The organism is Arsenophonus sp. PmNCSU2021_1, assembly GCF_036919435.1.
Lineage (GTDB): Bacteria > Pseudomonadota > Gammaproteobacteria > Enterobacterales > Enterobacteriaceae > Arsenophonus > Arsenophonus nilaparvatae.
In genome coordinates, this window is record NZ_JAZHPL010000011.1 from 57,672 (window position 1) to 115,342 (window position 57,671).

Sequence of the window (57,671 nt, forward strand, 5' to 3'; positions counted from 1 at the left end):
GCATTTTTTATATTAGAAACTTTTGATTAATTAATCTCATTATGTGAGTTAAAAATAATTTAATCATTTTAAAAATGAGATATGGTTATATTATCTTATTATCTTGACCTTGTGTGATAACTTAATAAATATAAAATAGAATGAAAGAATTTTTCAGCATAATTTTTTACTTTAAATAAAAAAAACAGTTAACCAACAAAATATTTTAAATTGATCAACTTATTAGATGGTAAAAACAAACTTTTTTTTGATATATAGCTAAGCTATACTTTGTCAATAAAAAGACCCGTTTGACTCTATTTCATATTTATTTATGAATTTTTTATTAATAACTTATCTGTGATAGGTAGCGTCATAGGGTAAGTTGTGGGATGATAAATGAGTCTTGCAGGGGGCTTCGATGCGTAAATTAGCGCTGATATTGTTGGCGGTGTTTTGCTGGTTACAATATTCACTATGGTTTGGTAAAAATGGTGTCCATGACTATTTGCGTATAAAAAGTGAAGTTGCAGCGCTAGAAACGTTGAATACGACATTTAAAGTACGCAATGAACGTTTATTTGCTGAAATAGACGATTTGAATGAAGGACGCGAAGCTATTGAGGAGCGATCCCGCTCTGAGCTCGGTATGATTAGACCTGGAGAGTCTTTTTATCGAATAGTGAATGAGAATGCTTTTCCAAACCATAAATAAAATTTTTAATTAATAATATTTTTTCCGGCCACAAAATTATTTAAAAATATTATGACGAAAAAGTAGTAATTCATAAGAAAACAGTCTAGAACAATGAATAAATTTATATCTAATCATAAAGTGCAAATTGCTGCTTTAATACCTGCCGCTGGTATTGGCAATCGTATGAAAGCGGATTGTCCCAAGCAATATTTGAAAGTAGCGGGAAAAACGATTATTGAGCATACCATATCTGCCTTACTTAAGCAGCCAAGAATTTCCCAAATTATTGTTTCGTTAAATAAGGATGATATCTTTTTTCATCAATTAGCGATTGCTAAAAATGCAAAAATTAAAACAGTCGTTGGTGGTTGTCAAAGGGCTGATTCAGTTTTGGCTGGACTGAATTATTTATCAGACAATTTACAGCTAGATCCCTGTTGGGTTTTAGTTCATGATGCAGCTCGACCTTGCTTACATCAAACTGATTTAAATAGTATTATTCGTTTTATTGATAGTAAACAGTCTTCTTATGGTGGTATTTTGGCAGCGCCAGTAAGAGATACAATGAAGCGTTCAGTTCAAGGAAAAATAGATATTAGTCATACTGTTGAACGAAGTGAACTTTGGCATGCACTGACGCCACAATTTTTTCCTTTAGCATTAATCAAAAACTGTTTGACTCAAGCATTAGCGCAAAAAGCGGTAATTACCGATGAGGCTTCGGCGCTTGAATATTGCGGTTACCATCCTCAATTGCTGGAAGGTAGAGTGGATAATTTAAAGGTTACTCAACCAGAAGATTTGATGTTAGCAGAATTCTACCTTTCTCGCGCTTTATAAGACTATTGTTAGGAGTATCGTTCATGCGGATTGGACATGGATTTGATGTACATAAATTTGGTGGAGATGGCCCAATTACAATGTGTGGAGTGAAAATTCCCTATGAACAAGGATTAATAGCGCATTCTGATGGTGATGTCGCCTTACATGCAGTGACAGATGCTATTCTTGGAGCAGCAGCATTAGGCGATATCGGTAAACTTTTTCCTGATACCGATCCGGCTTTTAAAGATGCCGATAGTCGCGGTTTGTTACGCGAGGCGTATTCGCAGGTGCTGAAAAAAGGATATTGTATTAGTAATCTTGATATCACAATTATTGCTCAAGTACCCAAAATGCTGCCATATATTGCTGATATGCGCAAAAATATAGCGGATGATCTAGGTTGCCATATTGATGATGTCAATGTTAAGGCTACCACAACGGAGAAACTTGGATTTATTGGTAGAAAAGAAGGCATTGCTTGCGCAGCAATGGTTTTATTAGTAAAGGATAATAGTCATGATGGTGACAGCACTTCAGTGGCTGCATGGTAAACCAGTAGCAAGCGGAGCAATAAAATTAACGGCTGAAGATTTTATTGTACGTGAAGATCTGGGATTTTCACCTGAAGGTGAGGGTGAACACTTGATGGTGTATGTTAGAAAAAAGGGCTGTAATACTCTATTTGTAGCCGACCAGTTGGCCCGATTTGTTGGTATTTCTCCACGTAGTGTCAGCTATGCTGGATTAAAAGATAGGCAAGCAGTGACAGAACAGTGGTTTTGTCTTCATTTGCCGGGAAAGGAAGATCCCGATTTTAGCCAGTTTTCACTTGCAGGATGTGAAATTTTGCTAGTGAAACGACAGAAACGTAAATTGCGTATTGGTTCATTAAAAGGCAATGATTTTGAGTTAACTATTCGACATATTAGTGATCAGCAAGCAGTGGAAACACGTTTGCAGCAAATCAGAACATTCGGGGTAGCTAACTATTTTGGTGAGCAGCGCTTTGGTCGAGCGGGTAATAATCTCGTGCAAGCTGAGCGTTGGGCAAAAGGTGAAATTGAAGTTAAGCAGCGTAATAAACGTAGTTTTTATCTTTCTGCCGTTCGCAGTGTTATATTTAATTTTATCGTCAGCGAACGTATGCTTAATAATAAAGTACGTCAGGTAATGGACGGTGATGTTATGCAATTAACCGGCAGTGGTAGTTGGTTCGTTGCTAAGAGTGAAGAGTTATCTCAATTACAACTAAGATTGCAGGCTGGCGAAATTCAAATTACCGCTCCGCTATATGGTGAAAAAGAATTAGGAACTCAATCAGAAGCTAAACTGTTTGAACAGCAGTGCTTAACTCATTTTTCTGTTTTATTGCAGCTGCTGGAAGCTGAACGAACAAATTTGGTTTGACGAGCGATCATTGTTGTTCCTAGTAATATGCATTGGAAATGGTTAGAGCAGCAAACCTTGAGATTGTCTTTTTCATTACCTAAGGGTAGTTTTGCCACTAGTGTGATACGAGAATTAATTAATCAATCTACTGAAAATATTATTGATATTGCTGAATAGTATTCGGTTAAAAATAATGTTGTTGATGATAAATCTTATTATATAAATATAATAAGATTTAAAATTTAACAATTATATTGTCAGTTTGTTTTTAAAGGTATTAAGCCTTCTTTTGTAATAAGCGCCATTAAGGTAAAATTTTTATTTTGCTATTATCAGTCAGATGTAACCGATTGCTTGCAACTCTTAATTGATAAATTCTGTTATTAACTAAAGTCAAAATAAAAGAGGCTGAAAATAGCTAATCAAATTTGCCCAATAGATTTTAAGATTAAGTGAAAATATTAGAATTCAACCGACAAAATTTTAATAAAAAATTAGCGGTTAATACATTGGGCAGTGTTATTTCTGTTGTTGTAAAAAGTTAACTTGCTTATTTTGTTCGTTATTGACTGGTAGTATTGATAGTATTTAGTCAACAACTCTTTATACATTTTTAATATTTATTAGAAATTTTTTTTTATTGATTGATGTATTGCTAGTTAGATATTTGGTTAAGATAGTATTTTCACTGGATATTATTTTGGCGTATCTTATTTATGTTATTTAAAAATGATAATTGTAATTAGATATTTTATTATTTTTCAGGTAGTTGTTAAAACAAAAAAATTATATTGTTATTTTATTACATTCACATCCACTAATATTAGACCTTCATTTTTCTATCGTAATTTGATGTGTTTTATTGTTACTTAATGATATTCTTGCTGTAATCTATTATTGACGCTATTTTCAACCCATAATCTTTTTTTATCATAGATGATAATAGTTGGATAAAATAGCCTGGTTCTTAATATAACGTTCAATATAAATCAACGGGATACAATAATGCTAAGGATATTGCTAAGTAATGATGATGGTGTAACAGCAACTGGCATCCAAACGCTTGCTACTGCATTACGTAAACATTATTTCGTTCAGGTTGTTGCACCTGATAGAAACCGAAGTGGGGCATCAAACGCATTAACACTTCATAAACCATTACGAATAGCTAAGTTAGCCAATGGCGACATCTCAGTACAGGGAACGCCAACGGATTGTGTTTATTTAGGCGTTAATCAGCTTATTCTACCCTCTCCTGAAATCGTCGTTTCGGGTATTAATCATGGACCCAACCTGGGTGACGATGTTATTTATTCAGGTACCGTTGCAGCGGCGACAGAAGGACGTCATCTTGGTTTACCTGCACTTGCGGTTTCATTGAATGGTGAAACACACTTCCAAACAGCAGCAGAAGTAACTTGTCATTTATTAAAATTATTACAGAAAACGCCATTAAAAGCGGGTAATATTCTTAATATTAATGTTCCTGATATTCCTTTATCGGAAATTAAAGGTTACAAAGTGACACGCTGTGGTAGTCGTCATGCAGCTCAAAAAGTTGATCCATCTAAAGATCCAAGGGGCGATACGGTCTATTGGTTAGGGCCAGTTGGCGGAATATCTGATGCGGGTCCAGATACTGATTTTGCTGCAGTAGCAGCGGGTTATGTTTCTATTACGCCATTACAAGTGGATTTAACCGCTTATAAAGATCAGCAAGTTGTTAAAGATTGGTTATTAAAAGCAGAGGCAAGTGAGGAATGCTAAAACGGTCAATGAGAGATTTATTGACACAACTACGCCATCAAGGGATTAAAGATGAAGGTCTATTGGCAGCTATTGCAAAAGTTCCTCGTGAGCGTTTTGTCGATGAAGCACTTTCACATAAAGCTTATGAAAATATTCCTTTACCTATAGGTTTTTCTCAGACTATTTCGCAACCTTATATTGTTGCTCGGATGACAGAATTACTTACGCTTTCTCCTTCGGATCATGTTTTAGAGATAGGCACAGGGTCGGGTTATCAAACAGCCATTTTAGCTCATCTTGTCGCGCGGGTTTTTTCGGTAGAACGGATCAAGGGGCTACAATGGAATGCTAAACGTAGATTAAAGCAACTTGATCTCCATAATATTTCAACCCGTCATGGAGATGGTTGGATGGGATGGGCTTCAAAGGGGCCTTTTGATGGAATCATTGTTACCGCGGCGCCGGCAGAACTCCCACTCGTGTTGCTTGAACAATTGAAAGATGGTGGCCGCATGGTATTACCTGTCGGTGAGAAAAAACAGATGTTAAAAGTCATTAAACGTCAGGGTAATGATTTTCATGCTACAACGGTAGAGTCAGTGCGATTTGTTCCTTTAATTCCTGGAAGTTTGGCATGAAATAGGTAGTATTTTAGCGATAGATAATTTAAGGTTTTATTAATCTCTGCTTTAATAAGCATAATAATTTATTATTTAGCTATTGCGATAAATTGTCGATCATGACTTACATTATCGATTTTTATTCAAGATTTATCTTCATGGGAGAAGAAGTATGCATTTTAACAGCCCAAAATTTGCGATTCGATGGGCAACTATCTGTATAATAACAGGCACAATGTTAATAGGGTGCTCGACACCATATCATCCAGCAGCGCCAATTAGTAGTGTCCAAGATAGTAGCCGCCCAATTGATACTTATCCTGCTGTCAATACATCATCAAAAAATACGCCAATACCCTCTTCTCCTAAAAATATTTCTGTTAATAATCAAAATAATAGTATAAACAAGCCGGTATATCAGCCAGTGATACCAGCACCTAAGACTAACACCGATGGCCGAATAATTTATAACCGAAATTATGATAATATCCAAAAAGGAAGCTATAGTGGTAACACCTATACTGTTAAACGAGGTGATACGCTGTTTTATATTGCTTGGATAACAGGCAATGATTATCGTGATCTAGCGCAACGTAATAAAATTGCAGAACCTTATAGTTTAAATATTGGGCAAGTACTTAATATTGGTAGTAGTTCTACCGACTCAGAAATGGTAGTTGCTAATCGTACTCCGAATACTAACAATACAAATGTTGATTCTCAGTCAACTAATGCGTATGATTCATCTGTCAGTGAGCAAAATTCAGGAAAGATGTTACCGAGAGCATCCAAGCCACTAACACCTTCTACGCCGCCTGCAACAACAGCATCTTCGGGTTTAAATAGTAACAGCGTAGTCAATACAGTAGGTAAGTGGCGCTGGCCGGCCGAAGGGAAAGTGATTGAATCTTTCTCTGATGTAAAGGGCGGAAATAAAGGTGTTGATATTGCCGGATCGCGCGGTCAACCTGTTTTTGCAACTACAGCAGGAAAAGTGGTTTATTCTGGAAATGCATTACGTGGATATGGAAATCTTATAATAATAAAACATAACGATGACTATCTGAGTGCCTATGCTCACAATGATACTATATTAGTTCGTGATCAACAGGAGGTTCAGGCAGGGCAAAAGATTGCCACTATGGGTAGCACCGGTACAAGTTCGGTAAGATTACATTTTGAAATTCGTTACAAGGGAAAATCAGTAAACCCGTTGCGTTATCTTTCGCAACGATAACTTGGACAGATTGCTTGTCAATGCTGTCTGCATTATCAAGGGTAGGAGTGACTGATGAGCCAAAATTCGCTAAAAGTTAACGAGTTATATGACGATTTAGACGAAACTAGCATGGATGCGGAAGCTTTCGATGAAAGCTTGCTAAAAGAAGAGGACTTAAATTTAGAGCAAGATGATGATTCAGATATATTTCAGAATATTAATCAACGTGTTCTAGATGCAACTCAGCTTTATCTTGGTGAGATTGGATATTCACCTCTTCTGACAGCGGAAGAAGAAGTATTTTATGCGAGGCGCGCTTTACGTGGTGATGCAGCATCACGTCAGCGTATGATTGAGAGTAATTTACGCTTGGTTGTAAAAATTTCTCGTCGCTATAGTAATCGTGGTCTTGCCCTACTGGATCTGATAGAAGAAGGCAATCTTGGATTAATTCGGGCGGTTGAAAAATTTGATCCAGAAAAGGGTTTTCGTTTTTCAACTTATGCAACATGGTGGATCCGCCAAACTATTGAACGAGCAATTATGAATCAGACGCGTACTATCCGCTTACCGATTCATATCGTTAAAGAGTTAAATGTTTATTTGCGTATTGCAAGAGAATTGGCTCAGAAACTTGATCATGAGCCAAGCGCCGAAGAAATTGCAGAACGCTTAGACAAACCGGTGGATGATGTTAGCCGGATGTTGCGGCTAAATGAGCGGATCTCTTCTGTTGATACTCCAATCGGTGGTGATTCAGATAAAGCGTTACTTGATGTGTTATCTGATGATAATGATTCAGGGCCAGAAGGAACTATCCAAGCTAACAATATGAAAGAAAGTATTGTTAAATGGCTGTTTGAACTTAATGCAAAACAGCGTGAAGTATTAGCACGCCGCTTTGGTTTATTAGGTTATGAATCGGAAACGTTAGAAGAGGTAGGGCGAGAGATTGGTCTTACTAGAGAACGTGTTCGTCAGATACAGGTTGAAGGTTTGCGCCGATTAAAAGATATTTTGCATAATCAAGGTCTTAGTATGGAATCTTTATTTAAGACCTAATATCTTTGCAATATCGTTAATATTAATAAGGTGGGAGGAAAACCCACCTTTTTGTTTGATATCAGGCGGGAACGCCACTATGAAATTTAAAATCGCTATCCGGCCTTTCGATCAATTCAGCCTCGATGCTAGCAAAATATTCGATCCGCTGCTGAATATTTTCGCTAGAAATAGTTTGTGCTAAAACTAAATAATCTTGATAGTGGCGAAATTCTGATCTGAGTAGTGAAATATAGAATTTAGCTAAGGATGTTTCAAGATGAGGCGCGAGTTTAGCAAAACGCTCACAAGAGCGCGCTTCGATATAAGCACCAATCATCAGTTTATCAATTAATGTGTTCGGTTCATGATGGCTAACATGACTAAATAAGCCCTTAGCATAACGACCGGCACTGATAGTTTCATATTTGATATCTCTTTCCGTCATGATTTCCAGCACTTGATAAAAATGGTGGAGTTCCTCTTTAATTCACGAGTTTCGCAATCTCCAAAAAAGAAGTATAAATTTAAAAACAAGAAAAAATCAGGGTGTTCATATTTTGTCGGGTTATCCATGTATTAAAGATATCTATAAAACATTCTTACAAGTAAGCAGTTTAAGATACTCTGGTTTAGCGTTATCAGAAGTAAGCCCATCGCCTTTATCTCATGACACTGTTAGCCAATGGCTAAAAAGTAGATGTTTTAGACCTAAAGACCTATGGCGATTAGTTGAACCTTCTATAGACAAAAAAAGCCCTTGCGTACTAATTGCCGATGATACATTGATTGCCAAAACACGTAGTAAAAAAATAGAGATGGTCCATTATCAATATTCAGGTAATGAACATGAGGTTATTGCTGGCATAGGTTTAGTTAATTTGCTTTGGCATGATCTGACGAAGGTTGAATCAATTCCTATCAATTATCGTATTTATGATAAAGATTCTGATGGAAAAACAAAAAACACGCACTTTTCCGAAATGCTCACTCTTGCTAAAAAAAGAGGGATCATGCCAGAAGCGGTAGTGATGGATGCTTGGTATTCTAGCCTGGATAACCTGAAATCAATTCGCTCTCATGGTTGGATCTGGGTAAACACGCTGAGGAAAAATAGGATTGTTAACCATAACAAACAACTGAACAAGTTAGACATCTCAGAAGAAGGAACGTCAATACACTTGCGAGGATATGGTTGGGTAACCGTTTTCAAATTTACAGCCAAAAACGGCCGTATTGATTACATAGTAACAAACAAAGAGAATCCCACCCGTCAATACCTCAAATCTATCATGGATGCCCGTTGGTCTGTTGAAGTTTATCATCGAGAAGTTAAACAAAACTGTGGTATTGAAAGCTGTCAGGCTCGCACGAGCCGAGCGCAAAGAAATCATATTTTTCTCGCTATTTCTGCGTGGTTTGAACAACATAAACGTCGTATATCTGAAAAAATAACCCTTTATCAACAAAATTGGGACGTAATCAAAAGTGCTATTACTGAGCAAATCCGTGTTTTATTAGCGTACCCAAATTAGTTTTGTGCGAAACTCGTGTAATTAATAACACCATTTTATCAATCAGAGATTGGCTATAGCTTGTGTTTTTCTTTCCTCGGATCGATTTGGATAACTGATTTTTTCCTTTAAGCGTATCAATATTGCCAATTTTCTTATAAGCAAAATCTTCGAAAGGTTGTAACCATTGTAAGAGTGTATCACTGCTCTGTTCATCAACGGCATATTTTCGCAACAGTAGCATAGCACTTTGCGCGGCTTTTAGTTCACACAACAGGTGATCGCATAAAATAATCGCTAAGTTTTCTGGCTGACTGGCTTTGTCTATCCACGCTTGCGGTGTTTTGCAGGCTAAAAAATGGTGAATTGGATCAAGTAATTTTGCATCATATAACATAACTATTTCACCATTTCTTTTAACCGATAAATCAATTCTAGCGCTTGACGAGGTGTTAATGTATCAGGATTTAACTTTTCGAGAGTTTCAATGGCTGGTGAAACCGTCTTTTCCACTACTTTTGCTAGTTGTGAATTATCAATAGATTTATTTGCTGGCAGCGTGGAGAGCGTTTCTAGCTCGATTAATTTCTGTTTTGCTCGTTGAATAACCTTGGCGGGGACACCCGCCAATGAAGCCACCGCTAGGCCATAGCTTTTACTGGCAGCGCCTTCTTGAACGTTATGCATAAACGCAATCGTGTCGTCATGCTCTATTGCATCCAGATGGATATTACCCGAACCTTCCTGCTTATCTGCCAAATTGGTTAATTCAAAATAATGCGTAGCAAATAATGTCATAGCTTTAATCTGGCTAACCAGATTTTCCGCACAAGCCCAGGCAAGTGAAAGGCCATCATAGGTTGAAGTACCGCGACCAATTTCATCCATTAATACCAGACTTTGTTCTGTCGCATTATGGAGGATATTAGCGGTTTCTATCATTTCCACCATAAAAGTTGACCGACCGGCAGCAAGATCATCCGACGCACCAACCCGAGTGAAGATCCGATCAATTGGGCCAATAATCGCTTTTTCTGCTGGCACAAAGCTACCTATATAAGCAAGCAGTGTAATTAAGGCTGCTTGACGCATATAAGTACTTTTACCGCCCATATTGGGGCCAGTAATAATTAACAACCGACGTTGTGGTGACAGATGCAGTGGATTAGAAATAAATGGCTCACTAAGTACCTGCTCAACGACTGGATGGCGTCCAGCAACAATTTCTATGCCAGGTTTCTCATTTAATATTGGGCAGCGATAGTCCAAAGTCTCGGCGCGCTCTGCCAAATTATTGAGTACATCTAATTCTGCTAACGCTTCGGCGCTAGTTTGCAATGCTGATAAATGGGGTAATAACAGATCAAACAGTTCTTCATAAAGCTTTTTCTCAATTGCTAATGCTTTACTTTTAGAAGTTAGCACCTTGTCTTCATATTCTTTCAACTCAGGGATAATATACCGTTCGGCATTTTTTAGAGTTTGGCGACGAACATAATGGATAGGTACCAAATGACTTTGTCCACGACTGACTTGCAGGTAATAGCCATGCACCGCATTAAAGCCGACTTTTAGGCTATCAATGCCTAATTTCTCTTTTTCCCGCAATTCAAGTTTTTCCAAGTAATCACTGGCACCATCGGCCAATGCACGCCATTCATCAAGTTCGCTATGATATCCGGTTGCGATCACTCCTCCGTCTCGCATTAACACCGGTGGTGTGTCAACAATGGCTTCTTCCAATAGTGTTTGCAGTGATGCAAAGGAGCTAATGCGTGACTGCAAGTTTTTCAAATAGGGAAATTCAATCTTATCTAATATCGCGTGAATATCGGTAAATTGTTGGAAAGCATGACGCATGCGAACCAGATCCCGAGGCCGGGCTGAACGGAGTGCTAAACGAGCAAGTATCCGTTCTAAGTCACCAATTTGGCGTAGAAAAGGTTGTAATTCGAAATAATAAGATTGGAGTCCGGCTATCGCTTGTTGGCGATTGAATAATTTATTTAGATTACGCAACGGACTATGTAGCCAACGTTTTAGCATCCGGCTACCCATCGGCGTTACGCACTGATCCAGTATCGCAGCTACCGTATTCTCGCTACCACCTGATAAATTTTGTGTCAATTCAAGATTACGACGCGTAGCGGCATCAAGGATAATGGTCTCTTTTTGCTGCTCCATGGTAATACTATGGATATGGGGCAATGCTGTACGTTGGGTATCTTTAACATATTGCAGTAAGCAACCCGCTGCGCGCAATGCCAATGTCGCCTTTTCAACACCAAAACCCATCAGATCCTGGGTACCAAATTGTAGATTCAATTGTTGTCTAGCGGTGTCTAATTCGAACTCCCATAATGGGCGACGACGTAGTCCTTTATTATTTTCAAATAGTGCAACATCGACAAAATTCTCTGGATAGAGCAGTTCTGCCGGTCGGGTACGTTGTAATTCAGCGCTGATGGTGTTGATATCAGCCATTTCACTGATAATAAAACGGCCGGAAGTGATATCTAAAGTGGCATAGCCATAACCATTATCTTCTTGCCAAATCGCAGCTAATAGATTGTCCTGACGTTCTTGTAGTAATGCTTCATCGGTAACGGTTCCCGGCGTTACGATGCGAACAACTTTACGTTCGACGGGGCCTTTGCTGGTGGCGGGATCACCGATTTGTTCACAGATAGCAACCGACTCACCTAACTGAACTAATTTGGCTAAATAACTCTCTACGGCATGATGAGGTACGCCAGCCATCGGAATGGGTTGGCCGGCCGATTGCCCACGCTTAGTTAATGAAATATCAAGTAATTGGGCTGCTTTTTTAGCATCATCAAAGAATAATTCATAAAAATCACCCATCCGATAAAATAACAAAATATCAGCATGTTGTGCCTTAAGGCGTAAATATTGCTGCATCATTGGGGTATGGGAAGCGAAGTTTTGGGAATTAGTCATAGTTTTTATTTTTTAACTCTTTGAGTTGTAATATTGCCGGTAAGACTTGCTTGCTGAATGCTATTTTAATTAAACCCGAACAATTTGCTGTGTAAGGGATTGGTTTTAAAATAGATTGTCCGCTTGTTAGCAAAATCTAGCCACTTATGAAAAATTTTCTTCACTATACTATGGATAAGCAATAACCAGAAGTCACGGCGATGAAAAAATAGTGCTCACAAAATTAGCCTCATAAAGGTTCTATGGCAAATTTATTGACTAAATTGCGAGCGGAGTGGAGAAAACATATGTAACTGTTATTTAGTTGCTTGCGTCATAGCAGTGAGAATTGCTATCAGATAAGCTCTTTACGAAAACAGATAACGCGTTCTGTTTCATTAAAGCCCTAATTTTGATGAGCTTTATGTGATAGTTTATTGTCAATTTCGGCATCGGAACAGAGTTCTTCAAATCCCTTTGCAATCAGATCGGTGGTTATTTTATTGATCAATGCCTGACCAATACCTTATTGACGGTATTCAGGCTTAACCCAAATACCTTCCAAAAAGGGAACCGGTTGTTTGGTGCAGCTGTTGGCATATTCCCGTAGGCAAATTTCGGCAAAACCGACTGCCTGATGGTTTAACATAGCGATATATCCTGCATTTTTCTTACTACTTAGCATTTTATCTATGTCACTAAGAGGGGCATCATGGGCATGTCGATCCTATAGTTGCAGACGCATAGTTGCCCAAACCGTACGGTCATTTTTCTCCATCTTTCTAATCATTATTGACATACCGTTTCCTATTTTTTAACAGCGACAAAATTATTTTTTAGCTGGATAAAAGTTACGCCGAATTTAAACGGCTTTATTGGTTCCTTATTTTATAACAATATTATTTAATCGCGATATATAGCTAAATCAAATTGGTTTTATTGGGGCTATAAAATAAATAACCTCATATTTATTTTACACCTTGTTTTAGTTAAAATTATTTAACTTTACCTATCACAGGGATGATAATGAAAAATTAGTTTTAGCTTTAATTGCAATGGGAATGATGAGTGGTTGTGCAACGATAGTGGGTGAAAAAACTCAGCGTATACAGATTAATAGCAATCCGTCTGGCGCTGAATTTTCCGTCAAAGATGAAAAGGGATCAATCATTGCTCAAGGAAAAACACCTAAGGGAATTACATTAGAAAAATCTGAGGGTGGCTATTTTGGTAAAAAAAGTTATGAAATTACTTTGACAAAGGAAGGATTAAAACCGGTTACCTTACCGTTAAAAGCGAGTGCTAATGGATGGTATGTTGCTGGTAATTTTTTCTTTGGTGGATTAATAGGTTGGTTAATTGTTGATCCATTTAATGGTGGTATGTATACACTTCGTCCAGAAAAAATTGATGCTACTTTATCGCAAATATAATTTTAGCTAGTATGTATGAAATAATTATCATTATTTTCATCAATAATTAAGCTCCGTAGGGGCTTATTTTACTTTTACAGAATTATTTTAATTAATCGTATTAACGAACGGCATAAAGTGTTTTTTAAACTATTGTTGTTTATTTATTACAAACGCTATTTCTCTGCTATTAAGATTTATTGGTTTGTCGCATTAATCATTATTACATTTTTTATTTCTAACTAGCCGAGAAGTCTATTTATTGTTGAGCAAAATTAGTTTCTATTAATGCGGCAAAACCAGTTAATTTTTAGGCCAACTTTTGATAACGAGCAAAAAAAGCGTGAGCGTCTTTAGCATTAGCGTTCGATAAATTATCATCGATAATTTTGTCGGCATAATAAGCGGTAAAACCTCCACAATCGTTAACATTAAGCAGGGCTTGATGTCCAAGATGCTCGCTAGTGACGGCAAAATCTTTGTCTAAACCAAGCTCCTTTTTAGCCAATAACTGTTTGGTTAAATGTCCTGCGCCGTTATAAAAAGTATCAAGCAGCGGGCCTTTTGAATCATGGATTTTAGCCGATTGAATTTTACCTGCATGCATTTCGACTTCTAGTAAGACAAATGGCCTCGAGTACTACCGCAGAATTTATTGCTTTGGGCGATCGGTACTAAGACTTTGACTTGCTCGTGGGGATCGGCTTTTTTAATTTCATTCAGCGTCTGTGCAGCATTACGGCCACCGGATAATAGATCCTGCATTGGATTAGGGTTAGTTAAATCATGGCAAGCAGAAGAGACAATATAAGTTATACCGTCCTTTTGCTTGCCAGCCATTTGTTGGGTTGAAGATATCATTTAAGGCAGAATTTAGTTTTGAGCAACTTAATTTCTCACCGAAAGTGCCAGTTAAATAATTGAAAAAATTACGCATCCAGGAACAAAATCCGGACTTTTCTGGCGAGGGTGGCTTATTAAACTCAGCTGATAAGCTGTGACCAGCAGTAGAGATATCACCCCAATGACCCGTTGGATGGGGATTTGGGGGACTGTTTGAAATATATGGCATAATTTTAAATCCTTAATTAGCAATAGAATTATTATTTCATTTTAACGCTATTTCAAAACATCAGTGACTTGTCTATTGGCTGAGATAAGTTTGAGTTTCTACAATAATTTTTCCAATAAAATTTATTTATTACTATCAGGATTAAACCTTATTATTGTGAATTTCTTTTATCATTTGTCGCTTCCGCCACTGTTGCATTTAGATTGCTGAATACTAAAAATGATTGGCTATTTTGTTATTGAGAACATATGTAAATTTTGGCTTTAATATTGCCAAAAATATCTCGCCATTGATTTTGAATATATAAAACATAAAAAAGAATTGAATTAAATCTTCTAAGCTGCCTATGCGGCAGTGAACAGTAATGCTACAATAAAAAATAAACTTATAACAGCAAGTTAGAACAAAAATAGTAGATTGACCTAAGTTTTTATTTGCCATTATAACTTATTGATTTTATATCATTTTTTAAAAGAACAGAAAATGTTGGTTAAAATTCGGGTACACTTGATACTGAACTTAATCCATAGGTACTAAAAATTTGGTTGTCAGCAGGAGCTGCATCGTTTTTAGCAATAAATAATTTAAAACGATGTTTGTTATTGTTATTGTTATTGTTATTGTTATTAGATAAGCTTAGGCTTTCTAACTGGATATAGGGTAAGTCGGTTGTTGTCACTACATTTTGATAACGTTTTAAGGCTGCATTAAAATCAATATCACCACGTTTAGCTCGATGTCTAGCTAAACGTTCAGCATTGCTCCTAACTTGTTTACGATAATACATTGAGTAGCCTGTTACTTTATTTTTAGGAACGGGGCGTATGGTTGTAGAATGTATATAATCGATTAAACGTGCTAACCATTTAGTCAGATTAAGTTTTTTAAATTCCACCTCTGTGTGAGCGAAAAGCGCAGTTTACTACCCATAAAGCTAATGTTTTTCTCTTGGTTAAAATAGTACACGAGTTTCGCAATCTCCAAAAAAGAAGTATAAATTTAAAAACAAGAAAAAATCAGGGTGTTCATATTTTGTCGGGTTATCCATGTATTAAAGATATCTATAAAACATTCTTACAAGTAAGCAGTTTAAGATACTCTGGTTTAGCGTTATCAGAAGTAAGCCCATCGCCTTTATCTCATGACACTGTTAGCCGATGGCTAAAAAGTAGATGTTTTAGACCTAAAGACCTATGGCGATTAGTTGAACCTTCTATAGACAAAAAAAGCCCTTGCGTACTAATTGCCGATGATACATTGATTGCCAAAACACGTAGTAAAAAAATAGAGATGGTCCATTATCAATATTCAGGTAATGAACATGATGTTATTGCTGGCATAGGTTTAGTTAATTTGCTTTGGCATGATCTGACGAAGGCACGAGTTTCGCACGGGCATATAAAATTCTAGAAATGGCTTCAGAACAATAATTAATCTGTAACTTGCTAAGACGTATAAATTTACTTAAATTACAATAAGTTATTTTCAATTTATGAGATTTTTTCTATTTATATATTATGCTGAATTAAACTTAAAAATAGAGCGTTTTTTTATTGGTGCGAAACTCGTGGAAGGTTGAATCAATTCCTATCAATTATCTTATTTATGATAAAGATTCTGATGGAAAAACAAAAAACACGCACTTTTCCGAAATGCTCACTCTTGCTAAAAAAAGAGGGATCATGCCAGAAGCGGTAGTGATGGATGCTTGGTATTCTAGCCTGGATAACCTGAAATCAATTCGCTCTCATGGTTGGATCTGGGTAACCACGCTGAGGAAAAATAGGATTGTTAACCATAACAAACAACTGAACAAGTTAGACATCTCAGAAGAAGGAACGTCAATACACTTGCGAGGATATGGTTGGGTAACCGTTTTCAAATTTACAGCCAAAAACGGCCGTGTTGATTACATAGTAACAAACAAAGAGAATCCCACCCGTCAATACGTCAAATCTATCATGGATGCCCGTTGGTCTGTTGAAGTTTATCATCGAGAAGTTTTAAACAAAACTGTGGTATTGAACGCTGTCAGGCTCGTACGAGCCGAGCGCAAAGAAAATCATATTTTTCTCGCTATTTCTGCGTGGTTTGAACAACATAAACGTCGTATATCTGAAAAAATAACCCTTTATCAACAAAATTGGGACGTAATCAAAAGTGCTATTACTGAGCAAATCCGTGTTTTATTAGCGTACCCAAATTAGTTTTGTGCGAAACTCGTGTAGTATTGTGGAAAAGAGAGACCGATAGGAATTTTTCCATTTTCATCTTTTATCTCAACAAAGGCTAAATGTAATTGCATATAGAGTGTTGACCATAATTGATCAATGGGAAAGTCGTCTGTCTCGATTAATGTCACTTCTATATAATGGTTCATATCATTCCTTAAATGCGAATATCCGTGACATAAGCAAGCCCTTTTTTGCCTATATAAAAAGAAGAAACGCCGGCATCTTCGATCTTTTGCTCAAGATCACGCGCTTGCTCTTTAGGAATGTTTAATGTTATTGCCAAACGACCACTTGCTTTAGTCAGAGATTGAACGACTTCACCTTCACCTTTCTTTTTTTCTTTTAAAATATAGGGGTTGCCCCAAATAAGTTTTTTTTCGCCTGTAGTATATGTATCCATGAAATCTTTTTTAGTAAAACCACGCTTTGAAATTCCACTTATATTTCCTTGTTTGGTTAAAATATGGGTTAAAGCATGTTGATTTTGCAAACGTGAAATTTGGATATATAAAGCAGATGCATAAAAACTAATTAGTATAAATAACTCCTTTGTTGTGAGCTTAAAGACGGTACTACTGAATCTATTTTGAATATGGTCAAATGCTTTTTGACTTTCCTCGGATAATTTGATCGGTTTTATTTTATTTAATCCTTCTAAGCGATTAATAATAACAATAGGATCAAGTGCAGGTAAGCTTGGTGTGAATTGAAAATCTTCATTTAAAATAAACTGAATAACTTCATCTAAGCTAAGAAACAGAATACCCCATAATTGTGGCGAAAAGTCTGAATTAAAAGCCGGATCATTGGATTTAATCATACCAGTAAACGAATTTTGATCAGTATTACCTGACATATTTCTAATAAAAATCAACTCCTGAGTAATGATGGCGTTATCTTTAATATCCTCTTCAGTTAATACTGGCTCGATGGTTTTAAAATAGTAATCGGGAGCCTGGCGAGCTTGATAGAGTTTGCGTTGCTCGCCAATTAATCGATTTAAGATCCCCATTATTGTGTCTTTAGAGATTGGTTGATATTTAAAGTTAGTATTTTTTCCTAGAGCCTGTATTGAACCAATAAAATTTCGGCCTATTTTACGCCCTTTTCCTTTAGGAGGTAGTTCTTCATTATTAGAACCATCTAAAAATGAATTACGCCATGATGCTTCATACTCGATAATAATTTGCATAATTCACCTATTCATGGGCAGCAAAATAAACAGCATAATCATTTTGCGGTTCGAAATTTGATTGTTCAGGGTGGCGTTTAATCCGCATCATTTTATTACTATCGTTATAATCCACTTCTACTGTGTCAACATACATATATCCTTTAGCTTGTTTAATGCTTAAGTTTCGTAGTCTGTCTAAGGTTTCATTAACTAAAATATCGATGGCGGTATTGTCTAATAGGATCCCGACTTCTCCCTCTGGGTATATAGTGCCATTGCGAACGTAATTGGCATGAAAAATAGCTTTTGGCTCTCTGGCGGGCGCTAAATTTTTAATGAATTTTTCAATGTGTTGGGCAACTTTTTCACCTTCACCTTGTTTAATAACCATTGATGCTCTATCAAATTTTTTGTCTAAGGAGATAAATGCCAGTTGTTCAATATTGATTGAACCATAGGCGATATATTCTGTATCGCCAAAGGTAGTTTTAGAGAAAATAGAGTTTTCCCCACGCTTATAACTTTTGTTGCCATTTTTTTCGATAATTTCTTCTGTTGAACTGGCATTCGACATTTGCACGAGTTTCGCACAAAACTAATTTGGGTACGCTAATAAAACACGGATTTGTTCAGTAATAGCACTTTTGATTACGTCCCAATTTTGTTGATAAAGGGTTATTTTTTGAGATATACGACGTTTATGTTGTTCAAACCACGCAGAAATAGCGAGAAAAATATGATTTCTTTGCGCTCGGCTCGTGCGAGCCTGACAGCGTTTAATACCACAGTTTTGTTTAACTTCTCGATGATAAACTTCAATAGACCAACGGGCATCCATGATAGATTTGAGGTATTGACGGGTGGGATTCTCTTTGTTTGTTACTATGTAATCAATACGGCCGTTTTTGGCTGTAAATTTGAAAACGGTTACCCAACCATATCCTCGCAAGTGTATTGACGTTCCTTCTTCTGAGATGTCTAACTTGTTCAGTTGTTTGTTATGGTTAACAATCCTATTTTTCCTCAGCGTGGTTACCCAGATCCAACCATGAGAGCGAATTGATTTCAGGTTATCCAGGCTAGAATACCAAGCATCTATCACTACGGCTTCTGGCATGCTCCCTCTTTTTTTAGCAAGAGTGAGCATTTCGGAAAAGTGCGTGTTTTTTGTTTTTCCATCAGAATCTTTATCATAAATAAGATAATTGATAGGAACACGAGTTTCGCACCAATAAAAAAACGCTCTATTTTTAAGTTTAATTCAGCATAATATATAAATAGAAAAAACCTTATAAATTAAATATAACTTATTGTAATTTAAGTAAATTTATGCATTTCAGTAACTTGCAGATTAATCATTACTTTTAAGCCATTTCTAGAATTTTATAGGCCTGTGCGAAACTCGTGAGGAATTGATTCAACCTTCGTCAGATCATGCCAAAGCAAATTAACTAAACCTATGCCAGCAATAACATCATGTTCATTACCTGAATATTGATAATGGACCATCACTATTTTTTTACTACGTGTTTTGGCAATCAATGTATCATCGGCAATTAGTACGCAAGGGCTTTTTTTGTCTACACGAGTTTCGCACGGGCATATAAAATTCTAGAAATGGCTTCAGAACAATAATTAATCTGTAACTTGCTAAGACGTATAAATTTACTTAAATTACAATAAGTTATTTTTAATTTATAAGGTTTTTTCTATTTATATATTATGCTGAATTAAACTTAAAAATAGAGCGTTTTTTTATTGGTGCGAAACTCGTGGTCTATAGAAGGTTCAACTAATCGCCATAGGTCTTTAGGTCTAAAACATCTACTTTTTAGCCATCGGCTAACAGTGTCATGAGATAAAGGCGATGGGCTTACTTCTGATAACGCTAAACCAGAGTATCTTAAACTGCTTACTTGTAAGAATGTTTTATAGATATCTTTAATACATGGATAACCCGATAAAATATGAACACCCTGATTTTTTCTTGTTTTTAAATTTATACTTCTTTTTTGGAGATTGCGAAACTCGTGATCCCTTCTTCTAGCGCTAGAAAATAGTTTTGTACCGCACCACCCCAGACTTCTCCTGGGACAACACAAAGTACGCCTGGTTGATAAGGTAGTGCGCCTTCGGCAGCAATCCGCCCGGCGATGTTTTCAATTGCAATCAATTCGACCTGGCCGCGGACAAATTGGATATTGGATGCTTGCGGCAACATTTTGACGGCCGGAAAATGCGATTGACGAAACATCTCTTTTTGTAGCTGTTTGACGTTCAATTTGGCATATAAATCATGCATCTCTTGGCATAGCTGACGAATGGTATAGCGCTGATAGCGTTGTTGGTTGTTACGGTAGAGGGTCGGTAAAACGTCGGCTAACGGTGCGTCGATTGCGAGTAATTGTTCAAAATGAGCAATTTGGGCCACCAGATGTTGCATTTTTGCCATCGATTCTGCCGGTGTTAGCAGAAATAGAATTGAGTTTAGATCGCATTTTTCAGGAATAATACCCTGTTCACGTAAGTAGTTTGCCAGGATCGTTGCCGGTACACCAAAGCTTTCGTAATTGCCGGTTTGGCTATTAATGCCAGGTGTCGTTAACATCAATTTACACGGATCAACAAAGTACTGATTTTCGGCGTAACCATCAAAGGAGTGCCAGCGTTCCCCTGGGGTAAATTTAAAGAAGCGTAAGTCATTAGCGATTTCATCGGTGTCATAGTCAGCCCAGGAACGGTTATCGACCAATTCAGGAATAAATGGGCGAATAAATTTACAGCAACTTAATAATAATTTGCGTGTTTCGATACCTGTTTTTACGCAATCCATCCATAGCCGTTTGCCACTTTCACCGGCATGCATTTTGGCATTAACATCTAAAGCGACAAATAGCGGGTAGAACGGGCTGGTGGAAGCGTGCATCATAAAGGCGTTATTTAAGCGTTTATGATTGACATAACGTTGTTGCCCTTTGATATGACTGTCTTTTTTATGGATTTGAGAAGTTTGTGAGAAACCCGCTTGTTGTTTGTGAACCGATTGGGTGACCAAAATACCAGGATCATTTTCATTGAGTTCCAACAGTAATGGTGAACAGTCCTTCATCATTGGAATAAATTGTTCATAACCAACCCAGGCAGAATCAAATAAAATATAGTCACAAACATGGCCGATTTTATCGACAATTTGGCGTGCATTGTAAATTGTTCCGTCATAAGTTCCAAGTTGGATCACCGCCAGGCGAAATGGACGTTTTTGCGCGGCATGCTCAGGTGAAGTTTTTTTGATTAGCTCAAGCAAATAATCTTCATTAAAGCAGTGAGCATCGATGCCCCCGATAAAGCCAAATGGATTGCGAGCGGTTTCTAAATAGATTGGTGTTGCACCTGCCTGGATCAGCGCACCATGGTGATTAGATTTATGGTTGTTGCGATCAAATAACACTAAATCCCCAGGTGCTAGCAGGGCATTTAATACCACTTTGTTGGCAGAAGAGGTGCCGTTTAAAACAAAGTAGGTTCTATCGGCATTAAACACTTTTGCTGCATATTGTTGGGCAGTACAGGGTACACCTTCATGGATCAATAGGTCGCCCATCGAAACGTCAGCATTACAGAGATCTGAACGAAATAAATTTTCGCCGAAATAGTTGACGAATAAATTACCTAATGGATGACGCCGAAAGAATGCTCCTCCTTGATGGCCTGGGCAATCGAAAGCGGTATAGCCTTGTTCGACATATTTTTTTAGTTTACCAAAAAAAGGTGAAAGCAAACTTTGCTCATATTTTTGTGCCGCAGTCTCTAATTGCTTAGCATATAACTGGCTATTGTCTTTGTTAAGATCAATAACACCAGCCAGGCAAGAAAGGGTATCAGCCGGAATAACTTGATTGTGATTAATTAGCGCAAAGATAGGCTGATCAAAACTATTTTGTTTAATGGTATCGAGTCCACCTTGTTGAATATCTTCTAGCGAGATGATAATCGCAGCAACATCAGTAAAGTCAGTATCAAAGATATTAACAAAATTACGCTGGCTATCAATATAGTCACTGATATCAAAACTGGTGGCTAGTTTATATTGTTCCATTTTATTTCCTATAAATTCAGACAATAGAATTACTGCCAAAATGGATGAACATCTATTTTGGTGTATTTCTTATTTACAATTGAATTAAACTAAATTTAATTTAGCTTAAAGCAATAAGTCATTTTGTTAGATTAATTAATCTAAATGCGCTGACTGACAAGTATGAATAGTTAATGCAATAGATATGATTTGTTTAAATCAATAGCATGACTATTTTGGGGGAATGACGATCCATACAGTAAGAACAGCAGCATGGATGTCGAAAAGGATCACCTGTGGGTGCAGAAACGTTCAAAACTGAAACATGAGCGATGGCAAAACATCATTAGATGGGTTGTTCGTCTTATATGCGGCCAAAGCCGATTGTTATTTTCCATTTTTGCACTTTCTAAAACGCAGTTTGTTATGTGATGTACTTTTATCAATATAAATTAATAAAATAATGATGTTAATCAAAATTAGTATAAAAAATTTTTTATTTATTGGCTGTTGCTTTATTTTATTCTGCATTTATCAATCATTTTGGTTAAAATTTTATTATTAATAATCAATATGACAGTTTGTGATGCCTATTTATGTGCATCGCAAAGCTAATTGTACAATTTAGTTTTTTCAATGTTAAAATAACTTTTTTATTCAATTAATATTACAACATAGATCCTATCCTTTATGAGCAATGAACAACGTGTCCCAACAATAGGATTTTTATCATTAGGCTGCCCGAAAAATTTGGTCGATTCTGAAAGAATTTTGACTGAATTGCGCACGGATGGTTATCAAATTGTAGCTAGTTATGATGATGCTGATGTGGTTATTGTTAATACCTGTGGTTTTATCGATAGCGCAGTACAAGAATCATTGGAAGCTATTGGTGAAGCATTAAATGAAAATGGTAAAGTGATCGTAACCGGCTGTCTGGGAGCTAAAGAAGATCAAATTCGTGAAGTACATCCGAAAGTATTAGCCATCACCGGTCCGCATAGTTATGAACAGGTGTTAGCCCATGTTCATCATTATGTTCCGAAACCTCAGCATAACCCTTTTTTTAGTCTAGTGCCGCAGCAAGGGATCAAGTTAACTCCTAAACATTATGCTTATTTGAAAATTTCTGAAGGCTGCAATCATCGATGTACATTTTGTATTATTCCATCGATGCGTGGTGATTTAGATAGTCGGCCTATTGGTGAGGTTTTGAGTGAAGCCAAACGCTTAGTTGCCGCAGGTGTGAAAGAGTTACTTATTATTTCACAGGATACTTCAGCTTATGGTGTTGATACTAAGCATCGGGTAGGTTTTTGGGATGGCCAGCTAGTTAAAACTGGCATGGTAAGTTTGTGTGAACAGCTTGCGGCTTTAGGAATTTGGATCCGGTTGCATTATGTTTATCCTTATCCTCATGTTGATGAAGTGATCCCATTAATGGCGCAGGGTAAAATTTTACCTTACTTAGATATTCCCCTTCAGCATGCTAGTCCGACGGTTTTAAAACGAATGAAACGGCCCGGAGCAGTAGAAAAAACGCTAGAGCGTATTCGCCGCTGGCGTGAAATTTGTCCCGCACTAACCTTGCGTTCAACTTTTATTGTTGGCTTTCCGGGGGAGACTGAAGCGGATTTCGAGTTATTACTTGATTTTCTTCAGCAGGCTCGTTTAGATCGAGTCGGTTGTTTTAAATACAGTCCAGTTGATGGTGCGCAGGCCAATGAGTTACCAGATCAAATTCCAGAAGAAGTAAAGGAGGCGCGTTACCACCGTTTTATGCAGGTTCAGCAGCAGATTTCTAAGCAGCGATTGCAAGAAAAAATTGGATCTGAGATCTGGATAATGATCGATGAGCTGGATGAGCAGGGAGCCGTCGGCCGTAGTATGGCAGATCCACCTGAAATTGATGGTGTGGTTTATCTCAATGGTGAATTTGATGTTAATCCTGGTGATATTTTTCAGGTGCTAGTTGAGCATGCTGATGAATATGATCTATGGGCGACCATACATATCCATTAATTTAAATCAAGTCTATAAGGTATAATAGGTTTTTTCATTTTTACCTACTGTTATACCTATTAATAAGATTACCGCCTTTTTTTGAATTTTGTCCAATTTTAAATTCTTGTGTTAAAATTACTCTGTTCATTGTTTAGTTAATTATGCTAAGCAGTGAACATTTTTATTTTTGAGCCTGCATCTTGTATCGAAGATTATCTTATTCACGAGTTTCGCACAGGCGTATAAAATACTAGAAATGGCTTAAAATCGATGATTAATCTTCAAGTTACTAAAACACATAAATTTTATTAAATTACAATAAGTTGCTTTTGATTTATAAGATTCTGTCTATTTATATATTATGCTGGATTAAACTTAAAGATAGAGCGTTTATTTATTGGTGCGAAACTCGTGTTATTGTATTTCTAAGGACAATAAATCATGATTATTCGTTTGTCTAAAGCGTTGGCTGTATGTGCGGTGGCGTTATATGCCTCTTTAGTGGTTATAGGCAATATTACCGATTATGACACCAATTTTGCCTTAATTCGTCATGTTCTTTTGATGGATACTATCTTTCCTGAGGCCACAATTAAGTACCGTGCAATTGAATCTCCAACTGCTCATAATGTTAGTTATATCATTCTGATTATTCTGCAAACATTAACGGCAATACTTTGCTGGATTGGTGGCATTAGATTAACCTGAGTTCGGGATAAGCATTATCAATTATACTTGAAGATACGTACCTGCAACAGGTATCTTTGGTTTAGATGGCATTAAACAATATGCAACCAGTCCGCCTAATAAATTCACTACAAAGTTAGCCGGAGAGCGATGTCGCGTATGCTCTATTTGACAAAGATTTTTTAACTCATCAAATACCGTTTCAATGACAGAACGATGACGCAAGATGGCTTTGTCGAAACAAGTCTGTTTAATAGGCTTCATTTTCTTCTTGATATTCGTTATAAGGCTAATTCCCATCGTTTTGAGTTGCTGTTTCAGTGAAGCCGATAAATACCCTTTATCTGCGTACAAACAACCAGAAAGATCCTTTGTCAGCTCAGGCAATGGTTTCCGATCATCGGTGTTTCCTGGTGTGAGTCGAAAACTGAGTATTTCCCCCAAATGATTGATAATTACATGAAGCTTGAAACCAAAGAACCAACCTGTTGAATTTTTTCCCCGTTCAGCTATCCCATTGAAGACTTTATGTCTGCGGATCCGTAAGTTATCACACACCGCTATCGGAGTAGAATCGGCAACCGATAGCCCCGTGCATTTTCCCTTAATTGACTCAAACAGTGCCGTTAACGCTAAGGCACTACGCGGAAGTAACTCTACACAGCGTGAATAGGATGGCAAGTTAGGAAATTCCTTCCGGAGATATAAGCGGACATAATAGAGATAAAATACCTTGAATTGCCTGAATCGGAGTTGATGAAACAACACAACCAGTGTCATCATTTCCGCCAACGAAAGCTGAGTAGACCGTCTACGACGCTTAGTACCGTTAGTCAGCAAATATTCATGCATTTTTGGCTCGAAGTCTTTGCAAAAATCATCCATCAGGCAATAAAGTTCAGTAAGATTTTCCATAATTGTTTAACAATGCTCTACTCTTTAACCAGACTGTTAGAGTATTTTAACAAAACAGGCTCATTCAACTATTTGAATATCAAGACTTTCTCTTTATTTCTTATCCCGAACTCAGGTTAGATTATTGGCTAATTTGAAAAATACTGCGGCTAATTTTAATAGAAAGAAAAAAATTGCAATTGCTGGCTTAACATTGGGCTTTTTGACCTGGCAAGTTGTCTATATGTCATTAGGCCGCGAGTGGTTTGGCATGTGGATGTCTGAATGGAATAGCGGTGCAGAAGCGTTTCAAGTTTATACTACTATTTTGTTGGTGCTTATTTATCTTGTTCATCGCGATAGAGACCGTAATCGCGAGCGTGATGAGATGAAATAATCAGCTTTTAGTATGCCGTGAGTTGCAGGTCATCTTATTGGCAAAGTTCATTAGCATTTATAAGTTTATAAATGCTAATGAACCGCTAGGTTATCGTTAGTTAAAATAGATGTTATTTTATTTTTTGAACTGAATAATATCGGCTGTTACGGCTATTTTACGCTAATATTAAATTAAATATTTTTATAATAATTTATTAAATACATCAATAGTATCATCCAATGAGATATATAATAAAATATAGTTTTATTTAAAAATTCTTTTCCAACGATATTAAATAATAGGTACTTAAATGAAATATTATTTATTGCCTGGCACGATAGAATTTGGTCAAAGTTTTAGCATCAAACTATCTTTATTAAAAAATTAAAATAATTTTCTATTCATTATCATAAATTGTCGCCATTTTAAAAATAATTAAATATTGAGTTAAATAAGTATACAGAAATTATAACCGAACTTTTGATAACTGAATTTATTTAAAATTTTTATGATATAAAAATATTAATAAGTTGATGCTGACATTTCAATTACTTAATTAATTTTTATTAAAATCACAATAAGCATATTCCTAAAGTAATGTTTTCATGGTATCCAAATTATATTTACGATAGATTTAGGTGATAATGTTAAAGTATGTGTAAAATTATGTATTTTTTGGTTGCAATTTGATTATTTTTAGGTACCATATTGCTTATGGTAATGATTACTAATCAATATGATAACGATGTTGTTTTAAAATGGAATAATTAATTTGGTGACCAACTTATTAAAGATAATTTTATTACTTCAGATTGGGAATTATTACTTTACCTATATTTTATACCTGCCTGGCTAGGTACTATTTTTTGCATATAATAAATTCCAACTCCAGTTTTTAATTTTATTATAAATTAATGCTTTTCGAGTATACAGCTGCGTCATTTAAATATTTCACTATAATTTTGAAATATACCACTTGTTTTTATTAGGAATAGATAAATGAAAAATACTCTTACCAGCTATTTTATTGGTATATCACTAATTTTATTCAGTAAAATTGCTTTTTCTGCGACTGATGGAATGGTGAAGTTTAGTGGGGCAATTATCGACGGGCCTTGTGAAGTAACTTTATTTCCTGACAATCCTTCTTTAACTATCAGTATGGGTGTTTATATGAAAGATAAGGTACCGAGTACTTCAGGTCAAAAAGTTGACGGTAGTGAGAAGGAATTAGTATTTAGCTTAAAAAATTGTCCTCATTATGATGGTTATAGTTTCGTGCCTAAAATAACATTTAAAGCGAATAACGATACCATAATCCTCGCTTGATAAAGTTAAATGGTTCCGGCGCGGAAGGAGTGGGTATTGGTCTTTATGATGATTCAGGTAAATTATTAGATATTCGTGATATATATCAACACAATATAGCAACGCCTAAGGTAGGGGAGTCATTTGTCATTCCTTTTAAAGTGGCATATGTATCTAATGGTCAGACAGCTAAATCTGGTGCAGCAAATGCTTCAATAAGTTTTGAGATTGCTTATAAATAAAAATTGATAATTAAATTTATAGATACTTTTTCTGGTCATAGAAAGGATTCTTTATATTTATGACTAATATTGGAGTAATAATAATGAAAAACAGAAAGATAAAGCTTTCTACGCTTTATATACTACTATTTTTTGTATTAAAACTTATGCAAATGTAACCATTAGTGGAACACGAGTTATTTATGATGGAAATAAAAGGGAAGCTTCAATTCTGATAACTAATCATGATGAGAAGGCCTTATTTAATTCAGTCTTTTATTAGTATTAATAGCGATGGGAAAAAAGCGCCATTTATTGTTACACCACCCTTATTTCGTTTAGACGCAGGCAGAGAAAATATTTTGCGAATTATACGAACGGGTGGTGACTTGCCCTTGGATAGAGAATCCGTTTTTTACCTCAATGTTAAAGCAATCCCTTCTGTGCAGGATAATCTGCAAAATCTTTTATTTATTACGGTCACGAGTTTCGCAATCTCCAAAAAAGAAGTATAAATTTAAAAACAAGAAAAAATCAGGGTGTTCATATTTTGTCGGGTTATCCATGTATTAAAGATATCTATAAAACATTCTTACAAGTAAGCAGTTTAAGATACTCTGGTTTAGTGTTATCAGAAGTAAGCCCATCGCCTTTATCTCATGACACTGTTAGCCGATGGCTAAAAAGTAGATGTTTTAGACCTAAAGACCTATGGCGATTAGTTGAACCTTCTATAGACAAAAAAAGCCCTTGCGTACTAATTGCCGATGATACATTGATTGCCAAAACACGTAGTAAAAAAATAGAGATGGTCCATTATCAATATTCAGGTAATGAACATGATGTTATTGCTGGCATAGGTTTAGTTAATTTGCTTTGGCATGATCTGACGAAGGTTGAATCAATTCCTATCAATTATCTTATTTATGATAAAGATTCTGATGGAAAAACAAAAAACACGCACTTTTCCGAAATGCTCACTCTTGCTAAAAAAAGAGGGATCATGCCAGAAGCCGTAGTGATGGATGCTTGGTATTCTAGCCTGGATAACCTGAAATCAATTCGCTCTCATGGTTGGATCTGGGTAACCACGCTGAGGAAAAATAGGATTGTTAACCATAACAAACAACTGAACAAGTTAGACATCTCAGAAGAAGGAACGTCAATACACTTGCGAGGATATGGTTGGGTAACCGTTTTCAAATTTACAGCCAAAAACGGCCGTATTGATTACATAGTAACAAACAAAGAGAATCCCACCCGTCAATACCTCAAATCTATCATGGATGCCCGTTGGTCTGTTGAAGTTTATCATCGAGAAGTTAAACAAAACTGTGGTATTGAACGTTGTCAGGCTCGCACGAGCCGAGCGCAAAGAAATCATATTTTTCTCGCTATTTCTGCGTGGTTTGAACAACATAAACGTCGTATATCTGAAAAAATAACCCTTTATCAACAAAATTGGGACGTAATCAAAAGTGCTATTACTGAGCAAATCCGTGTTTTATTAGCGTACCCAAATTAGTTTTGTGCGAAACTCGTGACGGTAAAAACCCGAATAAAATTATTTTATCGGCCAAAGGAAATTCAAGGTGATGCGGATGAGAGTTATAAATTATTAGTTTTTCGTCGTCTTGGTAAACAGTTAGCAGTTAAAAATCCCAGTAATTATTATGTGACTATTAATCAACTTAAAATTGGTAGTCAAATAGTTAATTTAAAAGATCACGACATGATTGCTCCACAAGGAGTCGCTTATTTTAATATATTGGCTAACTCATCAGATTTAATTAGTTGGAATAGCATCAATAGTTATGGTGGTATTAGTACAGAGATGAAAACAAATCTACCTTAGATGAAATGGAAGGTCTTTAATGTGATTATTTTTAATAAACAACTAGAAGAAAAACAGTTATGTTCATTTATATTTTTTCTCGTGACGTTATGTTCCTTGATATTTTTACCCGAAATTATTGCTCAAGATTATTTCCCATTATCAGCATTAGAAATAAGTAATTCTGAACAGGCCGTTATTGACTTAAGTTCGTTTTCTATACCTGGTGGACAGTTGCCAGGAACATATAGAGTCACTGTTTTTCTTAATGGGACAGAAAAAGAGAACAGGGATATTAACTTTGTTCAGAAAAATGGAAAATTATTTGCTGCGTTAACTGTTGATGATCTAAAACGATTGGGGGTTAAAACAGCTGCTTTTCCTGAATTGTTGAAGCTGCCTGCCAAACAGATTTTTTATAATATTGAGGATTACATTCCCTACGCCACAATATTATTCGATTTTCATCAACAACGCCTTGAAATTAATATTCCGCAAGCAGTTATGGATAACATAGCCAGAGATACTGTTCCAACCGATTTATGGCAACAAGGGGAGTCTGCTTTTTTAATTAGTTATGATTTTAGTGGTTCACATAATCATAATCGTAACGCCAGTAGTCAAAATTATTATTTAAATTTGCATAATGGCATTAATATCGGTGCCTGGCGCTTTCGAAATCAATTAGTTTATAACTATGATTCGCAACGAGGTAAGAATAATTTATCGTCCGTTAATAGTTATATTCAACGAGATATTCATAAATTAAAAAGTCAAATAATTTTAGGTGAAACATTTACCAATAATGATGTTTTTGACAGTATAAAATTCGTTGGTGCGTCAATTATCTCAGATGATTTAATGTTACCAACTAGTCAACGTGATTTTGCGCCGGTTATTAGAGGAATAGCGCAAACAAACGCACGCGTCACGGTTCGACAAAACAATTATATCATTTATGAAAATTATGTTCCGCCAGGTCACTTTGTGATCACCGATCTTTATGCAATATATGGTTCTGGTAATTTGCATGTTACAGTCACGGAAGATAATGGCAAACAAACAAAATTCATCCAGCCATTTTCATCAGTGCCAATAATGCAACGAGAAGGAAAATTAAAGTATCAGTTTACCTTGGGACGCTATGCTAATTCGAAATCAAATTTTTATAAACCCTATTTTAGCGAATTAGCATCAATATATGGGGTTTCTAATCGATTAAGTTTATTATCTGGTATCCAGGCTGCAGAAAATTATTTATCTCTTTCTCTTGGTTTGGGGTTAGGTTTAGATGATTTTGGTGCCTTTTTTTTTAATGTAGTATTTGCCTAATAATAAACATAAAAAAGGACAATCTTATAAAATTCAATATGAAAAAAGTATTGATGAAATAGGAACATCCTTTAATTTTTCGGCAAATCTTTATACTAGCTCTGAATATTATTCTTTTCCTGAAGTAAATAGACCTTTAAGAAAACAGGATGCCGAAAATGGACAAAATAAACTTAGCCAATTTCAGTTTACGCTCAATCAAAATCTGGAAGATTTTGGTAATTTTTATTTTTCTGCTTATTGGCAGAATTATCGTCGAAAAAAAGGCACTACGCAGTCATTTTCTGCCGGATATAATATTAATATTGCTGATATTACCTTTGGATTAAATTTATTTTTTAATAATAATGATGAATCTACTGAAAATAAGGATAAACAAATAGCATTTAATGTTTCTGTTCCATTTAGTAAATGGTTACCTAGCGGCTGGATCACTTATAATATTAATAATAATACAATAAATGGGTAACAATTAGCCATTAATGGCAGTTTATCTGATAACGATGATTTATTATATAATGTTCGAGTTGATAACAATTATACAAGTTTAAAAGAATTAGGTGGCGGTATTTCTTTGAATTATACCAATAGTTTGGCTCGTATGAATGTAGGATATAATTATAATAATAACGATCGTTCATTTAATTATGGGCTTTCAGGTGGTGTTATTGTTCATCGAAATGGTATTGTTTTTTCTCAACCATTAGGGGAGACGGTTATATTAGTTAAAGCCGATGGTGCGGTAGAAACTAAAATATTAAATCATCGTGGTGTTAAAACAGATGGACGAGGCTATGCGGTGATCCCCTATAGCCAACCATATAATTATAACTATATTACGCTTGATACTGAATCATTAGCCAATGGGGTAGATATTGATAATCCGGTGCAAAATGTGGTACCAACTCGAGGAGCGGTAGCAAAGGTTAATTTTCATGTGCGTCGCGGTAATCGTATATTGGTCAAATTATCCCAAAATAATAAGCCCGTCCCTTTTGGTGCTATCGCCACATTAATTGATGGTGATAGCCATGGTATTGTTGGTGATGATGGTGAATTGTATTTAAATGCAGTACCTGATTTAGCCAAAATAAGAGTTCAATGGGGAAAGGATGAAAAACAGCAATGTTATGTCAAATTAGATCTTTCTAAATTACCAAGAGAATCAGATATATTAGAAATGAATGCCAATTGCTATACGCTTAGTCATTTTTCAGCATAAAATATAATAGGGATTATATAATATTTAATTTTAATATAGCTTCATTGATAATTTTTATATTAATAATTAATTATAGCCAATTCACTATTGCAGCTGCATGTTTGGTTGATAAAGAAGTAGAAAATATTACATTTAATGAAATATCTATTGACGTTAATAAAAAAACACTCCCCTATGATATAGAAGAAAGGGGTAGTCCGATTAGCGTAAATTGTAAAGGTAAACATAATCAATATATCTATGTTAGATCTATTGATGGCGTTGGCTCTGTTAGTGGAAATATTTATAATACTAATCTTAAAGGAGTGAAATTTATTTTTAGTTTGGAACGAAACCGATACGGCTCTTTAAGAAGAATACATACTGATAAACATAGAAGGATCGGTAGTAAACGCGTGTTTATTGGTCATTTTAGTCTTCGTATTTATCCTGGCTTTCAATCGGGGAGAATAAATCCAATAAAAATAACACTAGCACGTCGTGATGAAAACAAACAAGATACCGATGAAATATTATTTACTTATAATATTGCTGGCATAAAAATTAAAGAGCATTCTTGCATAGTAAAAACACCAAAATTGAATGTTCAGATCGGAACAGTATTTAAAAAAGATTTTAGAGGTAAAGGCAGCACCACCGGAGAGCGGACTTTTAATATTGAGGTAAACTGTAAAGATGTTAATCAAGCCTATATTACCTGGCAAGGAGGAAATTCAAATGGCGTTATACCGGCTGATACAAATTCGACAGCAACAGGGGTTGGGATTCAGATTTTTGCTAATAATACACCTATATATTTCAATAAAAAATTAAATATAAATTTTTCAAAGCAATTAACTTATAGTGCAAAATTTTATCAAACTGATAATAGTGTTTCTGCCGGAACGGTTAATGCAACAGCAACATTTACTATTGATTATAAATAATATATTTTTCTTATTAAAGATATTAATATATCAATAAGATAGGGTGATTATTTAATTTTTTAGCGTTTTATATATTTATTTCAACAATAAATTAAAATATTAACTTCACTTTAATTTTATTAAACAGTAATATTTTATTTTTACTAACATTAATAATTTTTATCATTTTACAATAATAACATTTTTAACCTGTCGACAATAAATTACATATTAATAGTTAACAATTGTGTTGTTAGCTTTGTCACAAAAAAATAGCTCTTTTTTTATTTATAACCACTCATTGGATTTATTTAACCGTTTAATATTTTATTTGACCGTTTATATAGAACAAAATCAACCACTACCTCTTCCGATTTATTATATTGAGCATGACAAAGGATATTTTTAACTGTCATGAATTAAAAAACAAATGCTAAAAAGAATAAATAAAAATTATTCTCATTTGACATATTTATTTAACCTAGGAAGAGTTTCTTAAATGAATAAGAATAATATATTAAGGCATATCCCTTGGCTAATACACGAGTTTCGCACCAATAAATAAACGCTCTATCTTTAAGTTTAATCCAGCATAATATATAAATAGACAGAATCTTATAAATCAAAAGCAACTTATTGTAATTTAATAAAATTTATGTGTTTTAGTAACTTGAAGATTAATTATCGATTTTAAGCCATTTCTAGTATTTTATACGCCTGTGCGAAACTCGTGTAATATTAGGGATCATTGGTGCTATTTGTTTAGGTGTCGTTGCCCTTAGACGTGGAAAACATATTAGCGCTTTATGGATCATTGTTGCTTCCATTGCCGTTTATTTAATTTCATATCGTTATTACAGCTTGTATATTGCCAAAAAAGTATTACAGCTTGACCCAACTCGCTCAACACCCGCAGTTCTTAATAATGATGGATTAAATTATGTGCCAACCAATCGCAATGTTTTATTTGGCCATCATTTTGCCGCCATTGCCGGCGCTGGCCCATTAGTAGGGCCCGTATTGGCGGCACAGGTTGGTTATTTGCCCGGTACACTTTGGCTGTTAGCGGGGGTGTTGCTGGCCGGTGCTGTACAGGATTTTATGGTGTTATTTATTTCATCGCGCCGCAATGCGATTTCTTTGGGGGAAATTGTAAAAAAAGAGATGGGCGTGGTGCCAGGTTCAATTGCATTATTCGGCTGCTTTTTGATTATGATTATCATATTAGCTGTATTGGCGTTAATTGTAGTAAAAGCATTGGCCGAAAGTCCATGGGGAGTGTTTACCGTCTGTTCAACAGTACCGATTGCATTTTTTATGGGTATTTACATGCGCTATATTCGGCCTGGTTGTGTTGCAGAAGTCTCGATTATCGGTATTATTCTGCTAATTGCGGCTATTTGGTGTGGTGGTGTGGTGGTGTGGTGGTGTGATTGCTCATGATCCTTATTGGGGACCAGCGTTAACCTTTAAAGATACCACCATTACTTATGTCTTAATTGGTTATGCTTTTATTTCAGCGTTATTGCCAGTGTGGTTGATTTTAGCGCCACGAGATTATTTGGCGACCTTTTTGAAAATAGGCGTCATTGTTGGTTTAGCAATCGGTATTATTATTCTTAATCCAGATTTAAAAATGCCAGCGGTAACCCAATTTGTTGATGGAACGGGTCCGGTTTGGAAAGGGACATTATTTCCTTTTCTATTTATTACTATTGCTTGCGGTGCCGTGTCTGGTTTTCATGCTTTAATTGCTTCGGGAACTACGCCTAAATTATTAGCCAATGAAACCGATGCGCGTTACATCGGTTATGTTAATGGAATCATTTGTGGCTATCATGGCACTAGCTGCTGCCTCTATCATTGAACCTGGCCTCTATTTTGCCATGAATACTCCACCGGCAGCGTTAGGTTTTACCATGCCTAATTTGCATGAATTAAGCGGCTCCGATGCAGCTATGATTATGGCGCAATTGAAAGCAGTTACAGTACATGCTGCGGCAACAGTCAGCTCTTGGGGATTTATTATTTCGCCAGCGGAAATCTTACAAACAGATAAAGATATCGGTGAACCTTCTATTTTGAATCGTGCCGGTGGCGCGCCTACACTTGCGGTAGGTATTGCTTATGTGTTCCAGCAAATTATTCCTGCCGCTGATATGGGATTTTGGTATCACTTTGGTATTCTTTTTGAAGCTTTATTTATTTTGACTGCTTTGGATGCTGGCACACGTTCTGGTCGATTCATGTTACAAGATCTTTTGGCTAATTTTATTCCTGTATTGAAAAAAACAGATTCATTAATTGCTGGCTTTATTGCTACTGCTGGTTGTGTTGGTTTATGGGGATATCTACTTTATCAAGGGGTTGTTGACCCGCTAGGCGGGGTTAAAAGTTTATGGCCATTATTTGGTATCTCTAATCAAATGTTGGCCGCTGTTGCGTTAGTATTAAGTAGCGTTATTTTGATTAAAATGAAGCGCACTAAGTATATTTGGGTAACGCTTGTCCCAGCAATATGGCTATTAATATGTACGACATGGGCGTTAGGTTTGAAGTTATTTAGCTCTGATCCTCAGCTGGAAGGGTTTATCTATTTGGCTCATTCATATCAAGACAAAATAGCGACGGCAACTGCGGTAACAACAGCTCAAAAACTGTCTGATATGCATCATATTGTGATCAATAACTACACCAATGCAGGATTAAGTATTTTATTCTTACTAGTGGTGTATAGCATTATATTCTATGGGCTTAAAATAGCGATAAAAGCCTGTAGAACAGCTAAACGTTCAGATATTGAAACACCATATCACGAGTTTCGCACCAATAAAAAAACGCTCTATTTTTAAGTTTAATTCAGCATAATATATAAATAGAAAAAATCTCATAAATTAAAAATAACTTATTGTAATTTAAGTAAATTTATACGTCTTAGCAAGTTACAGATTAATTATTGTTCTGAAGCCATTTCTAGAATTTTATAGGCCTGTGCGAAACTCGTGCATATGTTTCTGTCGCTGAAAGTGATATTAAAATTTCCTCCTCACATTAATTAACCTGAGTTCGGGATAAGCATTATCAATTATACTTGAAGATACGTACCTGCAACAGGTATCTTTGGTTTAGATGGCATTAAACAATATGCAACCAGTCCGCCTAATAAATTCACTACAAAGTTAGCCGGAGAGCGATGTCGCGTATGCTCTATTTGACAAAGATTTTTTAACTCATCAAATACCGTTTCAATGACAGAACGATGACGCAAGATGGCTTTGTCGAAACAAGTCTGTTTAATAGGCTTCATTTTCTTCTTGATATTCGTTATAAGGCTAATTCCCATCGTTTTGAGTTGCTGTTTCAGTGAAGCCGATAAATACCCTTTATCTGCGTACAAACAACCAGAAAGATCCTTTGTCAGCTCAGGCAATGGTTTCCGATCATCGGTGTTTCCTGGTGTGAGTCGAAAACTGAGTATTTCCCCCAAATGATTGATAATTACATGAAGCTTGAAACCAAAGAACCAACCTGTTGAATTTTTTCCCCGTTCAGCTATCCCATTGAAGACTTTATGTCTGCGGATCCGTAAGTTATCACACACCGCTATCGGAGTAGAATCGGCAACCGATAGCCCCGTGCATTTTCCCTTAATTGACTCAAACAGTGCCGTTAACGCTAAGGCACTACGCGGAAGTAACTCTACACAGCGTGAATAGGATGGCAAGTTAGGAAATTCCTTCCGGAGATATAAGCGGACATAATAGAGATAAAATACCTTGAATTGCCTGAATCGGAGTTGATGAAACAACACAACCAGTGTCATCATTTCCGCCAACGAAAGCTGAGTAGACCGTCTACGACGCTTAGTACCGTTAGTCAGCAAATATTCATGCATTTTTGGCTCGAAGTCTTTGCAAAAATCATCCATCAGGCAATAAAGTTCAGTAAGATTTTCCATAATTGTTTAACAATGCTCTACTCTTTAACCAGACTGTTAGAGTATTTTAACAAAACAGGCTCATTCAACTATTTGAATATCAAGACTTTCTCTTTATTTCTTATCCCGAACTCAGGTTAATTAATATTAAATCCATTGTTCTCCACAAAGTAGGTTATAAGCTTAGGTGGGGTATTTTTGAGGTAATAAATATGTTTAATAATCTTGGACAAGCAGGTAAATATTTGGGGCAAGCGGCACTTATGCTAATCGGTATTCCTGACTATGATAATTATGTTCAGCATATGCGTAATACTCATCCTGAGCAATCGATCATGAGTTATGAAGAATTTTTTCGGCAACGTCAGGCAGCGCGCTATGCTAGTAGTGATAACGGCGGTTTTCGCTTTTGCTAGCCATTATTCAATGGATGTGATAACTGAGGCTTAGCATGACATCAATATCAGTAACAATATTGACCGGCTTTCTGGGAGCAGGCAAAACAACATTGCTTCGTCATATTCTCAATGCAGAACATGGTTATAAAATTGCAGTTATTGAAAATGAATTTGGAGCAAAGTCGATTGATAGTGAGCTTATCGGTGATAATGCCACTCAGATAACAACCTTAAGCAATGGTTGTATTTGTTGTAATCGTTCGAATGAATTGGAAAATACGCTATTAGATTTACTTAATGCTATAGATAACACGCAATTAGCTTTTGATCGCCTGATTATTGAGTGTACTGGAATGGCTGATCCTGGCCCTATTACGCAAACTTTCTTTTCACATAAAGTTTTATGCCAACGTTTTTTGTTAGATGGCATTATTGCGGTTGTGGATGCGGTACATGCTGAGAAACAGCTTAATCAATTTATTATTGCTCAAGTGCAGATTGGTTATGCGGATTGTATCTTGCTAACTAAAACCGATATTCAAGCAAATAATACCGCATTAATAGCCCGTTTACAGCGTATTAATGCCCGAGCACCTATTTATCAAGTCACCCATGGTGATATGGCGATACAGTCATTATTTAACATAAATGGATTTATGCTTAACGATAATTTAACTATTTCAAAGCCTATTTTTCGTTTTATGTCCAGCACCCAAAATGCCATTCAATCAATCGTTGTCTATCTTGATCAATTAGTTGAATTGTCGGAACTATCAAAAGTGATGGAGAAGTTATTATGTCGCCATGCTGATAATCTCTTACGTTATAAAGGAATATTGGCGATTAAACATCAGCCCTGCCGATTAATATTTCAAGGAGTTCAGCGTTTATATAGTGCTGATTGGGATCGTGAGTGGCAAAATGGCGAGGCGCGTCAAGGGGTAATGGTTTTTATTGGTTTACTTTTACCTGAAGAGGAAATTCGGCAACAATTTGCATTATTAACCGAACGCGTTAATTGATCAGTTATTTTGGGCTACCTTCGTTACTTAAAGACAACAAAGGTAGCAATAATATTAGATATCGAGCCGTTTGGTTTGCCAACGCTTAGAGTGCCAACGCCAGGCATTGGTTAAACCTCGTAGCCATTCATCAAATAGAAATCCAAGCCATATTCCTAATAATCCCATTTCCATTTTTAAACCTAAAAAATAGCTGATTGGCAGCGCAATACCCCACATAGAAATAAGTGCGGTGCAAAAGGGAAAGCGGGCATCGCCAGCAGCACGTAAGGCATTTACCATGACAATATTTAGTGTTCTGCCAGGCTCGAGAAAAACAGAAAGTAAGAACAGCGGAAGTAATAACTTTATAATATTGTGATCTTCAGTAATTGCATCCAATAGAGGTATACGAAATAACCAGAAGCAAAATACAATACCAATGGTAATAAAAAATCCCCATTTTAAGCTTTTCAAACCTCGTTGGTATGCATCTTCAAAACGCTTGGCGCCGACTAAATGACCCACCATGATTTCATTACCAATACTAAGAGAAATACCAAATAGCATAATAAATAGTGAAAGTTGGAAATAGAGGGTTTGAGCAGCAAGAGAGGTTTCTCCCATTAAACCGATGAAAGCAGAAGCAACCATATAGTGTAAGATCCAGACTAAATTTTCTCCTGCAGAAGGGAGTCCGATATGTAATATTTTATTCAACGTATTTTTTGACCAGTGTAACAGCAAAGAGGGTACAAATTTGATCCTTAGTCCACTGAATAATAAGAAGAAAAGTAATATTATAGCGACTATACGACCGATCGCTGTAGACCAGGCAACGCCAGTTAAGCCATATTGTGGTAAACCAAAAAAACCATATAAAACGATCATATTACCGAGGATGGTGATCAGATTGGCAATAAATGTTACCCACATTGCCGGTTGTGATTTGCCATAAACACGCAAGCAAGCCGCTAATATGATTGAAATTGCTTCTGGTATTAAACATAAACCAAGAATATGTAAATAAGCGTAACCATAATCCAGCAAATGTGCTGGTGTATTCATGATACCAAGTATCTTATAGCCAAAGAGTAGAATAATGGAGGCACTGATAAAGCCTAATAGGAAATTAAAAGCAATAGAGATATGAATGGCATGACTAGCCTTTTCTTTTTTACCTGCCCCTAAATATTGGGCGATAACAACGCTGCATCCTACACTGATAAAGTTAAATATGGTGATAAAAAGATCAAAAACTTGGTTGCCTACTCCCATTGCGGCTAGATAAGCGGTGGAGACGTGACTAACCATATAAGTATTGATAAGTAATGTCGCAAAATGTAGCAAAATATCAATAAAAATTGGCCAACTTAGCGAATAAAGTGAACGCTTGGTAATATCAGATGAATGCATTATGCTCCTTTTTAAATATACAAGAAGATTTTTGGCAAAATAGACAAAAAACAGTTAAATATTTTACACATTTTATTTTTGTATGATAGATGATTAACTATTTATTATATATCGGTCTTTTTTATTTAAATTTTATTAGTTAGATTAAATAGAATGCTTAAGAATTTTCTTTATTTTATAATTTGTTGTTTTGCATTAACAAATTAAGTGATGATATTAATATTAATAAATCTATAGTAACTTATTATTAACAATCATTAATTTGTTGCAAGAGTCCATTTTATAGGCTGGGTATTAATTAAATAATAATTAATAAAAATAAGCCTGTGGTAAATACCACAGGCTCCTGGCGTTAGCGATCAAAAGTTTGGTTGATTTTACAACCTAAAATGTATTAAAAATTATTTTCGTTTTATCGTTTTAAATATTTTTGTAGTTTCAGTAATGGCAGTTTCTGCCGGTAAACGTTCCATAGAACTTGCGCCATAAAAACCGTGGCAATCAGGGCAATTTTGTAAAATATATTTTGCATCTTCAGGTGTCGCAATAGGACCGCCATGGTAAAGTACAATAATATCTTTACGAACAGACTTTGCCGCGCCGCCCAATCGTTAATCAGTTTTACGCAATCCTCTAACGTGTGAGTTGTTTTGGCACCAATATCACCACCTGTTGTTAATCCCATATGCGTGACGATAATATCAGCACCAGCTTCTGTCATGTTTTTCGCATCGATGGCACTAAAAACGTAAGGCGTTGTTAATAAATCTTTTTTATGGGCTTGACGGATCACATCAACTTCTAACGCATATCCCATGCCTGTTTCTTCAAGGTTAGCTCGGAAATTACCATCGATCAAACCAACAGTAGGAAAATTTTGTATACCGGCAAATCCCATTATTTTTAAAGAGTCAAGATAGGTATCGAATTGGCAAAATGGGTCGGTACCATTAACACCCGCTAATACCGGAGTATTTTTAACCACGGGTAAAACTTCTTTTGCCATTTCCATAACAATATCGTTGGCGTTACCATAAGCAAGTAAACCCGCCAATGAACCTCTACCAGCCATGCGATAGCGGCCAGAGTTATAAATCACAATCAGATCAATCCCTCCTTTTTCTTCACATCTTGCTGATAAACCTGTGCCGGCACCGCCACCGATAATTGGTTGACCATGTGAGATCATCATTTGGAATTTTGCTAATAATGATGCGCGTGTTTGTTTCATTTTCATAACTCCAAATTAATTCATTAGTTCTTGGTGCAATTCTATCACTTGATGACCAAATTCTGCTGAATTGATATGATAAGGAGTGATTATCAGTTTTCTGTTAGCTGTGGCTTGGTAGTTTGATTTAAACGCATCAATGAAGGCTTGGTTAGCTTGTGGTGACCAAAAAACGCCATCTTCAATATCTAAGGCGGAAAATCCCCCGGTTGGAATGATAAAAGTAACATCGCCTTGACATTGATTCAGCTTATGCGCAATCCAGACTCCCATCTGATAATTTTCCTCGGCTGTGGTGCGCATTAATGTAACTTGGCTATTATGATGATAAAAATGACGATCTTTATATTTGTCAGGGATGGTGGTTGGACGACCAAAGTTAACCATATCTAATGCACCACAAGAGATGATACAGGGTGTTTGGGTACGCATGATGGCACCAAAGCGATCTTCATCACAGGCAAGTATGCCGTCAAAAAGGTAATCACAAACTTCCGTGGTTGTTATATCAAGCACGCAATCCAATAATTGGCTATCAACTAGTTTTTCCATTGCTTTGCCACCACTTCCGGTAGCATGAAACACTAAACAATCATAATGGTTATCTAATTTTTGGGTTAACTGTTGGACACAGGGTGTTGTTACCCCAAACATAGTTAGCGCCAGAGTTGGTTTATTTTTGTTTTCATCTTCATCAGCAGAATTAAAAAGTACCGCACCTGCGATTTGCGCAGCGGCATTTTTTAAAATTTTACGGGAGATAGTATTCAGGCCAGAAATATCTGTAACTGAGTACATTATGGAGATATCACTGACACCGATATAGCCTGAAACATCACCAGATGCCATCGTCGAGAGCATTAATTTTGGAATACCGATGGCAAGAGACTGCATTGCGGGTGTAATAAGCGCTGTTCCACCTGAACCACCTAATCCAAGAATAGCTAAAACATCTTTTTGTTGTGAGAGATATTTCTCAAATACGATTGCCATAGCTGCGATAGCTTTTCCTCTATCTTGGCTAAAGATAGCTTCTCTTCCTAAAGGATGATAGCTGGCAATAGTTTCAGCACTAATATCCGTTTTATTATTCAAATTGTTAGGATTAGTACTTAAATCAATAATACGTACCGCTAAGCCAGTTTTTTTTATAAGTTGACTAACATAATAAGTTTCGATTGCCTTGGTATCGAGTGTTGCGGCAATGTAGATATAACTTTGCTGTTCCTTCATCATAAATCATTGATTGTTTGCTGACTTGGATGGGAGTATTATAGGCGCAAAAAAAGTAAGAGATCATTTATGCTTTTTATAAATTGAGATATTAGTCTCAATTTATTTTTAACTCTTTAGCATTATATTGTTTTTTTATGCAGTAAATTCTAATTATAAAAGTTATCGTAAAGGTGACGTTTAAATCCATTTTGGTTATTAATAAAGGATAAATTTTATGACGTCAATTGATTTTACTTCAAAATATACTGGAACCAGGAAACGAACTTTTAACCGATTAATTTCTACCGCATTGAGCTTGTTTGAAGATGGAAAATTGCCTTCTGTTTCTGAAGTTGCCTCGCATGCTGATGTTTCGAGAGCGACAGCTTATCGTTATTTTCCAACTCACAGTGATCTAGTTTCCTCCATTGTGAGTGAAAGCTTGGGGCCTATTTTAACTTGGTTGCCTGATAGCCAAAAAACTGAAGAACGGATCCAAGAATTATTGTTATTTGCCTATCTGAGGATGTTTCAATATGAAGGGGCGCTTAGGGCAGCATTACAAGTTTCTTTGCAGCAATGGGCGGCAGCTCGCTCATCAACAGTAAAAGTAGAAAAACGTTTAGTTCGGGGACATCGGAAAGATATTTTGGCGATGATAGTTGAACCTATGAAGGATGATTTTTCCCCTGAAATTATTGAGAAAGTGAAGAGATCGTTTTCCCTTATTTATGGTTCTGAAGTCTTTTTGGTAATGAAAGATATCTGGAATATGGACAATGCGGAGGTAATAAAAATTAACCAATGGATAGCAACAGCGATTTATAATCAAGCCATAAAAGATAATGAAAAAAGCCAATAGGTCTGTTTGTTAGCCAGTAATGTTCATTTAGTGTGCCAGAAATTGCTAAAGTAAAAAATTGATATCAACACTGAATGGAGTCGTATGATTAGTGGATAAGAATCTACTCTCGATCCTCTAATCGTTATAAATTATAATTCTGGCAAATTACGGCCGTAATAAATCTCTTGCATCTCTTTTTTCAACAGATAAGTAATCTGTTTTTTTTCCTCAACAGCCAGCTGTTCTGCTGTTGTATTAAATAAATAATTATTCAGATTAAGCTCAAAGTTTTTTAGCATCATTTTAGTATGGAAAAGATTTTCCTGATAGAGGTTAACATCTATCATATGGTACTGAGACTGAAATTCTTCTGGCATATAATTTTGGATGGAATTGATTTCGTGATCAATATAGAGTTTGATGCCATTAACATCGCGCGTAAAACCACGAACACGATAATCAATAGTAACAATATCTGATTCAAGTTGATGGATAAGATAGTTAAGAGTTTTTAATGGCGAAATTACGCCACAAGTGGAAACTTCGATATCCGCTCTAAAAGTGCATATACCATCCTCTGGATGGCTTTCTGGGTAAGTGTGAACACAAATATGACTTTTATCCAGATGAGCAACAATAGAATCGGGTAATGGCCCCGGATTTTCGGTGTTGTCTACATCTTTTGGATTGGTTGAATTTTCACTGATCAAAATGGTAACGCTGGCACCTTGAGGCTCATAATCTTGTCGGGCAATATTCAAGATATTGGCGTCAATGATAGAGCAGGTTTCGGTAAGGATTTCAGTCAGGCGTGTTGCATTATATTGTTCATCAATATAAGCCAAATAACTATGGCGATCTGCTGCTGTTTTGGCATAACAGATATCATATATACAGAAACTTAGGCTTTTAGTTAAATTATTAAAGCCATGTAATTTCAATTTTTGCAATTTATTTCACCTCCTATTGAGTAAAACTAAACTTTTTTAGCGAGTAAATCCAGTAAGTACTGTGGTAAAGCGAAGCTGGCTAGATGCAGTGCTGGTGTATAATAGCGACAAATAATTTCTGCTTTTTTAAAACGGTTTTCCAATATTTGCAAGGGTATTTGACGTAATTTTGCTGTTTGACTTGCCCAGGCAAAGGTCATCATGCCGCCATAGTAAGACGGTATAGCTGCTTGATAAAAGCTGCAATCATTAAAGTAATTAGATAGTTTTTGATGACTATTAATTACTTCATCTTGTTGCAAGAAACAAACACCATTTTGCGCAACTAAAATGCCATTTTCATTCAGGCAGTTGACACATCCTTGGTAAAAATCTGAGGTAAATAGCCCTTCTCCTGGTCCGATAGGATCGGTACAATCAGAAATAATAAGGTCAAATTTTTGCTGGGCTGTCTTAACGAAATTGACGCCATCATCAATGACCAATTTAAAACGCGGATCGTTATAAGCACCTGCATTATGATTGGGTAGATATTGGCGACAAAATTCCACTACACCCGCATCAATTTCAACCATAGTAATGTTTTCTAAATATTGATGGCGACATACTTCACGTAACATTCCTCCATCACCACCGCCAATTATTAGTACTTTTTTAGCGCAACCATGGGCAAATAGAGGGACATGAGTCATCATTTCGTGATATATAAATTCATCCCGTTCAGTTGTTTGTACTACGCCATCAAGAGCCATAATCCGCCCCATCTCAGCATTCTCAAAAATAATCAGATTTTGGTGAGCTGTTTTATTATGGTACAGTATATTATGGATAGTAAAATATTGACCTACATTATGGTGGAGTGTTTCGAGCCAAATTTCTTTTTTTGACATACTTGTCTTTTCCTTTCTAACAGAGTTAAAAAAGCGCAGCTAATAATTTGTTTCGTTTCAATGGTCAGCTAGAAATTTCTTATCTAAATGGACGAAAGAAAGTATTTATTTTACATAGGCAAATAGTGCTAAAGCGTCATTGGCAAGCACCCGGCATTTCTTTTTACGAGGGATAGGGATTTTTTTTAAGTCATCATAACGCTCTTCATTTAATTTTGCCATGGCACTTTTGTCGTAATTACTTATATCCCAATGATTACTCTGGGCAAAATAGAAGATTGCTCTTTCAATTTCACGATCAGGAATTTGTGAGTAACCACAATCATGCTTTAAAAATATATAAACAGCTGTTAAATCAGCTAGATTTTCTGTTTCATTGATTGATAGGGAAAATGCTTTGGTTGAAAAAGCAAACCAAAAAAGCAGAGTTATATGTGAAATAAAAATAATTTTACGCATTCAGTTATTTGTATAATTTAAATATCAATTTATTCTATTAATAGTTATAGCACTATTAAGTATACTTTTTTTAGCAAAACTAGATAAATATATTGTCATAGTAGATAAAAATATTGGCTTGATTCCAGTAAGTGGAACCTCTATATTTTAGTGAAATTATCTATTTTCTACCATTTCGCTTCTATACTTTATCTTATTAGGGTCTAATAATAAAGGAGCAAGCTATGTTGCGTCGGGATTTTATGAAACTGACAGCGGCAATCGGTTCAGTAAGCTTGTTACCAACCTGGAGTCGCGCTGCATTATCTGCAACTCAATATCCTTCTTTACCTATTCCACCATTATTATGGCCTGATAATCATGGCAAAATTAAGATCCGGGTTACGCAAGGTAAAACGCAATTTTTACCAGCAAAATCAGCGCTAACATGGGGTTATAATGGATCGTTATTAGGACCAGCTATTAAGCTTAAATCAGGCCAGCGTGTCACTATTGATATTGATAATCAGTTATCCGAGGCTACCGCATTGCATTGGCACGGACTAAAGATCCCCGGCGAGGTTGATGATGGCCCTCATTCAATAATTAAACCAAATGCGGTGAGGAGGGTTAATTTTATGGTTAACCAGCCTGAGGCAACTTGTTGGTTTCATCCGCATCCTCATGGCAAAACGGGTTATCAAGTTGCCATGGGGTTGGCGGGTTTAGTATTAATTGAGGATGAGAACAGCCAATCACTCAAATTGCCAAATCAATGGGGCATTGATGATATTCGGATCATTTTGCAGGATAAACGTTTAAATAGCGCAGGGCAGATAGATTATCAGCTTGATGTAATGAGTGCCGCTGTTGGCTGGTTTGGTAACACTATGTTGACTAATGGCGTTGTATTACCTAGACATATAGCACCTAAGGGTTGGTTACGTTTACGTTTTCTTAATGGTTGTAATGCCAGAAGTTTAAATTTGGCAACTAGTGATGGACGTAAAATGTATGTTATTGCTAGTGATGGTGGATTGTTAAATGAACCTTTTGCAGTCGATAAATTACCGATGATAAGTGCCGAACGCTTTGAGGTACTGATAGATGCCTCAAATGGTAAAGCGTTTGATATTGTTACATTGCCAGTCAAACAAATGGCTATGACACTCGCACCTTTTGATCAACCGCTGGCCTTATTGCATATTGAGCCCGGATTGAACGCGAGAGCCACTTTTTTACCTGATAGCTTAGCTTCTATTGCCTCATTGCCTGATTTGGCTGGTATCAAACAGCGTCAATTGCATTTAATGATGGATGCTCGTTTAGATATGCAAGGGATGATGGCGCTTAGAAAACAGTATGGTGAGCAGGCTTTGGCGGGTATGAATATGCAGGGCCATCACAATATGATGAATAGCAACGGCGATCATCCTATGCATAATAGTCATCAGCAAGGCAAAGTCATGAATCAACCCTTCGATTTTCAGCATGCCAACAGTATTAATGGCCGACCTTTTTCAATGCATGAATTGGCATTTAATGTCGTTAAAGGTCAATATGAACGCTGGCTCATTTCTGGTCGTGGTGACATGATGTTACATCCTTTTCATATTCATGGAACCCAATTTCGGATCCTTAGCGAGAATGGTCAAGCAGTGGCTCCTCACCGACAAGGGTGGAAAGATACTGTACGAGTTGATGGCGATATCAGTGAGGTGCTAGTAAAATTTGATCATGTAGCAACCCAGGCACATCCTTATATGGCACATTGTCATTTGTTAGAACATGAAGATACCGGCATGATGGTCAGTTTCTCGGTTAGCTAAGATATTAACTATTTTATTTATGTTGTTAATCAATATTGAGTGAGGGCATTTTATCGCGTCTTTATTGTTCTTATGTTAGAATCTACGGTTTTTACTTCCATGAATGCCTAAAGTTATGAAACAAATTGTAGAAGTCATGATCTCAGAAGCGGATGTTAAACAACGTATTGATGAGATGGCAAAAGAGATTGTTAAACATTATAAATCATTGCAAGATGAGTTGGTGTTGGTTGGTCTTTTGAAAGGCTCTTTTATTTTTATGGCTGATTTATGTCGTAAAATTGATATCCCGCATGAAGTCGATTTTATGACGGTATCAAGTTATGGCAATGGGATGACTTCAACTCGCGATGTGAAAATTATTAAGGATCTGGATGAAGATATTCGCGGCAAGCATGTTCTGATTGTTGAGGATATTATTGATTCGGGTAATACACTCAAAAAAGTCCGTGAAATTTTAGAATTACGTGGTCCTAAATCTGTCGCTATTTGTACGTTATTAGACAAACCTTCTCGACGTGAAGTAGAGGTTCCTGTTGAATGGACTGGTTATGCTATTCAAGATGAATTTGTTGTTGGTTATGGTATCGACTATGCGCAGCAATATCGACATTTACCCTATATCGGGCATGTTATTTTACTAGACGATTAAACAGTAGTGTTATTTATTGGCTGAAAAAATCGAACGTTAGTTCGATTTTTTGCGGTGTTTATTTTTGCTGGTTTAATTTAGCAATAACTTGTCGATAAGTGAGTTCAAGTTGTTCACGGCTATTAGCGGTCACATCAAGATCATTGAGTCTGCCATTATTTATACCATAGACCCAGCCATGAATGATGACGTTTTGGCTGCGTCGCCAGGCAGATTGTATTATTGTTGAATGACCAAGATTATAAACTTGCTCGATGACATTGAGTTCACATAAACGATTTGCCCGTTCTTGCGGAGCCAGTTCACCTAAAATTGAGCTATGTTTAAACAAGATATCACGCACATGCAGTAGCCAGTTATTAATTAGGCCCTGTTCAGTATTATCAATTGCAGCTTCAATACCACCACAACCATAGTGACCACAAATGATAATGTGTTCAACCTTTAGTACGTCAACAGCATATTGGATAACAGATAGGCAATTTAAATCAGTATGTATCACCAAATTAGCGACATTGCGATGGACAAATAGATCGCCTGGTGCTGCTTTAATTAATTTTTCGGCCGGAACCCGGCTGTCAGAGCAGCCTATCCACAGAAAATGTGGATTTTGAAATTTTGCTAATTCTTTAAAAAAAGAGGGATTTTCTTTGGTTACCGATTCTGACCACTGTAGATTGTTTTCAAACAGTTGTTTAATTTTTTTCATCATAATTCACGTGGATTAGTTATGTTTAACTGCGATAATAATCATATACAAGATCAATTTATTTTTTAATATTTACTAGCTGTTAGTTATAGTTTAATTGAAAAAGATTGCTAATGGTGTGATTTATTATCATGTATGGAATAAAAATAGATAAGAAAGGTTTTTTTTATGACTTATGCTTTAGAACTGCTTCAGCTTACAAAAACCTATCCTGGTGGTGTGAAAGCATTAACCGGCATTGATTTACAGGTTGAGGTAGGTGATTTTTATGCCTTATTAGGACCTAATGGTGCGGGTAAGTCAACGACAATTGGTATTATCAGTTCATTAGTCAATAAAACGAGCGGTAAAGTGAGAGTGTTTGGTTATGATCTCGATAAAGACGTGGTGAATGTTAAGCGTCAATTGGGACTAGTGCCACAAGAGTTTAATTTTAATCCGTTTGAAACGGTATTACAGATAGTGCTGAATCAAGCAGGTTATTATGGGGTTCCGCGTTCCTTAGCCTTGTCTCGGGCAGAAATGTATCTTTCTCAACTGGCTTTGTGGAATAAACGTAATGAGCCTGCGCGAGATCTCTCCGGTGGCATGAAACGGCGTTTAATGATTGCTCGCGCATTAATGCATCAACCAAAGTTATTAATTTTGGATGAGCCAACCGCAGGGGTCGATATTGAGCTGCGCCGTTCAATGTGGAGTTTTTTAAAGACTTTAAATGCGCAAGGCACCACCATTATTTTAACGACCCATTATCTGGAAGAAGCGGAAATGTTATGTCGTAATATTGGTATTATTCAATATGGAGAATTGATTGAGAATACCAGTATGAAAAAACTACTCAATCAGTTGGAGTCAGAGACGTTTATTTTTGATTTGGCGCCAAAGAGTCGTATTCCTACATTAGATGGTTATAAATTCAGGTTGGTGGATACTTCAACACTAGAAGTCGATGTATTTCGAGATCAAGGCCTGAATGGTTTATTTAGCCAATTTTCTGAGCAAGGAATACAGATAACCAGTATGCGTAATAAGGTAAATCGTTTGGAGGAATTATTTGTTGGTTTAATGAATAAACAGCATCCACTATCGATAAAGCAAGGGGAAAATAGATGACTCAGCTCTACTGGGTGGCGATGAAAACCATCTGGATCAAAGAAATAACACGTTTTGCGCGTATTTGGGTACAAACTTTACTACCACCAGTGATCACTATGTCACTCTATTTTATTATCTTTGGTAGTTTAATTGGTTCAAGAATTGGCAATATGGATGGCGTGAATTACATGCAGTTTATTGTTCCTGGTTTGATTATGATGTCGGTGATCACTAACGCTTATGCTAATGTTTGCTCTTCTTTTTTTGGTGCAAAATTCCAAAAAAGCATTGAAGAATTGCTGGTTGCACCAGTTCCTACCCATATTGTGATAATTGGTTTTGTTGGCGGAGGGGTTGCTAGAGGGGTATTGGTTGGTCTTTTTGTCACTCTGGTTTCGCTCTTTTTTGTCCCATTACATATTTATTCATTATGGGTGGTAATTATTACTGTATTAATGACAGCAATTTTATTCTCATTAGCTGGATTGGTGAACGCGATATTTGCCAAAACATTCGATGATATTAGTATTATTCCTACCTTTGTCTTAACACCATTAACATATTTAGGTGGTGTTTTTTATTCTTTGTCACTTTTGCCTGAATTTTGGCAAATGGTATCTAAGCTTAATCCCATTGTCTATATGATCAGCGGGTTACGTTATGGATTTCTTGGTATTAGCGATGTTGAATTATCTATTACCTTATCGGTGTTAGTGATTTTCATTGTTATCTTATATGCCATAACTTGGTACTTAATTGAAAAAGGACGAGGATTAAGAACGTAATTACTAGTGCACAGTGCGATAAATATATAAGGAATTGCGCTATTTTTTAGCGCTTCCGCTGCATTATCTTTATGTTGCTGTCATGGTTTTTGTTTTTTCTGATAATGTTGCTTAGTTTTATAGATAATGGTAAAAGTTTATGATGGTGAGTCGTGTGGCAGGGGTAAATAAAAATAATAAAAAAATTCAGTTTAATTTTAAGGTGTCGAAACCGATAGTAGTTTATCTATTTCTATAGTAATTTGTTTTTTATTATAATTTGAATTTAATTTTTTAACTATAAAACGTTTATAAACGTCGATTATTGGTTTTATTTTAAAAACTATCTGTTTTTTTATTTTATGCTGTTAATTTTTTTATTATCAGCTGGTGAGTATTTAAAATTGTTACACCAACATAAGTTAACTCCAACTCTTTTTTAATAACGGCATAGTATAATGGCAACCATTAATGTCTTTGCTGTTACCAGATAATAATCATTTTTTTTGAAAATTTTTTCATTTAAATCTCATTTTAGTTACCTATTTATTTTTTCTGACAATATTAGTTGTACACAACTAATATTTTATTACCTACGGTTACTAATCCACGAGTTTCGCACCGGCATATAAAATTCTAGAAATGGCTTCAGAACAATAATTAATCTGTAACTTGCTAAGACGTATAAATTTACTTAAATTACAATAAGTTATTTTTAATTTATGAGATTTTTTCTATTTATATATTATGCTGAATTAAACTTAAAAATAGAGCGTTTTTTTATTGGTGCGAAACTCGTGTAATCGTGTTCAATTTTAAAATGGAAGTTTATTTTTTTAAGTTATGCAGTGTTTAATTTACGGTAACAATTTCATTATTAATGAAATTTTATTATTAAATATTACGATCGATATATAGCTTGCCCATAGCCAATTGAATCATTGGCTAAATTACCATAAAGTCAGTTCATTTTTAGAAACCTGCTGCAATCTATCACTGAGTAATTCACCATCCGGAAAGCGTAGCTGAGGGGCAATTTCTGCTAAGGGATAAAGCACAAATTCTCGTTCTTTAAGGCCATAATGAGGGATAGTTAAATGCGTTGTCTGAATAACCTGTTGGTCATATAACATAATATCCAAATCGAGAGTTCTTGGCCTCCAACGATCGGCTTTACGCACTCTAGCATGCATTAATTCAATCGATTGAGTATGTTTAAGTAGGGTTTCGGGCAATAACTCAGTATCTAACGCGATAACGGCATTGAGATAGTCAGGCTGATCTTGTGGCCCCATCGGTTTAGAGCGATAGAAAGAAGAAACGGCAATTGGTTTGGTATTTGGTAATTGCTGCAATTCTCTAATGGCACTTTGTACTTGTTGTAAGGGGTCATCTAGATTGCTGCCAATGGCGATATAAACACGTTGCATATTTAATTAACTCTGTTGTTTTTTATTGGTTTACGGTTGGTGTGATTTCGACGACGTGTCCAGTTACGACGATGAGTCGGGATACTTCCTAGCTCTGAGATCATTTTATGCTGTAGGTTATTATTGGCTTGTTGAAACTCAGCCCACCAATGAGCCAGTTCTTCTAATTCACGTCGTTGTTCCACGTTGGCGCGTAGCTCCAGGAGATCAAACGCTGCGCGAAATTTTGGATGTTCAAGCAGCTTATCTGCTTTTTTCCCTTGGCGCCGTGGTAGTCGCAATTGTAGCTGCCAGATATCGCGCATTGTTGAAGTAAGCCGTTTAGGGATAGCGATAGAACGGCATTGTTCATCGAGGATATCATTCATTGCGATCGCAAAGGCTTCGTAATAGGGTAAGCCACTTTCCTGAGAAAGCCTTTCGGCATGTTCTACCAGTGGATACCATAACATGGAAGCAAATAAGAATGCAGGATTAACGCGTTTATTATTTTTTATTCGATAATCAGTATCTTGCAGCACCTGATTAATGATAAGTTCCATCGGTGAATCATCATTGGCGGTGAAGTGTCGTTCAACTAACGGAAACAATGATTGAAAGAGACTATAACGCCTTAATTGTTGATAGGTTTGATAACCTTGACCAGTCTGAAGTAATTTGAGCGACTCTTCAAATAGACGTGCTGATGGAATGTCTTTTAATAAAAATGCCAGTTGTGGAATAGGTTTGGCAGTTTCAACATCAATTTGCATATTCAGTTTGCAGGCAAACCGAATAGCGCGTAGCATCCTAACGGGATCTTCTCGATAACGGATTTTTGGATCACCTATTAGGCGAATAGTGCCATTTTTTAGATCCTCAAATCCACCAACATAATCGCGTAGGGTAAAATCGTTAATTCGGTAATATAGGCTATTGATGGTAAAGTCGCGTCGAATGGCATCGTCTTCAATATTACCAAAAATATTATCTCGCAGTAACATACCACTTTGTGCCTGGTGAGCCATATCCTTATTATTAGTATCAGTTTGCTCATGAGAACCACGAAAAGTAGCAACTTCGATGATTTCATAACCAAACATGATATGCGCTAAACGAAAACGGCGTCCGACTAGACGACAATTACGAAATAATTTGCGAATTTGTTCAGGTGTTGCATTTGTAGTAACGTCGAAGTCTTTAGGTTTTTTACCTAATAGTAAATCTCTGACGCTACCACCGACCAGATAGGCTTCATAGCCAGCATTATTTAGACGATAAAGCACTTTCAGTGCATTGTCACTGATGTCTCTTCGCGAAATAGGATGCTTATCGCGCGGAACTATGGATATTGAAGTATTTATAGCAGAATCGGGTGTATGTTTATCTGCTAATTGAGCACTTTTAATGATTTTTGTACTCCGATATCTTTTTGTTAGTAAAGCTTTTACCTTAGTTTTGGACCTAGTGTCAGTCACAGAACTATCATAAGATTTTTGTTTACTTCGATTATTCTTTTCTTCTCGTATCAATAAATTACGACAGAAATTGGCTACCCGGGTAAAAATAATACACCTCGATATCTAATGCGATTTTAGTTAAAAAAATAAATACTAATAATTAATCATATCTTATAGGATTTTTTTTGAGAATGCCTAAGTAGGATAAAAATTACTAATTAATCATAATAGGTAACAATTCTCCCGCCTGGTTGGATGCTATCTAATTGCCAATTTTGTACAGCCTGGCTAAGTAATTGTTCAGTACTAAGGTCTTGCCAATTAATAATAGTTGTTTGTGATAAAAAATTTAGTGCATCACCTAAAATAGGCCTCGGATCGTTCATCGGCAGCGGCGGGGTATGATTTTGTTTAGAAAGTTTATTATGAGAACGATTTAATACTAGTGGTAAATGCACATAATCGGGTTGCGGAAAAGCCAGATAGCGATAGAGAGAAATTTGTCTAATGGTTGGCGCAATGAGATCCGCACCACGAACAACTTCGGTAATACCTTGGTCGTGATCGTCAATAACGACAACCAGATTATAAGCAAATAAATTATCTTTTCGAACAATAATGAAATCTTCTTCTGCCAGAGAGCAAGGCGCTACATAATCACCTTGTAATTGATCATAAAAACTATACACCGGTTTTGACTGTATTATCCTCAAAGCTGCGGCAGAACAAGATAAACCAAGATTGCGACAATGAGCGTCGTAATAACCACCAATAGTATTAATACGTTGGCGGGTACAGCGACAGTAATAGCAGCCATGGCACTGCTTTAGCTGAGTTAAAATGTCACAGTAAATATCATGGCGTTGTGATTGATAGATTATTTTACCATCCCAATGTAAGCCATAATGGTCTAAAGTTTTTAATATGCGAGAAGCTGCACCCGGCACTTCTCTAGTGGTATCGATGTCATCGATCCTAACATACCACTTTCCTTGCTTTTTTTTAGCTTGTAGGTAGCTACCAAGCGCAGTAACTAACGAGCCAAAATGGAGATCACCTGTGGGTGACGGAGCAAAGCGTCCAATATAAGGTGGAATGTTAGTAATTATTGAATTACTCATTTATTTCAAAAGGATACGGTACACTTTTGTGTACCGTATTTTTATGGTGTAAGATTATTGGCTAACCCGCCATCTGTTTTTCACGCATTTCAGCTAATGTTTTGCAATCAATGCATAAATCAGCTGTTGGACGAGCTTCTAAGCGGCGGATACCAATTTCAATCCGACAGCTTTCACAATAACCAAAATCTTCATCATCAACTTTTTTTAGCGTCTTCTCGATTTTTTTAATCAACTTACGTTCGCGATCGCGATTACGTAACTCAAGGCTAAATTCCTCTTCCTGTACCGCTCTATCAACGGGATCAGGGAAAATTGCCGCTTCATCCTGCATATGAGTTACAGTGCGGTCGACTTCATCTCTGAGTTGATTGCGCCATGTTTCGAGAATGCGCTTAAAATGTGCCAATTGGGCATCGTTCATGTACTCTTCGCCAGGCTTTTCTTGGTAAGGATCTACTCCAGCGATGGCGAGAATGCTTAAGGACGAGGTTTTAGGTTTTTGCCCTTCTTGCATAATGCTTCTCCTACACACGCAATATTCAAAAGAACCCCTCAAGGGGGAAAAACTAAGGCCGCTATAAATAACAGAACACTCTAAACTTGGCAATGGTTCTTACAATTCGTTTTACTGTACCAGGGTGATGCGCGTGTTATCTGCCTTAATTTGTATGTAAAACGAATTTTGCCTAAAAGAATATAATAGCTTGGTTTATTGAATAAATGGTATTTTTTTATCCATTGCTAGCCCTTTTTCTGATATTTTAATCTGATAGCAGAGTATTTCAATACCAACATTTGTTGCTTGCTGTAAGAGCGCAGCATATTGACAATCAATATGGCTTGCAACGGACATTTTCTTTATACCAGTATGAAGTACGGCAAAGAACAAAACTGCTCTTTCGCCTCGTTCGGCTATCAAGGATAGTTCACGTAAATGTTTTTGCCCTCTTATTGTAACAGCATCAGGAAAATAACCGATATTGTTTTCTAGTAAGGTGACTGATTTTACTTCAATATAGCAATTAACTTGCTGTTTTTTCTTTAGAAGGAGATCGATTCGACTATTTTCGTCGCCATATTTCACTTCCCGGCTAATGTTATCATAATCGGATAATTCCGGAATTTTATTTTCAGTTATAAATTGACTAATTAAATCATTTGCTCGATGAGTATTAACACAAATCCAATCGCCAGTTTGTGTTTGTGTCAGTTCCCAGCTATGTGGATATTTTCGCTTAATATTATTAGATGTTGAGTACCAAATTGTATCTCCGGGGGTTGCACAGCCTGTCATGGCACCTGTATTGGCGCAATGAATGGTTAGTAATTTACCTGCTGGTGTAATAACATCAGCAAGAAAACGTTTATAACGCTTTATTAATTGGGCTGATTCTAGTGGCGGGAACCAATACATTGCTAGCTACTCCGGTTGTGATAGACACGGCTAAAGGCAAAGCAATGCTACAATATTTGGCACTAAAAGTTAATAATTGTTGCTTTTTCATATAAATTAATGGATAGATAGTGTTCATTTAGTAAAATAGTGGTAATAATGTTATTATCATAGTATAAAACTGCTATTTAGCGGATGTTTATTATTTTTTTATGATAAAAATGCTATTTTAATGAGATATATGAAAGAAATATCTGTAAGTTATGATTAAACTCTTGTGCTAAAAATAAACTAATAGTAAATAAAGATTGATTTTATACCATGCATGACAAAGATAATTATGAACCCATTGGGCGCAGATCTAAGAAAAAGCCCACTGGTAAAAAATCAAAATCTCATCAAAATAATCGGTTAGATAATTATGATTATGAGTATGAAGATATTGATGACAACGAGGAAGAAGAACTAATGGCAAGTAAAGACAATAAGTCTCGGCCACCTAAAGATAGATGGCGTTGGTTTTGGTTGTTTGTCAAAATTGCCATAGTCTTGGCATTGTTAGTTGGTGTCTATGGTATCTATTTATATCAGAAAATCAGTGATCGTCTTGATGGTAAAGTTTGGGATCTACCGGCTGCAGTTTATGGCCGAATGGTTAATCTTGAACCGGGGATGAATTACAGTAAAGAAGAGATGATTCGATTATTAGATGGCATGCAATATCGCCAGGTAAATAAAATTACTTTACCCGATGAGTATATTGTTAAAGATAACACGATAGAAATGTTACGCCGGCCATTTTCCTTTCCTGATCAAAGAGAAGAACAGATTTTAGCTAAATTAAGTTTTGATCATGCTCGGCTCACCAATATTACTAATATGGAAAATGGGCGTTCGTTTGGTTTTTTTCGACTAGATCCTAAACTTATCACTATGATGCAATCGGCGAACAATGAGCAACGCTTAGTCTTGCCGAGAAAAGATTTTCCTGATTCTTTAGTCAAAATATTACTTGAAACTGAAGACCGACATTTTTATGAGCATGATGGGGTAAGTATTTATTCTATTGGGCGTGCGGTTATTGCTAATTTAATGGCTGGTAAGACGGTTCAGGGTGGCAGTACGCTAACTCAACAATTAGTTAAAAACTTATTTTTAAGTAATGAAAGAACGTTAATACGTAAAGCTAATGAAGCTTATATGGCGATTTTAATGGATTCTCGCTATAGCAAAGAACGTATTCTTGAACTTTACTTAAATGAAGTTTATTTAGGACAAAGCGGCGATGACCAAATTCGGGGTTTTCCCCTTGCTAGCCTCTACTATTTTGGTCGTCCAATCGATGAGCTGAGTATTGATCAACAAGCGTTATTAGTTGGTATGGTGAAAGGAGCATCACTATATAACCCATGGCGTAATCCTAAATTGGCGCTAGAACGTCGTAATTTAGTGTTAAAGCTATTGGAAACGCGCGAAATTATCGATCATGAAATGTATAATATATTGAGTGCTCGTCCTTTAGGCGTTAAACCAAGAAGCGGTGTTTTGACACCTCAACCCGCCTTTATGCAGCTCGTTCGGCAAGAATTAGTTGAAAAATTGGGCGATAGAGTAAATAACCTTTCTGGAGCTAAAATCTTTACTACTTTAGATCCAGTCTCGCAGCAAGCGGCTGAAAATGCCGTCGAACAGGGGATAGCTGATTTACGTAAAACACGTAAGTTGCCTGATTTGGAAGGCGCGATGGTAGTTGTTGACCGTATTAATGGTGAAGTGCGCGCTATGGTCGGTGGCTCACAACCACAATATTCTGGTTTTAACCGAGCGTTAAATGCTCGCCGCTCAATTGGTTCACTGGCTAAGCCGTCAACTTATCTTACCGCATTAAGTGAACCAGACCGTTTTCGTTTAAATACTTGGGTACCTGACGAGCCGATTAGCGTCAAATTTGATAATCAAATATGGGAACCGAGAAATTATGATCGCCGTTTTCGGGGACAGGTAATGTTGATTGATGCTTTGGCCAGCTCGCTGAATATTTCGACGGTGAATGTTGGCTTGAGTGTTGGCTTGGATCAGGTTAGTAAAGTATTAGTAAGTCTTGGTGTGCCAAGTGATGCGATAGAAAAAGTGCCGGCAATGTTATTAGGTGCCTTGAACTTAACGCCAATGGAAACGGCGCAAATGTTT

General features: G+C 36.3%; 50 protein-coding genes and 10 pseudogenes (1 of these 60 only partly in view). 33 read left to right on the forward strand and 27 right to left on the reverse strand.

Translation table 11 applies throughout. From position 1 onward, the window contains the following. Nucleotides 1-400: 400 nt before the first annotated feature. The 8 genes and pseudogenes from ftsB (at nt 401) to rpoS (ending at nt 7,540) form a co-directional block, all read left to right on the forward strand. Complete coding sequence (gene ftsB, locus V3224_RS25730) at nt 401-694, forward strand: cell division protein FtsB (RefSeq protein ID WP_032115467.1); 294 nt, start codon at nt 401-403, stop codon at nt 692-694. 93 nt (nt 695-787) lie between these two features. Beyond that, nucleotides 788-1,516 (forward strand): 2-C-methyl-D-erythritol 4-phosphate cytidylyltransferase, encoded by a 729-nt coding sequence (gene ispD, locus V3224_RS25735; protein ID WP_310512387.1) that lies wholly within the window; start codon nt 788-790, stop codon nt 1,514-1,516. Between the two features lie 23 nt (nt 1,517-1,539). Next, nucleotides 1,540-2,052 (forward strand): 2-C-methyl-D-erythritol 2,4-cyclodiphosphate synthase, encoded by a 513-nt coding sequence (ispF, locus tag V3224_RS25740; protein ID WP_334473302.1) that lies wholly within the window; start codon nt 1,540-1,542, stop codon nt 2,050-2,052. Continuing rightward, a pseudogene (gene truD, locus V3224_RS25745) lies at nt 2,018-3,067 on the forward strand (tRNA pseudouridine(13) synthase TruD). Before ispF ends, truD begins: the two are co-directional and overlap by 35 nt. Nucleotides 3,068-3,895: 828 nt before the next feature. After that, nucleotides 3,896-4,657 (forward strand): 5'/3'-nucleotidase SurE, encoded by a 762-nt coding sequence (surE, locus tag V3224_RS25750; protein ID WP_032115463.1) that lies wholly within the window; start codon nt 3,896-3,898, stop codon nt 4,655-4,657. Further along, nucleotides 4,651-5,277, forward strand: coding sequence for a protein-L-isoaspartate(D-aspartate) O-methyltransferase (locus tag V3224_RS25755; RefSeq protein ID WP_032115462.1), 627 nt, complete (start codon nt 4,651-4,653; stop codon nt 5,275-5,277). Before surE ends, V3224_RS25755 begins: the two co-directional genes overlap by 7 nt. Before the next feature lie 154 nt (nt 5,278-5,431). Continuing rightward, a complete protein-coding gene (nlpD, locus tag V3224_RS25760) occupies nt 5,432-6,496 on the forward strand; it encodes a murein hydrolase activator NlpD (protein ID WP_334473303.1) in 1,065 nt (354 codons plus the stop codon). A gap of 54 nt (nt 6,497-6,550) precedes the next feature. After that, entirely contained in the window at nt 6,551-7,540 is a 990-nt protein-coding gene (rpoS, locus tag V3224_RS25765; RefSeq protein WP_032115460.1) for an RNA polymerase sigma factor RpoS, read from the forward strand. Nucleotides 7,541-7,601: 61 nt separating this feature from the next. On the opposite strand, the pseudogene miaE (V3224_RS25770) reads toward rpoS, so the two are convergent. After that, nucleotides 7,602-8,009 (reverse strand): annotated as a pseudogene (gene miaE / locus V3224_RS25770) (tRNA isopentenyl-2-thiomethyl-A-37 hydroxylase MiaE); the annotation flags it as partial. 70 nt (nt 8,010-8,079) lie between these two features. Between miaE (V3224_RS25770) and V3224_RS25775 the strand changes: the two are divergent. Continuing rightward, the gene (locus V3224_RS25775) at nt 8,080-9,054 is read left to right on the forward strand and encodes an IS701 family transposase (RefSeq protein WP_334473306.1); all 975 of its coding nucleotides are present in this window, start codon (nt 8,080-8,082) and stop codon (nt 9,052-9,054) included. Here V3224_RS25775 and miaE (V3224_RS25780) read toward each other — a convergent pair. Together miaE (V3224_RS25780) and mutS are read right to left on the reverse strand one after the other, a co-directional pair. Beyond that, entirely contained in the window at nt 9,014-9,430 is a 417-nt protein-coding gene (gene miaE, locus V3224_RS25780; RefSeq protein ID WP_334473308.1) for a tRNA isopentenyl-2-thiomethyl-A-37 hydroxylase MiaE, read from the reverse strand. The genes V3224_RS25775 and miaE (V3224_RS25780) overlap by 41 nt on opposite strands. A gap of 2 nt (nt 9,431-9,432) precedes the next feature. Beyond that, on the reverse strand, nt 9,433-11,994 hold the full coding sequence (gene mutS, locus V3224_RS25785) for a DNA mismatch repair protein MutS (RefSeq protein ID WP_334473309.1): 2,562 nt from the start codon (nt 11,992-11,994) through the stop codon (nt 9,433-9,435). 1,034 nt (nt 11,995-13,028) lie between these two features. On the opposite strand from mutS, the gene V3224_RS25790 reads away from it, so the two are divergent. After that, entirely contained in the window at nt 13,029-13,406 is a 378-nt protein-coding gene (locus V3224_RS25790) for a hypothetical protein (RefSeq protein WP_334473310.1), read from the forward strand. Between the two features lie 289 nt (nt 13,407-13,695). Here the strand turns inward: V3224_RS25790 and V3224_RS25795 are convergent, their stop codons facing one another. Then, nucleotides 13,696-13,992: a hypothetical protein gene (locus V3224_RS25795; RefSeq protein ID WP_334473311.1), complete on the reverse strand. Its 297-nt coding sequence runs from the start codon at nt 13,990-13,992 to the stop codon at nt 13,696-13,698. A 955-nt stretch (nt 13,993-14,947) separates the two neighbouring features. Then, nucleotides 14,948-15,358: pseudogene (gene cas6f / locus V3224_RS25800) on the reverse strand (type I-F CRISPR-associated endoribonuclease Cas6/Csy4); the annotation flags it as partial. A 131-nt stretch (nt 15,359-15,489) separates the two neighbouring features. Between cas6f and V3224_RS25805 the strand changes: the two are divergent. Then, nucleotides 15,490-15,867, forward strand: coding sequence for a hypothetical protein (locus V3224_RS25805; RefSeq protein ID WP_334473313.1), 378 nt, complete (start codon nt 15,490-15,492; stop codon nt 15,865-15,867). Between the two features lie 146 nt (nt 15,868-16,013). Continuing rightward, nucleotides 16,014-16,664, forward strand: coding sequence for a transposase (locus V3224_RS25810; RefSeq protein ID WP_334473315.1), 651 nt, complete (start codon nt 16,014-16,016; stop codon nt 16,662-16,664). Here the strand turns inward: V3224_RS25810 and V3224_RS25815 are convergent. The 8 genes and pseudogenes from V3224_RS25815 to speFL form a co-directional block, all read right to left on the reverse strand. Further along, a complete protein-coding gene (locus tag V3224_RS25815) occupies nt 16,661-16,837 on the reverse strand; it encodes a type I-F CRISPR-associated endoribonuclease Cas6/Csy4 (protein ID WP_334473317.1) in 177 nt (58 codons plus the stop codon). The two genes, V3224_RS25810 and V3224_RS25815, sit on opposite strands and share 4 nt — an antisense overlap. A gap of 8 nt (nt 16,838-16,845) precedes the next feature. Further along, on the reverse strand, nt 16,846-17,883 hold the full coding sequence (gene cas5fv, locus V3224_RS25820; RefSeq protein ID WP_334473318.1) for a type I-Fv CRISPR-associated protein Cas5fv: 1,038 nt from the start codon (nt 17,881-17,883) through the stop codon (nt 16,846-16,848). A gap of 7 nt (nt 17,884-17,890) precedes the next feature. Then, nucleotides 17,891-18,439, reverse strand: coding sequence for a type I-Fv CRISPR-associated protein Cas7fv (gene cas7fv, locus V3224_RS25825; protein ID WP_334473876.1), 549 nt, complete (start codon nt 18,437-18,439; stop codon nt 17,891-17,893). Between the two features lie 21 nt (nt 18,440-18,460). Next, nucleotides 18,461-19,081: pseudogene (locus tag V3224_RS25830) on the reverse strand (transposase); the annotation flags it as partial. Nucleotides 19,082-19,248: 167 nt separating this feature from the next. Next, a complete protein-coding gene (locus V3224_RS25835) occupies nt 19,249-19,407 on the reverse strand; it encodes a hypothetical protein (RefSeq protein WP_334473320.1) in 159 nt (52 codons plus the stop codon). A gap of 194 nt (nt 19,408-19,601) precedes the next feature. Continuing rightward, on the reverse strand, nt 19,602-19,967 hold the full coding sequence (locus V3224_RS25840; RefSeq protein ID WP_334473322.1) for a hypothetical protein: 366 nt from the start codon (nt 19,965-19,967) through the stop codon (nt 19,602-19,604). Next, nucleotides 19,898-21,961 (reverse strand): annotated as a pseudogene (speF, locus tag V3224_RS25845) (ornithine decarboxylase SpeF); the annotation flags it as partial. The gene V3224_RS25840 and the pseudogene speF, both read right to left, overlap by 70 nt. A gap of 269 nt (nt 21,962-22,230) precedes the next feature. After that, the gene (gene speFL, locus V3224_RS25850) at nt 22,231-22,338 is read right to left on the reverse strand and encodes a leader peptide SpeFL (protein ID WP_119712386.1); all 108 of its coding nucleotides are present in this window, start codon (nt 22,336-22,338) and stop codon (nt 22,231-22,233) included. 292 nt (nt 22,339-22,630) lie between these two features. Between speFL and rimO the strand changes: the two genes are divergently transcribed. Together rimO and V3224_RS25860 are read left to right on the forward strand one after the other, a co-directional pair. Beyond that, nucleotides 22,631-23,962 carry a 30S ribosomal protein S12 methylthiotransferase RimO gene (gene rimO, locus V3224_RS25855; protein ID WP_334473325.1) on the forward strand — a complete coding sequence of 444 codons (1,332 nt, stop codon included), beginning with the start codon at nt 22,631-22,633 and terminating at the stop codon, nt 23,960-23,962. Between the two features lie 423 nt (nt 23,963-24,385). After that, a pseudogene (locus V3224_RS25860) lies at nt 24,386-24,646 on the forward strand (DUF2165 family protein); the annotation flags it as partial. Nucleotides 24,647-24,673: 27 nt separating this feature from the next. On the opposite strand, the gene V3224_RS25865 reads toward V3224_RS25860, so the two are convergent. Then, nucleotides 24,674-25,546 (reverse strand): IS982 family transposase, encoded by an 873-nt coding sequence (locus V3224_RS25865; RefSeq protein ID WP_334467716.1) that lies wholly within the window; start codon nt 25,544-25,546, stop codon nt 24,674-24,676. Between the two features lie 115 nt (nt 25,547-25,661). Here V3224_RS25865 and V3224_RS25870 point away from each other — a divergent pair. From V3224_RS25870 to V3224_RS25920, 11 genes and pseudogenes are all read left to right on the forward strand, one after another. Continuing rightward, nucleotides 25,662-25,922, forward strand: a pseudogene (locus V3224_RS25870) (DUF2165 family protein); the annotation flags it as partial. A 981-nt stretch (nt 25,923-26,903) separates the two neighbouring features. Further along, a complete protein-coding gene (locus V3224_RS25875; protein WP_334473326.1) occupies nt 26,904-27,233 on the forward strand; it encodes a fimbrial protein in 330 nt (109 codons plus the stop codon). Nucleotides 27,234-27,262: 29 nt separating this feature from the next. Then, entirely contained in the window at nt 27,263-27,454 is a 192-nt protein-coding gene (locus V3224_RS25880; RefSeq protein WP_334473328.1) for a hypothetical protein, read from the forward strand. Between the two features lie 227 nt (nt 27,455-27,681). Beyond that, nucleotides 27,682-27,948: a fimbria/pilus periplasmic chaperone gene (locus tag V3224_RS25885; protein ID WP_442891185.1), complete on the forward strand. Its 267-nt coding sequence runs from the start codon at nt 27,682-27,684 to the stop codon at nt 27,946-27,948. 35 nt (nt 27,949-27,983) lie between these two features. Beyond that, nucleotides 27,984-28,958, forward strand: a complete 975-nt coding sequence (locus V3224_RS25890) for an IS701 family transposase (RefSeq protein ID WP_334473330.1) — start codon at nt 27,984-27,986, stop codon at nt 28,956-28,958. Nucleotides 28,959-28,973: 15 nt separating this feature from the next. Further along, a complete protein-coding gene (locus V3224_RS25895) occupies nt 28,974-29,288 on the forward strand; it encodes a fimbrial biogenesis chaperone (RefSeq protein WP_334473331.1) in 315 nt (104 codons plus the stop codon). Next, nucleotides 29,289-30,599, forward strand: coding sequence for a fimbria/pilus outer membrane usher protein (locus V3224_RS25900; RefSeq protein WP_334473333.1), 1,311 nt, complete (start codon nt 29,289-29,291; stop codon nt 30,597-30,599). It begins immediately after the preceding gene. After that, nucleotides 30,592-31,473 (forward strand): annotated as a pseudogene (locus tag V3224_RS25905) (fimbria/pilus outer membrane usher protein); the annotation flags it as partial. The gene V3224_RS25900 and the pseudogene V3224_RS25905, both read left to right, overlap by 8 nt. Before the next feature lie 63 nt (nt 31,474-31,536). Continuing rightward, on the forward strand, nt 31,537-31,821 hold the full coding sequence (locus V3224_RS25910) for a FimD/PapC C-terminal domain-containing protein (protein WP_334473880.1): 285 nt from the start codon (nt 31,537-31,539) through the stop codon (nt 31,819-31,821). A 101-nt stretch (nt 31,822-31,922) separates the two neighbouring features. Continuing rightward, nucleotides 31,923-32,747, forward strand: a complete 825-nt coding sequence (locus V3224_RS25915) for a fimbrial protein (protein WP_334473335.1) — start codon at nt 31,923-31,925, stop codon at nt 32,745-32,747. 690 nt (nt 32,748-33,437) lie between these two features. Next, nucleotides 33,438-35,578 (forward strand): annotated as a pseudogene (locus V3224_RS25920) (carbon starvation CstA family protein). A 233-nt stretch (nt 35,579-35,811) separates the two neighbouring features. Here V3224_RS25920 and V3224_RS25925 read toward each other — a convergent pair. Next, entirely contained in the window at nt 35,812-36,684 is an 873-nt protein-coding gene (locus V3224_RS25925; protein WP_334467716.1) for an IS982 family transposase, read from the reverse strand. A gap of 191 nt (nt 36,685-36,875) precedes the next feature. Between V3224_RS25925 and V3224_RS25930 the strand changes: the two genes are divergently transcribed. Then, nucleotides 36,876-37,079 (forward strand): YbdD/YjiX family protein, encoded by a 204-nt coding sequence (locus tag V3224_RS25930; RefSeq protein ID WP_334473337.1) that lies wholly within the window; start codon nt 36,876-36,878, stop codon nt 37,077-37,079. A gap of 35 nt (nt 37,080-37,114) precedes the next feature. Next, nucleotides 37,115-38,083, forward strand: a complete 969-nt coding sequence (gene yjiA, locus V3224_RS25935) for a GTPase (protein ID WP_334473339.1) — start codon at nt 37,115-37,117, stop codon at nt 38,081-38,083. A gap of 54 nt (nt 38,084-38,137) precedes the next feature. Here the strand turns inward: yjiA and V3224_RS25940 are convergent, their stop codons facing one another. The 3 genes and pseudogenes from V3224_RS25940 to V3224_RS25950 form a co-directional block, all read right to left on the reverse strand. Further along, the gene (locus V3224_RS25940; RefSeq protein WP_334473341.1) at nt 38,138-39,478 is read right to left on the reverse strand and encodes an MATE family efflux transporter; all 1,341 of its coding nucleotides are present in this window, start codon (nt 39,476-39,478) and stop codon (nt 38,138-38,140) included. Between the two features lie 401 nt (nt 39,479-39,879). Continuing rightward, nucleotides 39,880-40,709, reverse strand: a pseudogene (locus V3224_RS25945) (phosphoenolpyruvate hydrolase family protein). A gap of 15 nt (nt 40,710-40,724) precedes the next feature. Beyond that, entirely contained in the window at nt 40,725-41,942 is a 1,218-nt protein-coding gene (locus V3224_RS25950; RefSeq protein WP_334473881.1) for a Tm-1-like ATP-binding domain-containing protein, read from the reverse strand. 217 nt (nt 41,943-42,159) lie between these two features. On the opposite strand from V3224_RS25950, the gene V3224_RS25955 reads away from it, so the two are divergent. After that, on the forward strand, nt 42,160-42,786 hold the full coding sequence (locus V3224_RS25955) for a TetR/AcrR family transcriptional regulator (protein ID WP_334473343.1): 627 nt from the start codon (nt 42,160-42,162) through the stop codon (nt 42,784-42,786). A gap of 131 nt (nt 42,787-42,917) precedes the next feature. On the opposite strand, the gene speD is transcribed toward V3224_RS25955, so the two are convergent. The 3 genes from speD to V3224_RS25970 all read right to left on the reverse strand — a co-directional run bounded on the left by speD (nt 42,918) and on the right by V3224_RS25970 (nt 45,067). Then, a complete protein-coding gene (speD, locus tag V3224_RS25960; RefSeq protein ID WP_032116617.1) occupies nt 42,918-43,718 on the reverse strand; it encodes an adenosylmethionine decarboxylase in 801 nt (266 codons plus the stop codon). Between the two features lie 26 nt (nt 43,719-43,744). Continuing rightward, a complete protein-coding gene (gene speE / locus V3224_RS25965) occupies nt 43,745-44,608 on the reverse strand; it encodes a polyamine aminopropyltransferase (RefSeq protein ID WP_334473346.1) in 864 nt (287 codons plus the stop codon). Nucleotides 44,609-44,713: 105 nt separating this feature from the next. Next, nucleotides 44,714-45,067 carry a YacC family pilotin-like protein gene (locus V3224_RS25970; protein WP_032116619.1) on the reverse strand — a complete coding sequence of 118 codons (354 nt, stop codon included), beginning with the start codon at nt 45,065-45,067 and terminating at the stop codon, nt 44,714-44,716. 224 nt (nt 45,068-45,291) lie between these two features. On the opposite strand from V3224_RS25970, the gene cueO reads away from it, so the two are divergent. After that, nucleotides 45,292-46,875 carry a multicopper oxidase CueO gene (gene cueO / locus V3224_RS25975; protein WP_334473348.1) on the forward strand — a complete coding sequence of 528 codons (1,584 nt, stop codon included), beginning with the start codon at nt 45,292-45,294 and terminating at the stop codon, nt 46,873-46,875. A gap of 115 nt (nt 46,876-46,990) precedes the next feature. After that, nucleotides 46,991-47,527 (forward strand): hypoxanthine phosphoribosyltransferase, encoded by a 537-nt coding sequence (gene hpt, locus V3224_RS25980; protein ID WP_310510968.1) that lies wholly within the window; start codon nt 46,991-46,993, stop codon nt 47,525-47,527. 58 nt (nt 47,528-47,585) lie between these two features. Here hpt and can read toward each other — a convergent pair whose 3' ends face one another. Beyond that, complete coding sequence (can, locus tag V3224_RS25985; protein WP_334473352.1) at nt 47,586-48,239, reverse strand: carbonate dehydratase; 654 nt, start codon at nt 48,237-48,239, stop codon at nt 47,586-47,588. A 165-nt stretch (nt 48,240-48,404) separates the two neighbouring features. Here can and V3224_RS25990 point away from each other — a divergent pair, with 165 nt between their 5' ends. Beyond that, nucleotides 48,405-49,349, forward strand: coding sequence for an ABC transporter ATP-binding protein (locus V3224_RS25990; protein ID WP_334473354.1), 945 nt, complete (start codon nt 48,405-48,407; stop codon nt 49,347-49,349). Further along, nucleotides 49,346-50,116, forward strand: a complete 771-nt coding sequence (locus V3224_RS25995) for an ABC transporter permease (RefSeq protein WP_310510966.1) — start codon at nt 49,346-49,348, stop codon at nt 50,114-50,116. Before V3224_RS25990 ends, V3224_RS25995 begins: the two co-directional genes overlap by 4 nt. Nucleotides 50,117-51,045: 929 nt before the next feature. Here V3224_RS25995 and folK read toward each other — a convergent pair. The 5 genes from folK to sfsA form a co-directional block, all read right to left on the reverse strand. After that, nucleotides 51,046-51,525, reverse strand: a complete 480-nt coding sequence (folK, locus tag V3224_RS26000; RefSeq protein WP_334473356.1) for a 2-amino-4-hydroxy-6-hydroxymethyldihydropteridine diphosphokinase — start codon at nt 51,523-51,525, stop codon at nt 51,046-51,048. Nucleotides 51,526-51,527: 2 nt separating this feature from the next. Continuing rightward, the gene (gene pcnB, locus V3224_RS26005; protein ID WP_442891188.1) at nt 51,528-52,868 is read right to left on the reverse strand and encodes a polynucleotide adenylyltransferase PcnB; all 1,341 of its coding nucleotides are present in this window, start codon (nt 52,866-52,868) and stop codon (nt 51,528-51,530) included. A 314-nt stretch (nt 52,869-53,182) separates the two neighbouring features. Next, nucleotides 53,183-54,085 (reverse strand): tRNA glutamyl-Q(34) synthetase GluQRS, encoded by a 903-nt coding sequence (gene gluQRS / locus V3224_RS26010; RefSeq protein ID WP_334473357.1) that lies wholly within the window; start codon nt 54,083-54,085, stop codon nt 53,183-53,185. A gap of 61 nt (nt 54,086-54,146) precedes the next feature. Continuing rightward, on the reverse strand, nt 54,147-54,602 hold the full coding sequence (gene dksA, locus V3224_RS26015; protein WP_334473358.1) for an RNA polymerase-binding protein DksA: 456 nt from the start codon (nt 54,600-54,602) through the stop codon (nt 54,147-54,149). Between the two features lie 195 nt (nt 54,603-54,797). After that, nucleotides 54,798-55,502 carry a DNA/RNA nuclease SfsA gene (gene sfsA / locus V3224_RS26020; protein ID WP_334473360.1) on the reverse strand — a complete coding sequence of 235 codons (705 nt, stop codon included), beginning with the start codon at nt 55,500-55,502 and terminating at the stop codon, nt 54,798-54,800. Nucleotides 55,503-55,802: 300 nt separating this feature from the next. On the opposite strand from sfsA, the gene mrcB reads away from it, so the two are divergent. Further along, nucleotides 55,803-57,671 carry the 5' portion of a bifunctional glycosyl transferase/transpeptidase gene (gene mrcB, locus V3224_RS26025; protein ID WP_334473361.1) on the forward strand. Its footprint extends 612 nt past the window's final position, so the window shows 1,869 of its 2,481 coding nt (coding positions 1-1,869); it begins with the start codon at nt 55,803-55,805; the stop codon falls past the right edge of the window.

What these genes read in the sequence shown, in the direction of transcription:
- ftsB (WP_032115467.1), top strand. Translation starts at nt 401, where the DNA reads ATGCGTAAATTAGCGCTGATATTGTTGGCGGTGTTTTGCTGGTTACAA.
- ispD (WP_310512387.1), top strand. Translation starts at nt 788, where the DNA reads ATGAATAAATTTATATCTAATCATAAAGTGCAAATTGCTGCTTTAATA.
- ispF (WP_334473302.1), top strand. Translation starts at nt 1,540, where the DNA reads ATGCGGATTGGACATGGATTTGATGTACATAAATTTGGTGGAGATGGC.
- surE (WP_032115463.1), top strand. Translation starts at nt 3,896, where the DNA reads ATGCTAAGGATATTGCTAAGTAATGATGATGGTGTAACAGCAACTGGC.
- V3224_RS25755 (WP_032115462.1), top strand. Translation starts at nt 4,651, where the DNA reads ATGCTAAAACGGTCAATGAGAGATTTATTGACACAACTACGCCATCAA.
- nlpD (WP_334473303.1), top strand. Translation starts at nt 5,432, where the DNA reads ATGCATTTTAACAGCCCAAAATTTGCGATTCGATGGGCAACTATCTGT.
- rpoS (WP_032115460.1), top strand. Translation starts at nt 6,551, where the DNA reads ATGAGCCAAAATTCGCTAAAAGTTAACGAGTTATATGACGATTTAGAC.
- miaE (WP_334473308.1), bottom strand. Translation starts at nt 9,430, where the DNA reads ATGTTATATGATGCAAAATTACTTGATCCAATTCACCATTTTTTAGCC.
- mutS (WP_334473309.1), bottom strand. Translation starts at nt 11,994, where the DNA reads ATGACTAATTCCCAAAACTTCGCTTCCCATACCCCAATGATGCAGCAA.
- V3224_RS25790 (WP_334473310.1), top strand. Translation starts at nt 13,029, where the DNA reads ATGGGAATGATGAGTGGTTGTGCAACGATAGTGGGTGAAAAAACTCAG.
- V3224_RS25795 (WP_334473311.1), bottom strand. Translation starts at nt 13,992, where the DNA reads ATGCATGCAGGTAAAATTCAATCGGCTAAAATCCATGATTCAAAAGGC.
- V3224_RS25815 (WP_334473317.1), bottom strand. Translation starts at nt 16,837, where the DNA reads ATGAACCATTATATAGAAGTGACATTAATCGAGACAGACGACTTTCCC.
- cas5fv (WP_334473318.1), bottom strand. Translation starts at nt 17,883, where the DNA reads ATGCAAATTATTATCGAGTATGAAGCATCATGGCGTAATTCATTTTTA.
- cas7fv (WP_334473876.1), bottom strand. Translation starts at nt 18,439, where the DNA reads ATGTCGAATGCCAGTTCAACAGAAGAAATTATCGAAAAAAATGGCAAC.
- speFL (WP_119712386.1), bottom strand. Translation starts at nt 22,338, where the DNA reads ATGGAAAATAACAATCGGCTTTGGCCGCATATAAGACGAACAACCCAT.
- rimO (WP_334473325.1), top strand. Translation starts at nt 22,631, where the DNA reads ATGAGCAATGAACAACGTGTCCCAACAATAGGATTTTTATCATTAGGC.
- V3224_RS25865 (WP_334467716.1), bottom strand. Translation starts at nt 25,546, where the DNA reads ATGGAAAATCTTACTGAACTTTATTGCCTGATGGATGATTTTTGCAAA.
- V3224_RS25875 (WP_334473326.1), top strand. Translation starts at nt 26,904, where the DNA reads ATGAAAAATACTCTTACCAGCTATTTTATTGGTATATCACTAATTTTA.
- V3224_RS25885 (WP_442891185.1), top strand. Translation starts at nt 27,682, where the DNA reads ATGAGAAGGCCTTATTTAATTCAGTCTTTTATTAGTATTAATAGCGAT.
- V3224_RS25900 (WP_334473333.1), top strand. Translation starts at nt 29,289, where the DNA reads ATGAAATGGAAGGTCTTTAATGTGATTATTTTTAATAAACAACTAGAA.
- V3224_RS25925 (WP_334467716.1), bottom strand. Translation starts at nt 36,684, where the DNA reads ATGGAAAATCTTACTGAACTTTATTGCCTGATGGATGATTTTTGCAAA.
- V3224_RS25930 (WP_334473337.1), top strand. Translation starts at nt 36,876, where the DNA reads ATGTTTAATAATCTTGGACAAGCAGGTAAATATTTGGGGCAAGCGGCA.
- yjiA (WP_334473339.1), top strand. Translation starts at nt 37,115, where the DNA reads ATGACATCAATATCAGTAACAATATTGACCGGCTTTCTGGGAGCAGGC.
- V3224_RS25940 (WP_334473341.1), bottom strand. Translation starts at nt 39,478, where the DNA reads ATGCATTCATCTGATATTACCAAGCGTTCACTTTATTCGCTAAGTTGG.
- V3224_RS25950 (WP_334473881.1), bottom strand. Translation starts at nt 41,942, where the DNA reads ATGAAGGAACAGCAAAGTTATATCTACATTGCCGCAACACTCGATACC.
- V3224_RS25955 (WP_334473343.1), top strand. Translation starts at nt 42,160, where the DNA reads ATGACGTCAATTGATTTTACTTCAAAATATACTGGAACCAGGAAACGA.
- speE (WP_334473346.1), bottom strand. Translation starts at nt 44,608, where the DNA reads ATGTCAAAAAAAGAAATTTGGCTCGAAACACTCCACCATAATGTAGGT.
- V3224_RS25970 (WP_032116619.1), bottom strand. Translation starts at nt 45,067, where the DNA reads ATGCGTAAAATTATTTTTATTTCACATATAACTCTGCTTTTTTGGTTT.
- cueO (WP_334473348.1), top strand. Translation starts at nt 45,292, where the DNA reads ATGTTGCGTCGGGATTTTATGAAACTGACAGCGGCAATCGGTTCAGTA.
- hpt (WP_310510968.1), top strand. Translation starts at nt 46,991, where the DNA reads ATGAAACAAATTGTAGAAGTCATGATCTCAGAAGCGGATGTTAAACAA.
- can (WP_334473352.1), bottom strand. Translation starts at nt 48,239, where the DNA reads ATGATGAAAAAAATTAAACAACTGTTTGAAAACAATCTACAGTGGTCA.
- V3224_RS25990 (WP_334473354.1), top strand. Translation starts at nt 48,405, where the DNA reads ATGACTTATGCTTTAGAACTGCTTCAGCTTACAAAAACCTATCCTGGT.
- V3224_RS25995 (WP_310510966.1), top strand. Translation starts at nt 49,346, where the DNA reads ATGACTCAGCTCTACTGGGTGGCGATGAAAACCATCTGGATCAAAGAA.
- folK (WP_334473356.1), bottom strand. Translation starts at nt 51,525, where the DNA reads ATGCAACGTGTTTATATCGCCATTGGCAGCAATCTAGATGACCCCTTA.
- gluQRS (WP_334473357.1), bottom strand. Translation starts at nt 54,085, where the DNA reads ATGAGTAATTCAATAATTACTAACATTCCACCTTATATTGGACGCTTT.
- dksA (WP_334473358.1), bottom strand. Translation starts at nt 54,602, where the DNA reads ATGCAAGAAGGGCAAAAACCTAAAACCTCGTCCTTAAGCATTCTCGCC.
- sfsA (WP_334473360.1), bottom strand. Translation starts at nt 55,502, where the DNA reads ATGTATTGGTTCCCGCCACTAGAATCAGCCCAATTAATAAAGCGTTAT.